This window comes from Kineococcus arenarius subsp. arenarius (genome assembly GCF_050871845.1).
Taxonomy (GTDB): Bacteria; Actinomycetota; Actinomycetes; order Actinomycetales; family Kineococcaceae; genus Kineococcus.
The window spans coordinates 1-54,963 of sequence record NZ_JBJLSE010000009.1 but is presented as its reverse complement, the minus strand read 5'-3'; the positions used below and the strand labels follow the sequence as shown (position 1 = coordinate 54,963).

General features: G+C 76.2%; 58 protein-coding genes (1 of these 58 only partly in view). 30 read left to right on the top strand and 28 right to left on the bottom strand.

Annotated elements, in window-relative coordinates; genetic code table 11:
* The 6 genes from ACRYM0_RS04275 to dapE (ACRYM0_RS04250) form a co-directional block, all read right to left on the bottom strand.
* Nucleotides 1-44 carry the 5' portion of a DUF3117 domain-containing protein gene (locus tag ACRYM0_RS04275; protein WP_166611043.1) on the bottom strand. The gene continues 124 nt to the left of window position 1, outside the view, so only the first 44 of its 168 coding nucleotides appear in the window; the start codon lies at nucleotides 42-44; the stop codon falls past the left edge of the window.
* Nucleotides 45-193: 149 nt separating this feature from the next.
* The gene (locus tag ACRYM0_RS04270) at nucleotides 194-1,474 is read right to left on the bottom strand and encodes a hypothetical protein (RefSeq protein WP_432502406.1); all 1,281 of its coding nucleotides are present in this window, start codon (nucleotides 1,472-1,474) and stop codon (nucleotides 194-196) included.
* Entirely contained in the window at nucleotides 1,471-1,977 is a 507-nt protein-coding gene (locus tag ACRYM0_RS04265) for an SRPBCC family protein (protein ID WP_432502408.1), read from the bottom strand. Before ACRYM0_RS04265 ends, ACRYM0_RS04270 begins: the two co-directional genes overlap by 4 nt.
* A complete protein-coding gene (locus ACRYM0_RS04260) occupies nucleotides 1,956-2,237 on the bottom strand; it encodes a DivIVA domain-containing protein (protein ID WP_432502410.1) in 282 nt (93 codons plus the stop codon). The genes ACRYM0_RS04265 and ACRYM0_RS04260 overlap by 22 nt, the downstream gene beginning before the upstream one ends.
* Nucleotides 2,234-2,893 (bottom strand): LOG family protein, encoded by a 660-nt coding sequence (locus ACRYM0_RS04255; RefSeq protein ID WP_432502412.1) that lies wholly within the window; start codon nucleotides 2,891-2,893, stop codon nucleotides 2,234-2,236. The genes ACRYM0_RS04260 and ACRYM0_RS04255 overlap by 4 nt, the downstream gene beginning before the upstream one ends.
* A 1-nt stretch (nucleotide 2,894) precedes the next feature.
* On the bottom strand, nucleotides 2,895-4,052 hold the full coding sequence (gene dapE, locus ACRYM0_RS04250) for a succinyl-diaminopimelate desuccinylase (protein ID WP_432502436.1): 1,158 nt from the start codon (nucleotides 4,050-4,052) through the stop codon (nucleotides 2,895-2,897).
* A gap of 85 nt (nucleotides 4,053-4,137) precedes the next feature.
* On the opposite strand from dapE (ACRYM0_RS04250), the gene dapD (ACRYM0_RS04245) reads away from it, so the two are divergent.
* Both dapD (ACRYM0_RS04245) and ACRYM0_RS04240 read left to right on the top strand, forming a co-directional pair.
* Nucleotides 4,138-5,139 (top strand): 2,3,4,5-tetrahydropyridine-2,6-dicarboxylate N-succinyltransferase, encoded by a 1,002-nt coding sequence (gene dapD / locus ACRYM0_RS04245; protein ID WP_432502414.1) that lies wholly within the window; start codon nucleotides 4,138-4,140, stop codon nucleotides 5,137-5,139.
* A 5-nt stretch (nucleotides 5,140-5,144) separates the two neighbouring features.
* Complete coding sequence (locus ACRYM0_RS04240) at nucleotides 5,145-6,086, top strand: hypothetical protein (protein ID WP_432502416.1); 942 nt, start codon at nucleotides 5,145-5,147, stop codon at nucleotides 6,084-6,086.
* Nucleotides 6,087-6,104: 18 nt separating this feature from the next.
* Here ACRYM0_RS04240 and ACRYM0_RS04235 read toward each other — a convergent pair whose 3' ends face one another.
* From ACRYM0_RS04235 to fdxA (ACRYM0_RS04225), 3 genes are all read right to left on the bottom strand, one after another.
* The gene (locus ACRYM0_RS04235; RefSeq protein WP_432502418.1) at nucleotides 6,105-7,391 is read right to left on the bottom strand and encodes a citrate synthase; all 1,287 of its coding nucleotides are present in this window, start codon (nucleotides 7,389-7,391) and stop codon (nucleotides 6,105-6,107) included.
* Nucleotides 7,392-7,511: 120 nt separating this feature from the next.
* The gene (dapC, locus tag ACRYM0_RS04230) at nucleotides 7,512-8,687 is read right to left on the bottom strand and encodes a succinyldiaminopimelate transaminase (protein ID WP_432502438.1); all 1,176 of its coding nucleotides are present in this window, start codon (nucleotides 8,685-8,687) and stop codon (nucleotides 7,512-7,514) included.
* Entirely contained in the window at nucleotides 8,684-9,010 is a 327-nt protein-coding gene (fdxA, locus tag ACRYM0_RS04225; RefSeq protein ID WP_432491972.1) for a ferredoxin, read from the bottom strand. Before fdxA (ACRYM0_RS04225) ends, dapC (ACRYM0_RS04230) begins: the two co-directional genes overlap by 4 nt.
* 99 nt (nucleotides 9,011-9,109) lie before the next feature.
* Here fdxA (ACRYM0_RS04225) and ACRYM0_RS04220 point away from each other — a divergent pair, with 99 nt between their 5' ends.
* Nucleotides 9,110-10,135: a GNAT family N-acetyltransferase gene (locus ACRYM0_RS04220; protein WP_432502420.1), complete on the top strand. Its 1,026-nt coding sequence runs from the start codon at nucleotides 9,110-9,112 to the stop codon at nucleotides 10,133-10,135.
* Between the two features lie 12 nt (nucleotides 10,136-10,147).
* Here the strand turns inward: ACRYM0_RS04220 and ACRYM0_RS04215 are convergent, their stop codons facing one another.
* Nucleotides 10,148-12,832, bottom strand: a complete 2,685-nt coding sequence (locus ACRYM0_RS04215; RefSeq protein WP_432502421.1) for a SpoIIE family protein phosphatase — start codon at nucleotides 12,830-12,832, stop codon at nucleotides 10,148-10,150.
* A 229-nt stretch (nucleotides 12,833-13,061) separates the two neighbouring features.
* Between ACRYM0_RS04215 and ACRYM0_RS04210 the strand changes: the two genes are divergently transcribed.
* The 4 genes from ACRYM0_RS04210 to ACRYM0_RS04195 all read left to right on the top strand — a co-directional run bounded on the left by ACRYM0_RS04210 (nucleotide 13,062) and on the right by ACRYM0_RS04195 (nucleotide 15,642).
* Entirely contained in the window at nucleotides 13,062-13,451 is a 390-nt protein-coding gene (locus tag ACRYM0_RS04210; protein ID WP_432502423.1) for an ATP-binding protein, read from the top strand.
* Nucleotides 13,452-13,582: 131 nt separating this feature from the next.
* Entirely contained in the window at nucleotides 13,583-13,927 is a 345-nt protein-coding gene (locus ACRYM0_RS04205) for a cation transporter (protein ID WP_432502425.1), read from the top strand.
* Between the two features lie 266 nt (nucleotides 13,928-14,193).
* Nucleotides 14,194-14,640, top strand: coding sequence for a DUF4396 domain-containing protein (locus ACRYM0_RS04200; RefSeq protein ID WP_432502441.1), 447 nt, complete (start codon nucleotides 14,194-14,196; stop codon nucleotides 14,638-14,640).
* Nucleotides 14,641-14,715: 75 nt separating this feature from the next.
* Nucleotides 14,716-15,642 (top strand): F510_1955 family glycosylhydrolase, encoded by a 927-nt coding sequence (locus ACRYM0_RS04195; RefSeq protein WP_432502426.1) that lies wholly within the window; start codon nucleotides 14,716-14,718, stop codon nucleotides 15,640-15,642.
* A gap of 99 nt (nucleotides 15,643-15,741) precedes the next feature.
* Here the strand turns inward: ACRYM0_RS04195 and ACRYM0_RS04190 are convergent, their stop codons facing one another.
* Nucleotides 15,742-16,125, bottom strand: coding sequence for an ArsR/SmtB family transcription factor (locus ACRYM0_RS04190; RefSeq protein WP_432502428.1), 384 nt, complete (start codon nucleotides 16,123-16,125; stop codon nucleotides 15,742-15,744).
* Between the two features lie 123 nt (nucleotides 16,126-16,248).
* Here ACRYM0_RS04190 and ACRYM0_RS04185 point away from each other — a divergent pair, with 123 nt between their 5' ends.
* On the top strand, nucleotides 16,249-16,656 hold the full coding sequence (locus tag ACRYM0_RS04185; protein WP_432502430.1) for a four-helix bundle copper-binding protein: 408 nt from the start codon (nucleotides 16,249-16,251) through the stop codon (nucleotides 16,654-16,656).
* Nucleotides 16,657-16,787: 131 nt separating this feature from the next.
* The gene (locus ACRYM0_RS04180) at nucleotides 16,788-17,939 is read left to right on the top strand and encodes a carboxylesterase family protein (RefSeq protein ID WP_432502432.1); all 1,152 of its coding nucleotides are present in this window, start codon (nucleotides 16,788-16,790) and stop codon (nucleotides 17,937-17,939) included.
* Nucleotides 17,940-17,993: 54 nt separating this feature from the next.
* Here the strand turns inward: ACRYM0_RS04180 and ACRYM0_RS04175 are convergent, their stop codons facing one another.
* Both ACRYM0_RS04175 and ACRYM0_RS04170 read right to left on the bottom strand, forming a co-directional pair.
* On the bottom strand, nucleotides 17,994-19,145 hold the full coding sequence (locus tag ACRYM0_RS04175) for a carboxylesterase family protein (RefSeq protein ID WP_432502432.1): 1,152 nt from the start codon (nucleotides 19,143-19,145) through the stop codon (nucleotides 17,994-17,996).
* A gap of 131 nt (nucleotides 19,146-19,276) precedes the next feature.
* Nucleotides 19,277-19,684 carry a four-helix bundle copper-binding protein gene (locus tag ACRYM0_RS04170; protein ID WP_432502430.1) on the bottom strand — a complete coding sequence of 136 codons (408 nt, stop codon included), beginning with the start codon at nucleotides 19,682-19,684 and terminating at the stop codon, nucleotides 19,277-19,279.
* Nucleotides 19,685-19,807: 123 nt separating this feature from the next.
* Between ACRYM0_RS04170 and ACRYM0_RS04165 the strand changes: the two genes are divergently transcribed.
* Nucleotides 19,808-20,191, top strand: a complete 384-nt coding sequence (locus ACRYM0_RS04165; RefSeq protein WP_432502428.1) for an ArsR/SmtB family transcription factor — start codon at nucleotides 19,808-19,810, stop codon at nucleotides 20,189-20,191.
* Between the two features lie 99 nt (nucleotides 20,192-20,290).
* Here ACRYM0_RS04165 and ACRYM0_RS04160 read toward each other — a convergent pair whose 3' ends face one another.
* The 4 genes from ACRYM0_RS04160 to ACRYM0_RS04145 all read right to left on the bottom strand — a co-directional run bounded on the left by ACRYM0_RS04160 (nucleotide 20,291) and on the right by ACRYM0_RS04145 (nucleotide 22,871).
* On the bottom strand, nucleotides 20,291-21,217 hold the full coding sequence (locus ACRYM0_RS04160; RefSeq protein ID WP_432502426.1) for a F510_1955 family glycosylhydrolase: 927 nt from the start codon (nucleotides 21,215-21,217) through the stop codon (nucleotides 20,291-20,293).
* Nucleotides 21,218-21,292: 75 nt separating this feature from the next.
* On the bottom strand, nucleotides 21,293-21,739 hold the full coding sequence (locus tag ACRYM0_RS04155) for a DUF4396 domain-containing protein (RefSeq protein ID WP_432502441.1): 447 nt from the start codon (nucleotides 21,737-21,739) through the stop codon (nucleotides 21,293-21,295).
* Between the two features lie 266 nt (nucleotides 21,740-22,005).
* Entirely contained in the window at nucleotides 22,006-22,350 is a 345-nt protein-coding gene (locus ACRYM0_RS04150) for a cation transporter (RefSeq protein WP_432502425.1), read from the bottom strand.
* A gap of 131 nt (nucleotides 22,351-22,481) precedes the next feature.
* Nucleotides 22,482-22,871, bottom strand: coding sequence for an ATP-binding protein (locus ACRYM0_RS04145; RefSeq protein ID WP_432502423.1), 390 nt, complete (start codon nucleotides 22,869-22,871; stop codon nucleotides 22,482-22,484).
* A gap of 229 nt (nucleotides 22,872-23,100) precedes the next feature.
* Between ACRYM0_RS04145 and ACRYM0_RS04140 the strand changes: the two genes are divergently transcribed.
* Nucleotides 23,101-25,785 carry a SpoIIE family protein phosphatase gene (locus ACRYM0_RS04140; RefSeq protein ID WP_432502421.1) on the top strand — a complete coding sequence of 895 codons (2,685 nt, stop codon included), beginning with the start codon at nucleotides 23,101-23,103 and terminating at the stop codon, nucleotides 25,783-25,785.
* Nucleotides 25,786-25,797: 12 nt separating this feature from the next.
* On the opposite strand, the gene ACRYM0_RS04135 is transcribed toward ACRYM0_RS04140, so the two are convergent.
* Nucleotides 25,798-26,823 carry a GNAT family N-acetyltransferase gene (locus tag ACRYM0_RS04135; RefSeq protein ID WP_432502420.1) on the bottom strand — a complete coding sequence of 342 codons (1,026 nt, stop codon included), beginning with the start codon at nucleotides 26,821-26,823 and terminating at the stop codon, nucleotides 25,798-25,800.
* A 99-nt stretch (nucleotides 26,824-26,922) separates the two neighbouring features.
* Here ACRYM0_RS04135 and fdxA (ACRYM0_RS04130) point away from each other — a divergent pair, with 99 nt between their 5' ends.
* From fdxA (ACRYM0_RS04130) to ACRYM0_RS04120, 3 genes are all read left to right on the top strand, one after another.
* Nucleotides 26,923-27,249, top strand: a complete 327-nt coding sequence (gene fdxA, locus ACRYM0_RS04130) for a ferredoxin (RefSeq protein WP_432491972.1) — start codon at nucleotides 26,923-26,925, stop codon at nucleotides 27,247-27,249.
* Nucleotides 27,246-28,421: a succinyldiaminopimelate transaminase gene (dapC, locus tag ACRYM0_RS04125; protein ID WP_432502438.1), complete on the top strand. Its 1,176-nt coding sequence runs from the start codon at nucleotides 27,246-27,248 to the stop codon at nucleotides 28,419-28,421. Before fdxA (ACRYM0_RS04130) ends, dapC (ACRYM0_RS04125) begins: the two co-directional genes overlap by 4 nt.
* Nucleotides 28,422-28,541: 120 nt before the next feature.
* A complete protein-coding gene (locus ACRYM0_RS04120; RefSeq protein ID WP_432502418.1) occupies nucleotides 28,542-29,828 on the top strand; it encodes a citrate synthase in 1,287 nt (428 codons plus the stop codon).
* 18 nt (nucleotides 29,829-29,846) lie between these two features.
* Here ACRYM0_RS04120 and ACRYM0_RS04115 read toward each other — a convergent pair whose 3' ends face one another.
* Both ACRYM0_RS04115 and dapD (ACRYM0_RS04110) read right to left on the bottom strand, forming a co-directional pair.
* The gene (locus ACRYM0_RS04115) at nucleotides 29,847-30,788 is read right to left on the bottom strand and encodes a hypothetical protein (protein ID WP_432502416.1); all 942 of its coding nucleotides are present in this window, start codon (nucleotides 30,786-30,788) and stop codon (nucleotides 29,847-29,849) included.
* Between the two features lie 5 nt (nucleotides 30,789-30,793).
* Nucleotides 30,794-31,795: a 2,3,4,5-tetrahydropyridine-2,6-dicarboxylate N-succinyltransferase gene (dapD, locus tag ACRYM0_RS04110; RefSeq protein ID WP_432502414.1), complete on the bottom strand. Its 1,002-nt coding sequence runs from the start codon at nucleotides 31,793-31,795 to the stop codon at nucleotides 30,794-30,796.
* A gap of 85 nt (nucleotides 31,796-31,880) precedes the next feature.
* Here dapD (ACRYM0_RS04110) and dapE (ACRYM0_RS04105) point away from each other — a divergent pair, with 85 nt between their 5' ends.
* The 7 genes from dapE (ACRYM0_RS04105) (at nucleotide 31,881) to ACRYM0_RS04075 (ending at nucleotide 37,722) form a co-directional block, all read left to right on the top strand.
* Entirely contained in the window at nucleotides 31,881-33,038 is a 1,158-nt protein-coding gene (dapE, locus tag ACRYM0_RS04105; RefSeq protein WP_432502436.1) for a succinyl-diaminopimelate desuccinylase, read from the top strand.
* Nucleotide 33,039: 1 nt separating this feature from the next.
* Nucleotides 33,040-33,699, top strand: a complete 660-nt coding sequence (locus ACRYM0_RS04100; protein ID WP_432502412.1) for an LOG family protein — start codon at nucleotides 33,040-33,042, stop codon at nucleotides 33,697-33,699.
* Nucleotides 33,696-33,977, top strand: coding sequence for a DivIVA domain-containing protein (locus ACRYM0_RS04095; protein WP_432502410.1), 282 nt, complete (start codon nucleotides 33,696-33,698; stop codon nucleotides 33,975-33,977). The genes ACRYM0_RS04100 and ACRYM0_RS04095 overlap by 4 nt, the downstream gene beginning before the upstream one ends.
* A complete protein-coding gene (locus ACRYM0_RS04090) occupies nucleotides 33,956-34,462 on the top strand; it encodes an SRPBCC family protein (protein ID WP_432502408.1) in 507 nt (168 codons plus the stop codon). The genes ACRYM0_RS04095 and ACRYM0_RS04090 overlap by 22 nt, the downstream gene beginning before the upstream one ends.
* A complete protein-coding gene (locus ACRYM0_RS04085) occupies nucleotides 34,459-35,739 on the top strand; it encodes a hypothetical protein (RefSeq protein WP_432502406.1) in 1,281 nt (426 codons plus the stop codon). The genes ACRYM0_RS04090 and ACRYM0_RS04085 overlap by 4 nt, the downstream gene beginning before the upstream one ends.
* Before the next feature lie 149 nt (nucleotides 35,740-35,888).
* Nucleotides 35,889-36,056 carry a DUF3117 domain-containing protein gene (locus tag ACRYM0_RS04080; protein WP_166611043.1) on the top strand — a complete coding sequence of 56 codons (168 nt, stop codon included), beginning with the start codon at nucleotides 35,889-35,891 and terminating at the stop codon, nucleotides 36,054-36,056.
* 115 nt (nucleotides 36,057-36,171) lie between these two features.
* Nucleotides 36,172-37,722, top strand: a complete 1,551-nt coding sequence (locus tag ACRYM0_RS04075) for a leucyl aminopeptidase family protein (RefSeq protein ID WP_432502404.1) — start codon at nucleotides 36,172-36,174, stop codon at nucleotides 37,720-37,722.
* A gap of 19 nt (nucleotides 37,723-37,741) precedes the next feature.
* Here ACRYM0_RS04075 and ACRYM0_RS04070 read toward each other — a convergent pair whose 3' ends face one another.
* Nucleotides 37,742-38,383 carry an O-methyltransferase gene (locus ACRYM0_RS04070; RefSeq protein WP_432502402.1) on the bottom strand — a complete coding sequence of 214 codons (642 nt, stop codon included), beginning with the start codon at nucleotides 38,381-38,383 and terminating at the stop codon, nucleotides 37,742-37,744.
* Nucleotides 38,384-38,536: 153 nt separating this feature from the next.
* Between ACRYM0_RS04070 and sigE the strand changes: the two genes are divergently transcribed.
* From sigE to ACRYM0_RS04050, 4 genes are read left to right on the top strand one after another with little or no spacing between them, the layout of a single operon-like run.
* Complete coding sequence (gene sigE, locus ACRYM0_RS04065) at nucleotides 38,537-39,214, top strand: RNA polymerase sigma factor SigE (protein ID WP_432502400.1); 678 nt, start codon at nucleotides 38,537-38,539, stop codon at nucleotides 39,212-39,214.
* Nucleotides 39,211-39,792 carry an anti-sigma factor family protein gene (locus ACRYM0_RS04060; protein WP_432502399.1) on the top strand — a complete coding sequence of 194 codons (582 nt, stop codon included), beginning with the start codon at nucleotides 39,211-39,213 and terminating at the stop codon, nucleotides 39,790-39,792. Before sigE ends, ACRYM0_RS04060 begins: the two co-directional genes overlap by 4 nt.
* Nucleotides 39,789-41,069 (top strand): S1C family serine protease, encoded by a 1,281-nt coding sequence (locus ACRYM0_RS04055; protein WP_432502397.1) that lies wholly within the window; start codon nucleotides 39,789-39,791, stop codon nucleotides 41,067-41,069. Before ACRYM0_RS04060 ends, ACRYM0_RS04055 begins: the two co-directional genes overlap by 4 nt.
* 9 nt (nucleotides 41,070-41,078) lie before the next feature.
* Nucleotides 41,079-41,498: a twin-arginine translocase TatA/TatE family subunit gene (locus ACRYM0_RS04050; protein ID WP_432502395.1), complete on the top strand. Its 420-nt coding sequence runs from the start codon at nucleotides 41,079-41,081 to the stop codon at nucleotides 41,496-41,498.
* A 46-nt stretch (nucleotides 41,499-41,544) separates the two neighbouring features.
* Here ACRYM0_RS04050 and ACRYM0_RS04045 read toward each other — a convergent pair whose 3' ends face one another.
* The 4 genes from ACRYM0_RS04045 to ACRYM0_RS04030 all read right to left on the bottom strand — a co-directional run bounded on the left by ACRYM0_RS04045 (nucleotide 41,545) and on the right by ACRYM0_RS04030 (nucleotide 46,458).
* The gene (locus ACRYM0_RS04045) at nucleotides 41,545-42,669 is read right to left on the bottom strand and encodes an Mrp/NBP35 family ATP-binding protein (RefSeq protein WP_432502434.1); all 1,125 of its coding nucleotides are present in this window, start codon (nucleotides 42,667-42,669) and stop codon (nucleotides 41,545-41,547) included.
* Nucleotides 42,670-42,744: 75 nt separating this feature from the next.
* Nucleotides 42,745-44,487: a GspE/PulE family protein gene (locus ACRYM0_RS04040; RefSeq protein WP_432502393.1), complete on the bottom strand. Its 1,743-nt coding sequence runs from the start codon at nucleotides 44,485-44,487 to the stop codon at nucleotides 42,745-42,747.
* A gap of 26 nt (nucleotides 44,488-44,513) precedes the next feature.
* Complete coding sequence (locus ACRYM0_RS04035; protein ID WP_432502391.1) at nucleotides 44,514-45,188, bottom strand: DUF1003 domain-containing protein; 675 nt, start codon at nucleotides 45,186-45,188, stop codon at nucleotides 44,514-44,516.
* Nucleotides 45,181-46,458: a magnesium transporter MgtE N-terminal domain-containing protein gene (locus tag ACRYM0_RS04030; protein ID WP_432502389.1), complete on the bottom strand. Its 1,278-nt coding sequence runs from the start codon at nucleotides 46,456-46,458 to the stop codon at nucleotides 45,181-45,183. The genes ACRYM0_RS04035 and ACRYM0_RS04030 overlap by 8 nt, the downstream gene beginning before the upstream one ends.
* A gap of 85 nt (nucleotides 46,459-46,543) precedes the next feature.
* On the opposite strand from ACRYM0_RS04030, the gene ACRYM0_RS04025 reads away from it, so the two are divergent.
* A complete protein-coding gene (locus ACRYM0_RS04025) occupies nucleotides 46,544-47,149 on the top strand; it encodes a Dps family protein (protein WP_432502388.1) in 606 nt (201 codons plus the stop codon).
* 129 nt (nucleotides 47,150-47,278) lie between these two features.
* A complete protein-coding gene (locus tag ACRYM0_RS04020; protein WP_432502386.1) occupies nucleotides 47,279-48,139 on the top strand; it encodes a YflT domain-containing protein in 861 nt (286 codons plus the stop codon).
* A gap of 6 nt (nucleotides 48,140-48,145) precedes the next feature.
* Here ACRYM0_RS04020 and ACRYM0_RS04015 read toward each other — a convergent pair whose 3' ends face one another.
* A complete protein-coding gene (locus tag ACRYM0_RS04015) occupies nucleotides 48,146-49,804 on the bottom strand; it encodes an aminopeptidase P family protein (protein ID WP_432502384.1) in 1,659 nt (552 codons plus the stop codon).
* Between the two features lie 106 nt (nucleotides 49,805-49,910).
* Between ACRYM0_RS04015 and ACRYM0_RS04010 the strand changes: the two genes are divergently transcribed.
* From ACRYM0_RS04010 to ACRYM0_RS04000, 3 genes are all read left to right on the top strand, one after another.
* Complete coding sequence (locus ACRYM0_RS04010; RefSeq protein WP_432502382.1) at nucleotides 49,911-50,567, top strand: DUF6758 family protein; 657 nt, start codon at nucleotides 49,911-49,913, stop codon at nucleotides 50,565-50,567.
* Nucleotides 50,568-50,637: 70 nt separating this feature from the next.
* The gene (locus tag ACRYM0_RS04005) at nucleotides 50,638-51,516 is read left to right on the top strand and encodes a PHP domain-containing protein (protein ID WP_432502379.1); all 879 of its coding nucleotides are present in this window, start codon (nucleotides 50,638-50,640) and stop codon (nucleotides 51,514-51,516) included.
* Nucleotides 51,513-52,118 carry a MarC family protein gene (locus ACRYM0_RS04000; RefSeq protein WP_432502378.1) on the top strand — a complete coding sequence of 202 codons (606 nt, stop codon included), beginning with the start codon at nucleotides 51,513-51,515 and terminating at the stop codon, nucleotides 52,116-52,118. Before ACRYM0_RS04005 ends, ACRYM0_RS04000 begins: the two co-directional genes overlap by 4 nt.
* Here ACRYM0_RS04000 and ACRYM0_RS03995 read toward each other — a convergent pair.
* Both ACRYM0_RS03995 and ACRYM0_RS03990 read right to left on the bottom strand, forming a co-directional pair.
* The gene (locus ACRYM0_RS03995; RefSeq protein WP_432502376.1) at nucleotides 52,102-52,878 is read right to left on the bottom strand and encodes an oxygenase MpaB family protein; all 777 of its coding nucleotides are present in this window, start codon (nucleotides 52,876-52,878) and stop codon (nucleotides 52,102-52,104) included. The two genes, ACRYM0_RS04000 and ACRYM0_RS03995, sit on opposite strands and share 17 nt — an antisense overlap.
* A gap of 42 nt (nucleotides 52,879-52,920) precedes the next feature.
* The gene (locus ACRYM0_RS03990) at nucleotides 52,921-54,648 is read right to left on the bottom strand and encodes a DEAD/DEAH box helicase (protein ID WP_432502373.1); all 1,728 of its coding nucleotides are present in this window, start codon (nucleotides 54,646-54,648) and stop codon (nucleotides 52,921-52,923) included.
* Nucleotides 54,649-54,963 lie beyond the last annotated feature (315 nt).

The window sequence follows — 54,963 nt, the reverse complement described above, 5'->3', positions numbered from 1 at the left end:
ACCTCCAGCGGACCGTCTCCGGTCCTCGGCTTCATGGCCGCCATCGGCGTGCGTCCTCTCTCGTGGTCCTCGTGCGCCCGCCGGTCGCGACCGGGTGCCGCGGCCGGGGTGTGTGCCTCCATCATCCCCCACGGGACCCCGTGTCGTGCGCCCGGGCACACCGGACGATCACCCGGACGCCCCGCGCGCCCCGTCACGGCGGCCAATCCGCCGGCGGGGAGAACCGCCACAGCCAGGCCGTCCACACGACCTGCAGGGCCAGCGAGGCCAGGACCCAGGCGCCCAGCGCCCCGCGGCGGCGGGGGTGCAGGCCCACCAGGCCACCCAGCGGGAACAGCAGGACGAGGTAGCGGAACAGGCTGGTGAACGGGTCCAGCACCAGCAGCAGGTACCCGACGTACGCCAGGCACCACGCGCGCAGGTCCGCGCCGAGGACGGCGGTGCGCCGGCCGAGCAGCCACGCGGTGTACGCGACGACCGCGGCCACGAGCAGCACGGGGCCGGCGACGGCGCCCAGGACGTGCTGCGACACGTCCCACCAGGGCCGCAGCCAGACGACCTCGCCGCCGCTGCGCCAGGCGCCCATCGTGGCGGTGTAGGCGTCGGCGCGGCCGGTGAGCAGCCACGCCGCTGCCGGCCACAGCAGCCCGGCCGCCCCGGAGCAGCCCAGCAGCACCAGGGCGCGCAGCGCCTCGCGCCCGCTCAGCACCGTCCCGCGGCGGTGCCCCGCCCGCGCGCGCAGCAGCAGGTGCACCAGCACCACCGCCGACAGCGGCACCGCCACCGGCCGGGTCAGCCCCAGCGCCAGGGCCACCGCACCGGCCGGCAGGTACCGCTGCCGCTGCAGCAGCAGCAGGAACGCCACGAGCAGCGCCAGCGCCGGGCCCTCGGTGTACGGCACCTGCAGCACCACCGAGGGGGGCGAGACGCAGAAGAGCACCGTCGCGCTCCACGCGCCGCGGCGGGCCGCGCCCGCCGTGCAGCGCGCCGCCAGGGCCCGGTGCAGCAGGGCGTGCACGCCCACGGCCGCGGCGGCCCCCGCCACCAGCGAGACCAGGGAACCCGCCCACGCGAACGGCAGGCCCGCGGCCACCAGCAGCCGGGCCAGCAGCGGGGCCAGCGGGTAGAAGGCCAGCTCCGACTGCACGGGGTCGCCGTCCGACCCCAGCGGCACCGCGTCGGGGTAGCCGTCCAGCGCGATGGAGCGGTACCAGGTGGCGTCCCACAGCACCAGCAGGTCCGCGTAGCCGGGGTCCTGCGGCGTCCAGTCGCTGGGCTGCTGGAAGCGCGCCACCTCGGCGAGGACGAACGCCGAGAACAGCCGCGCGAGCGCGTAGACGACCAGCACCCGCACGGCGGCCGGCAACCGCAGCCAGCGCAGCACCAGCCGCTGCCGGACCCACCGCCGCCGCACCCCGGCCCCGGCGGACCGGCTGGAGCGGGCGGGTGCCGCGGCGCGGCCCGGTGCGCTCACCGGCGCCCCTCCAGCTCGGGGCGGGCGGCGCGCAGCACCGCCTCGAAGGCGACCCGGCCCAGCAGGGCGGGCAGCGGGCCGCCGAGGGTGGCCAGCAGCGCCAGCGCGCGCGGGCGCACGAGGATCCGCTCGCTCCACTCCACCCGCGCCCGGCCGGGCCCGTCCTCGCGCACGACCAGGTCGACGACCCCGCCGAGCACGGCGCCGACCTTGCGCACCCGCACGCGCCCCTCGCGGCCGGGGGCGGGCGGGGTGCGCGAGACGACGACCATCTCGTCGTCGAGCACGAGCGGGCCCAGGCGGCTGACACCGGCGAAGCGCTCCCCCGGCTCGCCCGGCGTGCCGCCGCGGCGCTGGACCTCGGTGGCCGGCACCCACGCGCTCTGCCGCGGCCAGTCGGTGAGCACGTCGAACACGCGGCCCGGCTCGGCCCGCACGTCGGCGCGGGCGGTGAAGACGACCTCCCCCCGCCGCCGGGGGCTCAGTCCTCGGCGCTGCGCCACGCGGCGAGCTCCTCGTCGCGCTCGCGGATCTCCTCGCGCAGCCGGTCCAGGACGGCGTCGACCTCGTCCATCCGGTAGCCGCGCAGCGCCGTGGAGAAGCGCACCTCGTCCACGTCGGCGGCCAGCACCGGCCCCTCGGGCAGCCCGCGGAACGGGCGGGTGCTCGTGGCCGGCCCGAGCGCACCGCTGACCCGGCCGGTGGCGACGGCGGCGACCGCGCCCACGGCCAGCAGGACCAGCACGAGCAGCGCGATCGTCACGGCCGGTCCCCGCCGGGACCGCCGGGCAGCTCGCCGCGGCGTTCGCGGGGCAGGTCGCTGGGGTAGTCGGCGAAGGTGCCGACGATCTCCGAGCTGGGCAGCGAGACCCGCTCGCGCGGAGCCAGCTCCAGGTGGTCCAGGGCGTCGGCGGGGTCGTCGGTCCAGTGCACGACCTCGAAGACGAGGGGGCGGGCGAAGCGCCGCTCGACGAGCCCCTCCAGCCAGGTGCGCAGGCCCGCGTAGTGCCCGTCGAGGTCCAGCACGGCCAGCGGCTTGGTGTGCAGGCCGATGGTGCGCGCCACCCAGATCTCGAACAGCTCCTCCAGCGTGCCCAGCCCGCCGGGCAGCACGATGAAGGCGTCGGCGCGGGCGTCCATCTCCGCCTTGCGCTCGCGCATGTCCTCGGTGACGACGAGCTCGCTCAGCCCCTGCGGCGGCAGCTCCAGGTCCATGAGGGCCTTGGGCATGACCCCCGTGGTGCGGGCGCCGGCGGCCCGGGCGGCGGCCTCGGCCGCCCCCATGACGGAGGTCCCGCCCCCGCCGTAGACGAGGTCGTGGCCGCGCTCGCCGATGAGCCGGCCGACCTGCGCCGCGAGCTCGACGTGCCGGGCGTCGATGCCGCCGGAGGCGCTGCCGTACAGGCAGATGCTGCTCACCTCAGGCCACCTCCCCCGTGCCCAGCAGCCAGCCGCGCAGCACGGCCAGGCAGCGCTCGAGCTCGTCCACCCGGCAGCGCTCGTCGTCGGCGTGGGCGGTGGCGTTGTCGCCGGGGCCGTAGTTGACCGCGGGCACGCCGAGGGCGGAGAAGCGGGCGACGTCCGTCCAGCCGAACTTCGGCAGCGGCTCGGTGCCGGTGCGGCGCACGAACTCCGCGGCGGCCGGCAGGTGCAGGCCGGGGCGCGCGCCGTCGGCGGCGTCGGTGACGCGCACGTCGAAGCCGTCGAAGACCTCCCGCACGTGCGCCTCGGCCTGCGCGGCGGAGAACGCCGGGGCGAAGCGGTGGTTGACCGTCACGGTGCAGCGGTCGGGGATCACGTTGCCGGCGATGCCGCCGCTGATGCCCACGGCGTTCAGGCCCTCGCGGAAGAGGAGGCCCTCCACCTCCACCTCGCGCGGCCGGTACGCCGCCAGCCGCGCCAGGACGGGGGCGGCGGCGTGGATGGCGTTGCTGCCGCGCCAGGCGCGGGCGGAGTGCGCCGCCTTCCCCGTGGTGGTGACCTCCGCGCGCAGGGTGCCGTTGCAGCCGCCCTCCACCACCGCCGAGGACGGCTCCAGCAGGACCGCGAAGTCGGCGGCGAGCGCCTGCGGGGCGTTGCGCGCCAGGCGGCCCAGGCCGTTGCGGGCGGCCTCGACCTCCTCGTGGTCGTAGAAGACGAAGGTGACGTCCCGCTGCGGGGCGCGGCCGGCGGCGAGCGCGGCGGCGGTCTCGCGGGCCAGCACCAGCTGCACGGCCACTCCGCCCTTCATGTCGCAGGTGCCGCGCCCGACGAGCACGTCACCGTCGACGGGGTGCTGCTCGCGGCGCACCGGCAGGTTGGGCGGGTCGGCCAGCGGCACGGTGTCCAGGTGCCCGGCCAGCAGGACCCGCTCGGCGCGGCCCAGCCGCGTGCGGGCCACGACGGCGTCGCCGTCGCGCAGCACCTCCAGGTGCCCGCCCGGGCCGGCGAAGGAGCGCAGGGCGGCCTCCACCGCGTCGGCCAGGACGCGCTCGGCGCCGCTGACGGACTCGGTGTCGCACACCCGGCGGGTGAGCTCGACCACGTCGAGCGCGGGGTCGTCCAGGGCGGGCGCGGGGCCGGCGGGAGCGTGCTGCACGGGGGCGCTCGGGCTCGTGGCGGCGGGCGTCGGGGTCACGTCCCGAACCCTAGGCGCTGTCGGGCCGCCGGGTAGGGTCGCGGTCGTGAGCGAGCAGACCGGCACCCCCACCGACCCCTCCGGCAGCACGGCCGCCTCCCGGCGCGCGTGGGGGCACGGGCTGGCCACGGTCGCCGAGGACGGCACCGTGCTGGACGTCTGGTACCCGTTCCCCGCCCTCGGCGCGGCCTCCGCGGGCGAGGCCGGCCCCTACGGCGTGCCCGCCGAGCTCGCCTCCCTGGAGGACTCCGACCCGCACCGCCGGGTGCGCCAGCGGGTGGTCACCACGCAGATCGACCTGGACGCCCCGCCGGCGGACGCCGCCGACGCGTACCTGCGCCTGCACCTGCTCTCGCACCGGCTCGTCGCCCCGCACGGGCTGGAGGTGTCCGGGATCTTCGGCGTCCTCGCCAACGTGGTGTGGACCAACCACGGCCCGTGCGCGGTGGCCGACTTCGAGCGCACCCGGCTGGCGCTGCGCGCCAACGTCGGCCCGGTGACCGTGCTGGGCATCGACAAGTTCCCCCGCATGACCGACTACGTCACCCCGACCGGGGTGCGCATCGCCGACGCCGACCGCGTGCGGCTGGGCGCGCACCTGGCCCCCGGCACGACCGTCATGCACGAGGGGTTCGTGAACTTCAACGCCGGCACGCTGGGCACCTCGATGGTCGAGGGGCGCATCTCCGCGGGCGTCGTGGTGGGCGACGGCTCCGACGTCGGCGGTGGCGCCTCGATCATGGGCACCCTCTCCGGGGGCGGCAAGGAGGTCGTCTCCATCGGCCGGCGCACCCTGCTGGGGGCGAACTCCGGCACGGGCATCGCGCTGGGCGACGACTGCGTCGTGGAGGCCGGCACGTACGTGACGGCCGGCACGAAGGTCACCGTCCTGGACGAGGCCGGCGCCGCGCAGCGCACCGTCGCCGCGCGCAGCCTGTCGGGCGCGTCCGGGCTGCTGTTCCGCCGCAACTCCGTCACGGGCGCCGTCGAGGCGCTGGCGCGGCGGGGCGTGCGGGTGGAGCTCAACGCCGCGCTGCACGCCAACTGACGGCGGTGCCCGCCCGAGGTCCCGCACCGCGGCGGCTGCCGCGCTCGGCGGCGGCGGCGAACCGCCGTGCCCGTCGCCTGCGGCCCCTGGTGGCCGCGGGGGCGGCGCTCACCGTCCTCACCGCCGGTGCGGTGTGGCTGGTGCGCGACGAGGACGCGCCGGTGGTGCGCCAGCGCTGCACCGCGACGGTGGACGGGGAGTCCACGTCGCTGTCGCCCGAGCAGGCCCGGCACGCCGCCACGGTCGTGGGGATCGCGGTGCGCCGCGGGCTGCCGGCCCGCGCCGCGACCATCGGGATCGCCACGGTGATCCAGGAGTCGGGCCTGCGCAACCTCGACCACGGCGACCGCGACTCCCTGGGCCTGTTCCAGCAGCGCCCCTCGCAGGGCTGGGGGACGCCCGAGCAGGTGCAGGACCCGGTGTTCGCCACGAACGCGTTCTACGACGTGCTGGTGGAGGTCGACGGCTACCGCGAGCTGGAGGTCACCGACGCCGCGCAGCGGGTGCAGCGCAGCGGGTTCCCGCTGGCGTACGGCGACCACGAGCCGGAGGCGCGCCTGGTGGCCTCGGCGCTGACCGGGTACACCCCGGGGGGTTTCACCTGCCGGTTGCGGCAGGCGGAACCGGACGCGCAGATCGGCACGGACGACCAGCCCTCGCTGGCCGCGCAGCGCCTGCGGGAGGCGATGGGCACCGAGGTCGTGCAGGGGGAACCGCGGGTGGTGCCCGGCACGAACGGCAAGGCGCTGGAGTACGCCCTGGACGGCGAGGACGCCTCCCGGCTGGCGTGGGCGGCGGCGGGCTGGGCGGTGGCCTCGGCCGCCGAGCACGCCGTGGTGGAGGTCAGCGTCGAGGGCAGCACGTGGCAGCGCGAGCACTCCGGGCGCGGGTGGGTGCCGGCGGACACGGGCGTGCCCGCCGGCAGCGTGCGGGTGCGCGTGGCCTGACGCGCACCCGCGACGGGGTCAGCGGCCGGGGACGTCCACGTAGTCGCGCGCGCCCTCACCGACGTACACCTGGCGGGGACGGCCGATCTTGGTGGCCGGGTCGTTGATCATCTCGCGCCACTGGGCGATCCAGCCGGGCAGGCGCCCCAGGGCGAACAGGACGGTGAACATCTTCGTCGGGAAACCCATCGCCTTGTAGATGAGCCCGGTGTAGAAGTCCACGTTCGGGTAGAGCTTGCGCTCGACGAAGTAGTCGTCGGACAGCGCGATCTCCTCCAGGCGCATCGCGATGTCCAGGAGCTCGTCGCGCTTGCCCAGCTGGGACAGGACCTGGTCGGCGGTCTTCTTCACGATGGCCGCGCGCGGGTCGTAGTTCTTGTACACCCGGTGGCCGAAGCCCATCAGGCGCACGCCCTGCTCCTTGTTCTTCACGCGCGACACGAAGGTGTCGACGTCGTCGTCGGAGTCGCGGATGGACTCCAGCATGTCCAGGACCGCGGAGTTGGCACCGCCGTGCAGCGGTCCGGACAGGGCGTGGATGCCTGCCGAGACGGAGGCGAAGAGGTTCGCCTGCCCGGAGCCGACGAGGCGGACGGTGGAGGTGGAGCAGTTCTGCTCGTGGTCGGCGTGCAGGATCAGCAGCTGGTCCAGGGCCCGCACCAGCACCGGGTCGATCTCGTAGGACTCGGCGGGGTTGCCGAAGGCCATGCGGGTGAAGTTCTCCACCAGGCCGAGTCGGTTGTCCGGGTAGAGCAGCGGCTGGCCCAGCGACTTGCGGTGCGCGTAGGCGGCGATGGTCGGCAGCTTCGCCATGAGGCGGATCGTGGACAGCTCCACCTGCTCGACGTCGAACGGGTTCAGGCTGTTGGGGTAGAAGGTCGACAGCGCGCTGACGGCGCTGGACAGCACCGGCATCGGGTGCGCGTCGCGGGGGAAGGCGTCGAAGAACCGCTTGAGGTCCTCGTGCAGCAGGGTGTGGCGCTGGATCCGCTCGGTGAAGGCGGTGAGCTGCTCGGCGGTGGGCAGTTCGCCGTAGATCAGCAGGTAGCTGGTCTCGATGAACGAGGACTTCTCCGCCAGCTGCTCGATCGGGTAGCCGCGGTAGCGCAGGACGCCGGCGTCGCCGTCGATGTAGGTGATGGCCGAGGCGCAGGACGCGGTGTTGGTGAAGCCGGAGTCGAGGGTGACGAGCCCGGTCTCCTTGAGCAGGCTGGAGATGCCGAAGCCGGAGGCGCCCTCGGTGGCCGGGGTCACCGGGAGGTCGAGGTCGCCACCTGCGTGCTTCAGCGTCACGGAGTCCACCATGCGGCTGACCGTACTCGCCCGCGCGCGCCGCCCCCAACACCGGGGGCGGCGCAGCACGGGATGGCCTTCGTCACACCGTCTCCACGCCTCCTGCGCGGTCCGGGCGCACCCGGGCCCCGCTCAGCCGAGGTCGGCCAGGCGCTGCGGCACCTGCGCGACGCGCTCGTCGGTGGCGGTGAGCGCCACCCGGACGTGCTGCGCGCCGGCCGGGCCGTAGAAGTCGCCGGGCGCGACCAGCACGCCGCGCCGGGCGAGCAGGTCCACCGTCGCCCGCGCCCCCTCCCCCCGGGTGCACCACAGGTACAGACCGGCGCCGGAGGCGTCCACGCGGAAGCCCGCGCCCTCCAGCGCCCCGCGCAGCACCTCGCGGCGGGCGCGGTAGCGCTCGCGCTGGGCGTCGACGTGGGCGTCGTCGGCCAGGGCCGCGGCCAGGGCGGCCTGCACGGGCCACGGCACGATCATCCCGGCGTGCTTGCGCACCTCCAGCAGCTCGCGCACCAGGGCGACGTCCCCCGCGGCGAACGCGGCGCGGTACCCGGCGAGGTTGGACTGCTTGGAGGTCGAGTACACCGCCAGCAGCCCGGTGGTGTCCCCGCCGGTGACGCGCGGGTCCAGCACGGAGGGCACCACGGCGCCGCGGGAGGCGTCGTGCGCGGCGTCCCAGCCCAGTTCGGCGTAGCACTCGTCGCTGGCGACGACGGCGCCGTGCTCGCGGGCCCAGGCCACCAGGCGCGCCAGCTCGTCCACGTCCAGGACGGCGCCGGTGGGGTTCGAGGGGGAGTTCAGCCACAGCAGCCGCACCCGGTGGCCGGCGCGGCGGGCCTCCTCCAGGGCGTCCACGCCCCCGCCGCCCAGGTCGACGGGCACGGGCGTCGCCCCGGCGAGGCGGGCGCCGACGTCGTACGTCGGGTAGGCCACCGCGGGGTGGGCCACGGCGTCGCCGGCCCCCAGGCCCAGCAGGAACGGCAGCCAGGCCACCAGCTCCTTGGAGCCGACGGTGGGCAGTACGCCGTCGGGGTCCAGTCCGGGCACGCCGCGGCGGCGGGCGAACCACGCCGCCACCGTCCCGCGCAGCGCCGGGGTGCCCCACGTGAGCGGGTAGCCCGGGGCGTCGGCGGCCGCCCGCAGCGCCTGGGCCACCACCTCGGGGGTGGGGTCGACCGGGGTGCCGACGGAGAGGTCGACGATGCCGCCGGGGTGGCTCGCGGCCAGCGCCTTGGCGCCGGCCAGCGAGTCCCAGGGGAAGTCCGGCAGCGCCGCGCCGCGCCCGCGGCGCGCGACCGCCGGCGCGCTCAGTGCTCCCCGCCCTGCGGCGGCAGCGCGGCCACCACCGGGTGGTCGGCGTGGATCAGGCCCACCTTCGCCGCACCACCGGGCGAGCCGACGGTCTCGAAGAACTCGACGTTGGCCGCGGTGAACGCCGACCACTGCTCGGGCACGTCGTCCTCGTAGTAGATCGCCTCCACCGGGCACACCGGCTCGCAGGCACCGCAGTCGACGCACTCGTCGGGCTGGATGTACAGCGAGCGCTCGCCCTCGTAGATGCAGTCGACGGGGCACTCCTCGATGCAGGCCTTGTCCTTGAGGTCCACGCAAGGCTGTGCGATGACGTAGGTCACGGGTGTCCTCCTCCTCCGGCGCAACGGTCCGCCGGACGCGTCCTCCTAGTATCGCGGACGCCGCCGGTGCTCGCCGTCGGGGAGCGCGAGGAGGGTCCGGTGGACGCGGTCGAGGGCGCGGCGGGGCTGGCGCACGTGCTGCGCGAGCACGAGCTCGTGGTGGGCGCGCGGGTGGTGCTGCGCCACCGCCTGCCCGACGGCTCGGCGAGCGACGCCCTGGGCGAGCTGGTCGCCGCGGACGAGGCGTCCCTGGTGGTGGCGACCCGCCGCGGCGAGGTGCGGGTGCGCCGCGGCGACGTGCTGGCGGGCAAGGCGGTGCCGCCGCCGCCGCGCCGGCGCGGCGCCCCGCACGAGGCGCTCAGCACCGACGAGCTGGAGGCCGTGGTGGCCGAGCACTGGCGCCCCGACGAGCGGGTGGACCTGGGCGGCTGGCGGTTGCGGGCGGCGGGCGGCTTCACCGGCCGGGCGAACTCGGCCCTGGCGATCGGCTCGCCGGGGGTGCCGCTGCACGAGGCCGTGGCGGCGGTGGAGGGCTTCTACCGCCGGCGGGGGCTGCCGCCCCGGGTGGCCGTCCCGCACGCCGCGCACGTCGACCCGGACGAGCCCGCCCTCGCGCGCGAGCTGGCCGGTCGCGGCTGGGGCGTGGACACGCCGACCCTGGTGATGACCGCGGCGCTGGCCGCGCTGCCCGGCGCGGCCGGGGTGCCGCTGCCGGTCGGGTGCTCGGTGGCGAGCGCGCCGGAGCCGGACGCCGCGTGGCTGGAGCGCTACCACTACCGCGGCACCACGGCGGTCCCGCCGGCCGGGCGGCGCGTGCTGGTCTCCGCCGACGCGCAGGTGTTCGTGCGCGTGCTCGACGGCGGCGGCGGGACGGTCGCCGTGGCGCGCGGCTCGGCGAGCCCGGGCTGGGTGGGGCTCACGGCCGTGGAGGTCGCCCCGTCCCACCGGCGGCGCGGCCTGGCCCGGCGGCTGCTCGCGGAGGTCGCCGACTGGGGCCGGGCGCGCGGGGCGGTCTCGGCGTGCCTGCAGGTGGCGGCGGCGAACACCGGCGCCCGGGCCCTTTACGGGGCCGCGGGGTTCTCGGTGCACCACGCCTACCACTACCGGGTGCAGCACCACGGGTGACCCGCAGGAGCCTCAGGTCGCGGGTGCCGCGGGCTCGTCGGGCACGTGCGGCGGCACCCGGTGCGGGCCCGCCCCGACGGGGCGGGGGCGGTCCTGGGGGTGCAGGCGCACGGCGACGAGGGCCACGTCGTCCTCGCCGCGCTCGGGCAGCAGCCGCTCCAGGACGCCGTCGCACAGGCCGTCCAGGTCCTCCCCCGCCAGCTCGGCGATCGCCTCGCGCAGCCGCAGCAGGCCCTCGTCGTAGTCCTGGCCGCGTCGTTCCACCAGCCCGTCGGTGTACAGCAGGACCGTCGAGCCGCGGTCCAGCGCGACCTCCTCGTCGATGCGCGGCAGGTGCGGGTCGATGCCCAGCAGCAGGTCGTGCCGCAGGCCCGTCAGGGCGGTCACGGTGCCGTCGGGGGTCAGCAGCATCGGCGCGGGGTGCCCGGCGTTGGACCAGCGCAACCGGGTCACGCCGCGCTCGCGCTCGTCGAGGCCCTGCTCCAGGCGCGCCACCACCGCGGTGGCGGTCATCCCGACGGTCAGGCCCTCCATCGCCGCGTCCAGGCCGGACAGCACGGCCGCGGGGGCCCCGCCGCTGAAGTAGGCGATGCCGCGCAGCAGGGAACGCACCTGGCCCATCGCGGCGGCCGCGTCGATGTCGTGGCCCATGACGTCGCCGATGACCAGGACGGTGGCGCCGTCGCGCTGCATGAACGCGTCGTACCAGTCTCCGCCGACCTGGGCGGCCCGCGCGGCGGGGCGGTAGCGCACCGCGATCTGCAGGTGGTCCGGCTGCACCGGTGCGGTGAGCAGGCTGTGCTGCAGGCCCTCGGCGATGCGCTGCTGCTGGCCGTACAGGCGGGCGTTGTCCAGCGCCAGGCCCGCCCGGTCGGCGACCTCGCTGGCGGTCAGCAGGTCCTGGTCGCTGAAGTCGCCCGATGCCGCACCGCGCAGCAGGGTCACCAGCCCCACGGTGCGCCCGCGCGCGCGCAGCGGCAGCACCTGCCCGCTCTCCGGGGCCAGCTGCACCAGCAGGTCGCGCGCCTCACCGCTGAGCAGGGCAGCGATGGCCCCGGTGGCGCCGGAGGGCACCAGGACCGGGCGGTTGGTGCGCAGCGCCCGGTGCAGGAAGGAGGTGGGTGAGTTGATCGAGCCCAGCCGGACCTCGCGGTAGCGCTGGACCAGCGGGCGCATCTCCTCCTGCGCGTGCCAGGCTCCGATGTCGCGCAGGGCACCCCCCTCGTCGACGAGGGTGACGAGGCACCAGTCCGCCAGCGCCGGCACCAGGTGCTGGGCCAGGCGGGCGACCGCCTCCTCGGCGTCCAGGGTCGCGCTGAGGTCCGCGCTGACCCGTGCCAGCAGCTGCAGGCGCTCGGCGGTGCGCTCGGCGGCCGCCTGCGCCCGCCGAGCCTCGAGCCGGGCCTGCTCGGCGGCCCGCAGGGCCTCCTGCGCCGCCGCCCGCTCGGTCTCGGCCTGCTGCTGCGCGGCCTTGCGCGCGGTGACGTCCAGGAAGTACACCGACAGCCCGTCCGGGTCGCGCCAGGCACGCACCTCGTACCAGCGGTCCAGGGGCGCGGGGTAGTACGCCTCGAAGTTCACCTGCTCGCCCGTGGTCATCGCGCGGCGGTACTGCTCCTCGAACTGCGAGCCCACCGCGTCGGGGAACAGCTCCCACACGTTGCCGCCGAGCAGCTGCTCGCGCGGGCGCTGCAGCACCCGCTCCGCCTCGGCGTTGACGTAGCTGAAGCGCCAGTCGCGGTCCAGGGAGCAGAACGCCGACGACATCGCCTCCAGCACCCGCGACACGCGGGCGTCCTCGCGCCGCTCGGCGGTGGTGTCGTACACCGCGCCCAGCAGGTGCGACGAGCGCCCGTCGGCGTCGACCAGCGCCTCCCCGCGCGCCTTGACCCACCGGGTGTCCCCGTCGGGCAGGACGAGGCGGTACTCGGCCTCGAAGGTGGCACCGGTGCGCACGGCCTCGGCCAGCAGCCGCCGGACCCGTTCCAGGTCGTCGGGGTGGACGCGGTCCTCGAAGGCGCCCATGGTGCCGTCGAAGTCGCCGGCGCCGTAGCCGAACAGCTCCAGGACCCGCTCGTCCCAGGTCAGGACGTCGGCGCGCAGGTCCCAGGCGAAGCTGCCGACCCCGCCGGCGGCGATCGCCAGCTGCCAGCGCAGCCGGTCGGTCTCGTACTGGAGCGACAGCGCCGACAGCTCGAGCTCCGCGATCGCCGCCTCGGCCAGGTCGACCAGCACGGCGACGTCACTGGTCGCCCACTGGCGCGGGGCGGGGTCGAAGACGCACAGCGCACCGACGACGTGACCGTCCTGACCCACCAGCGGGACACCCAGGTAGGCACCCACCGCGCCACTGGTCACCGGCGGCAGCGCGGCGACCCGCGCGTCGGCGGCGGCGTCGGTCACGACCAGCGGCTCCGCGCCGGCGGCCGTCACCGTGCACAGCGACTCCGCCAGCGGGCCGGTGCTCCCCAGCAGGGCGGGGTCCTGACCGGCCAGGGCGCTGACGGTCTGCACGTCGGTCAGCAGCGAGACCTGCGAGGCCTGCGCCGAGAGCAGGCGCGCCGCCAGCTCGGCCAGCCGCTGCAGCGCCGGGTTCGCCGGGGCGCCGACGAGCCGTCGAGCGGCCTGGAGCCTCTCGGCGGCCGGGGCACCGCCCCTCGAGGCGTCCTCGCCCCCCGGCACGGGTGCTGCGACCACTGCACGCCCTCGACTCCAGCGCTGCACCGCGTGCAGCTGCACCGACAGGTGTGGCGGTGCGCTGCGGTGAGCGCCACCGCCCGTGCCGACCTTACGGCAGCACCCGAGCGGCCCGCGCTTGCCGCCACCCCGCCGGGGCGGCACAGTGGCCGTGCCGGGCGACCGGGCCCACGCAGGCTCCGCAGTACCAGTGAGCGATCACCCCGGTGGTCGAGCGGGAAGAGGATCGATGGCCCAGCTCGTCCTGGAGCCCCAGCTCTCCGCCGTGTGCACCGCCCGGCACTGGGTCAGCGACGTGATCGCCCGGTGGTGCGCGACGTCGGGGCCGCGGGTCGACGGGGACCTCGTCGAGCTGCTGACCTCCGAGGTGGTCGCCAACGCGGTGCGCCACGGCCGGGGACCGGTCACCGTCGAGGTGGCGTGCGTCGAGGAGCACGTGTGCGTCGCCGTCACCGACGCCGGCCCCGACGTCCCCGTGGTCCGCCGCGTGGGACCGGAGGCCACCGGCGGGCGCGGCATGGCCCTGACCGACCTCCTCGCCACCCGGTGGGGCGTGCGGGCCGCGCAGCCCCCGGCGAGCGGCAAGACGGTGTGGTTCCAGCTGGCCGGCGGCACCTGAGCGCCGACGGGCCCGGCGACGTCCCCCACATCACGCCCTCGAGCGGGAAATACCCCCGCGGGGTAGGGCGTTCCGTCATCGAACGCGCCACGACCCGCCGGGCCCCGGCGCTCCCGCCCCGAGGAGGATCCGTGATCCAGGACATCCAGCTCACCAGCGGCCCGACCGCGGTCACCGGCAGCGGCTGCGCCTGCTGCACCCCGGCCGACGGGGCGGCGACCAGCACGCGCAGCGGCGCGGTCGGCAGCGACGGCGTGCGCTCGAGCTACGGCGTGGCCGGGATGACCTGCGGCCACTGCGTGGCCGCCGTGCGCGGGGAGCTCAGCGCCCTGGCCGGTATCACCGACGTCGAGGTCGACCTCGTCGCCGGCGGCACCTCGACGGTGACCATCACCGCCACCGCCCCGCTGGAGCAGGCGGCCGTGGCCGCCGCCGTCGACGAAGCCGGCTACGCGCTGGCTGCTCCGCCCCGCTGACATGCCCCGCTGACGTGCACCACTGACGTCCACGACTGACCGCCGCTGACCTCCGCCACCGTCTCGATGCCCTCGAGGAGGCTGTGATGTCCCACGACCACACCGGTCCGCACACCAGCGCGCACACCACCGGCTCGCCGGCCGCCCAGCACCAGCAGGCGGACGGCCTCAGCGTCCACCGCACCGGCGCCGGCCAGGAGGCCCACGCCGACCACGAGGACCACGAGGACCACGAGGACCACGAGGACCACAGCGGGCACAGTTCGATGCGTGGTGCGACGTCGTGGGCGATGGCTGCCCAAGCCACGCTGCACTGCCTGACCGGCTGCGCCGTCGGCGAGGTCCTGGGCATGGTCATCGGCACCGCGCTGGGCTGGGGCGCGGTGGCCACCATCGCCCTGGCGGTCGCTCTCGCCTTCGTCTTCGGCTACGCGCTGACCATGCGGGGCGTGCTCAAGGCCGGCGTGGACTTCCGCACCGCGCTGAAGGTCGCCCTGGCCGCTGACACCGTCTCCATCGCCGTCATGGAGGTCATCGACAACACCGCCATGGTCGCCATCCCCGGCGCCATGCACGCCGGCGTGGCCAGCTGGGTCTTCTGGGCCTCCCTGGCCGGCGCCCTGGCCCTGGCCTTCGTGATCACCACGCCGGTCAACCGGTGGATGATCTCCCGCGGCAAGGGCCACGCCGTGGTCCACGCCTACCACCACTGAGCACCGCAGGCCCGGACCCGCCGGTGCCGTCACGGCACTGACCGGGGTCGGCACGCTCCGAGCCGAGGAGGATCGATGACTGCACACTCCCGCAGGCGAAGCCGGTCCCTGCTGCGGACCGCTGCGCTCAGCGCCGCGGTCCTGCTGGCCGGTTGCGCCGGTGCCGAACCCGCAGCCGTGCAGCACCGCGGCGGTGACTCTGAGCGCAGTGACAGTGAACGCGGTGAGGGTGGGCACGCCGCTGCCGCCGCTGCTGCCACCGCCTTGCCCAGTGCTCACGTGCACGGCGTGGCCGTCGACCCCGCCGACGGCCGGGTGCACCTGGCCACCCACGACGGGCTCTTCCGCTACGAGGAGACCGGCCCGGTGCAAGTGGGGCCCGCCATCGACCTGATGGGCTTCACCGTCGCCGGCCCGGACCACTTCTACGCCTCGGGCCACCCCGGTCCCGGCGTGGACCTGCCCGATCCGGTGGGTCTGATCGAGTCCACCGACGGCGGGCGCACCTGGCAGGTGCTCTCACGGCAGGGGCACTCGGACTTCCACGCCCTGGCAGCCTCCGACGCCGGCGTCGTCGGCTTCGACGGCGCTCTGCGCTCGACTCCCGACGGGACGACGTGGCACGTCCTGGACGCTCCCGTCGAACCGCACGACCTGGCCGCCTCCCCCGACGGGGCCGTGCTGATCGGAACCAGCGAGACCGGCCCGGTCCGCTCCACCGACGCCGGGCGCACCTGGTCGGCGATCGAGGAGGCGCCGCTGCTGCAGCTGGTGGACTTCGCCGGTGGCACCACCGTCGCGGGGGTGAGCCCGGACGGGACGGTGGCGCTGAGCACCGACGCCGGCGCGACGTGGAGCACACGGGGGCGGGTCCCAGGAGCACCGCAGGCGGTGGGCGCCGACCTGCAGCCCGACGGCACAGCACGGGTCCTGGTGGTCACCGACGCAGGCGTCCACGACTCCCGCGACGGCGGGGTGAGCTTCAGCCCGCTCCCCGCCTGAGGACGAGGCCGAGGGGGACGAGGCCGACGGGGGCGAGGGCGAGGCGACCGGCCGCCGCAGCGGGGCGCAGCGGCGCGCTGCGGCGGCCGGTCGCGCCGGTCAGTCGTCCTCGGCGCCGCCGGCACCGGCCAGGACCGCCAGGCTGCGCAGGCAGTGCTCCAGCAGCGGCTCGGGGAAGCCGTCCGCCAGGCGGTAGTAGACGACGCGGCCCTGCTTGCGCCGGCTGACCAGCCCGGCGGTGCGCAGCACCCGCAGCGCGTAGCCGACGGCGTCCTCGCCCAGGCCCAGCGCCAGGGCCATGTCCCCGACGCACAGCTCCTCGACCAGGTCCAGCGCGTACAGCACCCGCGCCCGGGTCGGGTCGCTGATCAGGCTCAGCACCGCGGTCAGCCGTGCGATGTCGTCGGCCGCCGGTACGCGGCTGCGGGCCCGCGCGACCCGCTGCGGGTCGACGGGGTGGCTGTGATCGCTCTGCTCGCTCACCCTCCCATCCTTCCCCGACGTCGACCGGTTACCCGTACGGGTCTGCGGGTACGCAGCCCTCGGGCCTGTGCTTCCCCAGGCGGCGTGACGCCGTCGGCGCAGGGCCCGGGAACGGAGGAGACCATGAGCACCGTCAGCGACATGATCAACACCTACCCCCAGGACCTCGGCGGGGTGGACCGCGAGAAGCTCGTCGCCTGCATCGAGGCGTGCTTCGAGTGCGCGCAGACCTGCACCGCCTGCGCCGACGCGTGCCTGAGCGAGGACATGGTCGCCGAGCTGACCAAGTGCATCCGCACCAACCTGGACTGCGCCGACGTCTGCGAGACCACCGGCAAGGTCCTCTCCCGGCACACCGGCTACGACGCCAACGTCACCCGTGCGATCGTCCAGGCGTGCGCCGCCGCCTGCAAGGCGTGCGGGGACGAGTGCGCCTCGCACGCCGGGATGCACGAGCACTGCCGCATCTGCGCCGAGGCCTGCCGTCGCTGCGAGGCCGCCTGCGACGAGCTGCTCGCCACCCTGGGCTGAGCAGGACCCGCGACGGCTCGCCGGCACCGCGCCGGGCGCGCTGCTCGACGCGGTGCCGGCCCGCCCCCTCCACAGGCGGCGCACACGCAGCTGCTGGGCGGTGCTCACGGCCCTCAGCGACGGTGGAGGACATGCAGGCACCCACGTTCTCCCGCCGCGCCGCCCTGGCCGGCACCCTCGGCCTCGTGGCCGTGGGCGCCGCCGCGTGCGGCTCCGACGACACCACGGCCAGCTCCTCGTCGAGCACGTCGGCGAGCTCGAGCGCCACGACCTCCTCGGCCGCGAGCTCGGAGGTGCCCGACCTGGAGACCCTGGTCGCCGAGGTCACCGACAAGTTCACCCAGGAGACCTACACCGACACCCAGACCGGGCTCAGCGTGCCCTACAACCTCTTCATCCCCACCGACTACGACGCCTCCCAGACCTACCCGATGGTGCTCTACATCCCCGACTCCAGCCTCGTCGGGCAGGACGTGAGCGCACCCCTGTCGCAGTACGGCGCCCTGATCTGGGCCAGCGACGCCGAACAGGCCAAGCACGCCAGCATCGTCGTGGTCCCGGAGTACCCCGAGGTCATCATCGACGACCACGACGCCTTCACCACCACCGACTACGTCGCGCTGACCCCGCGCCTGCTCGCCGACGTCAAGAGCCGCTACAGCGTCGACGAGGCCCGCGTGTACGGCACGGGGCAGTCGATGGGCTGCATGACGGTGATGTACCTGGCCGCGAAGGACCCCGAGCTGTTCGCCGCCGAGCTGTTCGTCTCCGGGCAGTGGGACATCACCGAGCTGCAGAACCTGACGCAGGAGAAGTTCTTCTCCATCGCCGCCGGCGGCGACGAGAAGGCCTCCGCCGGGCAGGCGGAGGTGCAGGCGATGCTCACCGACGCCGGTGTCTCCTTCCAGGCCGCGACCTGGGACGCGACGTGGTCGGCGCAGGAGCTCTCCGACGCGGCCGCCGAGCTGTTCGCCGCCGGCGACGAGATCAACTTCGCCACCTTCGAGACCGGCACCGTGCTGGAGGCTGCCGGCTCGACCACGAGCTCGGCGTCCTCGGCCGCGGCGGGCAGCGGCACCCCGCCGGCGGGCTCGACCCCGCCCGCGGGGATGACGCCCCCGGCGGACGGCAGCGGCGGCACCCCGCCGGCGGGCATGACCCCGCCCTCCGGCGCGGGCTCGGCCGGCGGGGCGGGCACCTCCTCCGAGCACATGGCCTCCTTCGAGCCGGCCTACAAGGTCACCGCGCTGCGCGACTGGCTGTTCCAGCAGAGCGCGGCCTGACGCGACGCGCGGGACCCCGGGACCCGGCCGGGTCCCGGGGTCCCGCGCGTCGCGTCAGGCCGCGCTCTGCTGGAACAGCCAGTCGCGCAGCGCGGTGACCTTGTAGGCCGGCTCGAAGGAGGCCATGTGCTCGGAGGAGGTGCCCGCCCCGCCGGCCGAGCCCGCGCCGGAGGGCGGGGTCATGCCCGCCGGCGGGGTGCCGCCGCTGCCGTCCGCCGGGGGCGTCATCCCCGCGGGCGGGGTCGAGCCCGCCGGCGGGGTGCCGCTGCCCGCCGCGGCCGAGGACGCCGAGCTCGTGGTCGAGCCGGCAGCCTCCAGCACGGTGCCGGTCTCGAAGGTGGCGAAGTTGATCTCGTCGCCGGCGGCGAACAGCTCGGCGGCCGCGTCGGAGAGCTCCTGCGCCGACCACGTCGCGTCCCAGGTCGCGGCCTGGAAGGAGACACCGGCGTCGGTGAGCATCGCCTGCACCTCCGCCTGCCCGGCGGAGGCCTTCTCGTCGCCGCCGGCGGCGATGGAGAAGAACTTCTCCTGCGTCAGGTTCTGCAGCTCGGTGATGTCCCACTGCCCGGAGACGAACAGCTCGGCGGCGAACAGCTCGGGGTCCTTCGCGGCCAGGTACATCACCGTCATGCAGCCCATCGACTGCCCCGTGCCGTACACGCGGGCCTCGTCGACGCTGTAGCGGCTCTTGACGTCGGCGAGCAGGCGCGGGGTCAGCGCGACGTAGTCGGTGGTGGTGAAGGCGTCGTGGTCGTCGATGATGACCTCGGGGTACTCCGGGACCACGACGATGCTGGCGTGCTTGGCCTGTTCGGCGTCGCTGGCCCAGATCAGGGCGCCGTACTGCGACAGGGGTGCGCTCACGTCCTGCCCGACGAGGCTGGAGTCGGGGATGTAGAGCACCATCGGGTAGGTCTGGGAGGCGTCGTAGTCGGTGGGGATGAAGAGGTTGTAGGGCACGCTGAGCCCGGTCTGGGTGTCGGTGTAGGTCTCCTGGGTGAACTTGTCGGTGACCTCGGCGACCAGGGTCTCCAGGTCGGGCACCTCCGAGCTCGCGGCCGAGGAGGTCGTGGCGCTCGAGCTCGCCGACGTGCTCGACGAGGAGCTGGCCGTGGTGTCGTCGGAGCCGCACGCGGCGGCGCCCACGGCCACGAGGCCGAGGGTGCCGGCCAGGGCGGCGCGGCGGGAGAACGTGGGTGCCTGCATGTCCTCCACCGTCGCTGAGGGCCGTGAGCACCGCCCAGCAGCTGCGTGTGCGCCGCCTGTGGAGGGGGCGGGCCGGCACCGCGTCGAGCAGCGCGCCCGGCGCGGTGCCGGCGAGCCGTCGCGGGTCCTGCTCAGCCCAGGGTGGCGAGCAGCTCGTCGCAGGCGGCCTCGCAGCGACGGCAGGCCTCGGCGCAGATGCGGCAGTGCTCGTGCATCCCGGCGTGCGAGGCGCACTCGTCCCCGCACGCCTTGCAGGCGGCGGCGCACGCCTGGACGATCGCACGGGTGACGTTGGCGTCGTAGCCGGTGTGCCGGGAGAGGACCTTGCCGGTGGTCTCGCAGACGTCGGCGCAGTCCAGGTTGGTGCGGATGCACTTGGTCAGCTCGGCGACCATGTCCTCGCTCAGGCACGCGTCGGCGCAGGCGGTGCAGGTCTGCGCGCACTCGAAGCACGCCTCGATGCAGGCGACGAGCTTCTCGCGGTCCACCCCGCCGAGGTCCTGGGGGTAGGTGTTGATCATGTCGCTGACGGTGCTCATGGTCTCCTCCGTTCCCGGGCCCTGCGCCGACGGCGTCACGCCGCCTGGGGAAGCACAGGCCCGAGGGCTGCGTACCCGCAGACCCGTACGGGTAACCGGTCGACGTCGGGGAAGGATGGGAGGGTGAGCGAGCAGAGCGATCACAGCCACCCCGTCGACCCGCAGCGGGTCGCGCGGGCCCGCAGCCGCGTACCGGCGGCCGACGACATCGCACGGCTGACCGCGGTGCTGAGCCTGATCAGCGACCCGACCCGGGCGCGGGTGCTGTACGCGCTGGACCTGGTCGAGGAGCTGTGCGTCGGGGACATGGCCCTGGCGCTGGGCCTGGGCGAGGACGCCGTCGGCTACGCGCTGCGGGTGCTGCGCACCGCCGGGCTGGTCAGCCGGCGCAAGCAGGGCCGCGTCGTCTACTACCGCCTGGCGGACGGCTTCCCCGAGCCGCTGCTGGAGCACTGCCTGCGCAGCCTGGCGGTCCTGGCCGGTGCCGGCGGCGCCGAGGACGACTGACCGGCGCGACCGGCCGCCGCAGCGCGCCGCTGCGCCCCGCTGCGGCGGCCGGTCGCCTCGCCCTCGCCCCCGTCGGCCTCGTCCCCCTCGGCCTCGTCCTCAGGCGGGGAGCGGGCTGAAGCTCACCCCGCCGTCGCGGGAGTCGTGGACGCCTGCGTCGGTGACCACCAGGACCCGTGCTGTGCCGTCGGGCTGCAGGTCGGCGCCCACCGCCTGCGGTGCTCCTGGGACCCGCCCCCGTGTGCTCCACGTCGCGCCGGCGTCGGTGCTCAGCGCCACCGTCCCGTCCGGGCTCACCCCCGCGACGGTGGTGCCACCGGCGAAGTCCACCAGCTGCAGCAGCGGCGCCTCCTCGATCGCCGACCAGGTGCGCCCGGCGTCGGTGGAGCGGACCGGGCCGGTCTCGCTGGTTCCGATCAGCACGGCCCCGTCGGGGGAGGCGGCCAGGTCGTGCGGTTCGACGGGAGCGTCCAGGACGTGCCACGTCGTCCCGTCGGGAGTCGAGCGCAGAGCGCCGTCGAAGCCGACGACGCCGGCGTCGGAGGCTGCCAGGGCGTGGAAGTCCGAGTGCCCCTGCCGTGAGAGCACCTGCCAGGTGCGCCCGCCGTCGGTGGACTCGATCAGACCCACCGGATCGGGCAGGTCCACGCCGGGACCGGGGTGGCCCGAGGCGTAGAAGTGGTCCGGGCCGGCGACGGTGAAGCCCATCAGGTCGATGGCGGGCCCCACTTGCACCGGGCCGGTCTCCTCGTAGCGGAAGAGCCCGTCGTGGGTGGCCAGGTGCACCCGGCCGTCGGCGGGGTCGACGGCCACGCCGTGCACGTGAGCACTGGGCAAGGCGGTGGCAGCAGCGGCGGCAGCGGCGTGCCCACCCTCACCGCGTTCACTGTCACTGCGCTCAGAGTCACCGCCGCGGTGCTGCACGGCTGCGGGTTCGGCACCGGCGCAACCGGCCAGCAGGACCGCGGCGCTGAGCGCAGCGGTCCGCAGCAGGGACCGGCTTCGCCTGCGGGAGTGTGCAGTCATCGATCCTCCTCGGCTCGGAGCGTGCCGACCCCGGTCAGTGCCGTGACGGCACCGGCGGGTCCGGGCCTGCGGTGCTCAGTGGTGGTAGGCGTGGACCACGGCGTGGCCCTTGCCGCGGGAGATCATCCACCGGTTGACCGGCGTGGTGATCACGAAGGCCAGGGCCAGGGCGCCGGCCAGGGAGGCCCAGAAGACCCAGCTGGCCACGCCGGCGTGCATGGCGCCGGGGATGGCGACCATGGCGGTGTTGTCGATGACCTCCATGACGGCGATGGAGACGGTGTCAGCGGCCAGGGCGACCTTCAGCGCGGTGCGGAAGTCCACGCCGGCCTTGAGCACGCCCCGCATGGTCAGCGCGTAGCCGAAGACGAAGGCGAGAGCGACCGCCAGGGCGATGGTGGCCACCGCGCCCCAGCCCAGCGCGGTGCCGATGACCATGCCCAGGACCTCGCCGACGGCGCAGCCGGTCAGGCAGTGCAGCGTGGCTTGGGCAGCCATCGCCCACGACGTCGCACCACGCATCGAACTGTGCCCGCTGTGGTCCTCGTGGTCCTCGTGGTCCTCGTGGTCCTCGTGGTCGGCGTGGGCCTCCTGGCCGGCGCCGGTGCGGTGGACGCTGAGGCCGTCCGCCTGCTGGTGCTGGGCGGCCGGCGAGCCGGTGGTGTGCGCGCTGGTGTGCGGACCGGTGTGGTCGTGGGACATCACAGCCTCCTCGAGGGCATCGAGACGGTGGCGGAGGTCAGCGGCGGTCAGTCGTGGACGTCAGTGGTGCACGTCAGCGGGGCATGTCAGCGGGGCGGAGCAGCCAGCGCGTAGCCGGCTTCGTCGACGGCGGCGGCCACGGCCGCCTGCTCCAGCGGGGCGGTGGCGGTGATGGTCACCGTCGAGGTGCCGCCGGCGACGAGGTCGACCTCGACGTCGGTGATACCGGCCAGGGCGCTGAGCTCCCCGCGCACGGCGGCCACGCAGTGGCCGCAGGTCATCCCGGCCACGCCGTAGCTCGAGCGCACGCCGTCGCTGCCGACCGCGCCGCTGCGCGTGCTGGTCGCCGCCCCGTCGGCCGGGGTGCAGCAGGCGCAGCCGCTGCCGGTGACCGCGGTCGGGCCGCTGGTGAGCTGGATGTCCTGGATCACGGATCCTCCTCGGGGCGGGAGCGCCGGGGCCCGGCGGGTCGTGGCGCGTTCGATGACGGAACGCCCTACCCCGCGGGGGTATTTCCCGCTCGAGGGCGTGATGTGGGGGACGTCGCCGGGCCCGTCGGCGCTCAGGTGCCGCCGGCCAGCTGGAACCACACCGTCTTGCCGCTCGCCGGGGGCTGCGCGGCCCGCACGCCCCACCGGGTGGCGAGGAGGTCGGTCAGGGCCATGCCGCGCCCGCCGGTGGCCTCCGGTCCCACGCGGCGGACCACGGGGACGTCGGGGCCGGCGTCGGTGACGGCGACGCACACGTGCTCCTCGACGCACGCCACCTCGACGGTGACCGGTCCCCGGCCGTGGCGCACCGCGTTGGCGACCACCTCGGAGGTCAGCAGCTCGACGAGGTCCCCGTCGACCCGCGGCCCCGACGTCGCGCACCACCGGGCGATCACGTCGCTGACCCAGTGCCGGGCGGTGCACACGGCGGAGAGCTGGGGCTCCAGGACGAGCTGGGCCATCGATCCTCTTCCCGCTCGACCACCGGGGTGATCGCTCACTGGTACTGCGGAGCCTGCGTGGGCCCGGTCGCCCGGCACGGCCACTGTGCCGCCCCGGCGGGGTGGCGGCAAGCGCGGGCCGCTCGGGTGCTGCCGTAAGGTCGGCACGGGCGGTGGCGCTCACCGCAGCGCACCGCCACACCTGTCGGTGCAGCTGCACGCGGTGCAGCGCTGGAGTCGAGGGCGTGCAGTGGTCGCAGCACCCGTGCCGGGGGGCGAGGACGCCTCGAGGGGCGGTGCCCCGGCCGCCGAGAGGCTCCAGGCCGCTCGACGGCTCGTCGGCGCCCCGGCGAACCCGGCGCTGCAGCGGCTGGCCGAGCTGGCGGCGCGCCTGCTCTCGGCGCAGGCCTCGCAGGTCTCGCTGCTGACCGACGTGCAGACCGTCAGCGCCCTGGCCGGTCAGGACCCCGCCCTGCTGGGGAGCACCGGCCCGCTGGCGGAGTCGCTGTGCACGGTGACGGCCGCCGGCGCGGAGCCGCTGGTCGTGACCGACGCCGCCGCCGACGCGCGGGTCGCCGCGCTGCCGCCGGTGACCAGTGGCGCGGTGGGTGCCTACCTGGGTGTCCCGCTGGTGGGTCAGGACGGTCACGTCGTCGGTGCGCTGTGCGTCTTCGACCCCGCCCCGCGCCAGTGGGCGACCAGTGACGTCGCCGTGCTGGTCGACCTGGCCGAGGCGGCGATCGCGGAGCTCGAGCTGTCGGCGCTGTCGCTCCAGTACGAGACCGACCGGCTGCGCTGGCAGCTGGCGATCGCCGCCGGCGGGGTCGGCAGCTTCGCCTGGGACCTGCGCGCCGACGTCCTGACCTGGGACGAGCGGGTCCTGGAGCTGTTCGGCTACGGCGCCGGCGACTTCGACGGCACCATGGGCGCCTTCGAGGACCGCGTCCACCCCGACGACCTGGAACGGGTCCGGCGGCTGCTGGCCGAGGCCGTGCGCACCGGTGCCACCTTCGAGGCCGAGTACCGCCTCGTCCTGCCCGACGGGGACACCCGGTGGGTCAAGGCGCGCGGGGAGGCGCTGGTCGACGCCGACGGGCGCTCGTCGCACCTGCTGGGCGCGGTGTACGACACCACCGCCGAGCGGCGCGAGGACGCCCGCGTGTCGCGGGTGCTGGAGGCGATGTCGTCGGCGTTCTGCTCCCTGGACCGCGACTGGCGCTTCAGCTACGTCAACGCCGAGGCGGAGCGGGTGCTGCAGCGCCCGCGCGAGCAGCTGCTCGGCGGCAACGTGTGGGAGCTGTTCCCCGACGCGGTGGGCTCGCAGTTCGAGGAGCAGTACCGCCGCGCGATGACCACGGGCGAGCAGGTGAACTTCGAGGCGTACTACCCCGCGCCCCTGGACCGCTGGTACGAGGTGCGTGCCTGGCGCGACCCGGACGGGCTGTCGGTGTACTTCCTGGACGTCACCGCGCGCAAGGCCGCGCAGCAGCAGGCCGAGACCGAGCGGGCGGCGGCGCAGGAGGCCCTGCGGGCCGCCGAGCAGGCCCGGCTCGAGGCTCGGCGGGCGCAGGCGGCCGCCGAGCGCACCGCCGAGCGCCTGCAGCTGCTGGCACGGGTCAGCGCGGACCTCAGCGCGACCCTGGACGCCGAGGAGGCGGTCGCCCGCCTGGCCCAGCACCTGGTGCCGGCGCTGGCGGACTGGTGCCTCGTCACCCTCGTCGACGAGGGGGGTGCCCTGCGCGACATCGGAGCCTGGCACGCGCAGGAGGAGATGCGCCCGCTGGTCCAGCGCTACCGCGAGGTCCGGCTGGGCTCGATCAACTCACCCACCTCCTTCCTGCACCGGGCGCTGCGCACCAACCGCCCGGTCCTGGTGCCCTCCGGCGCCACCGGGGCCATCGCTGCCCTGCTCAGCGGTGAGGCGCGCGACCTGCTGGTGCAGCTGGCCCCGGAGAGCGGGCAGGTGCTGCCGCTGCGCGCGCGCGGGCGCACCGTGGGGCTGGTGACCCTGCTGCGCGGTGCGGCATCGGGCGACTTCAGCGACCAGGACCTGCTGACCGCCAGCGAGGTCGCCGACCGGGCGGGCCTGGCGCTGGACAACGCCCGCCTGTACGGCCAGCAGCAGCGCATCGCCGAGGGCCTGCAGCACAGCCTGCTCACCGCACCGGTGCAGCCGGACCACCTGCAGATCGCGGTGCGCTACCGCCCCGCCGCGCGGGCCGCCCAGGTCGGCGGAGACTGGTACGACGCGTTCATGCAGCGCGACGGCGCCACCGTCCTGGTCATCGGCGACGTCATGGGCCACGACATCGACGCGGCCGCCGCGATGGGCCAGGTGCGTTCCCTGCTGCGCGGCATCGCCTACTTCAGCGGCGGGGCCCCCGCGGCCGTGCTGTCCGGCCTGGACGCGGCGATGGAGGGCCTGACCGTCGGGATGACCGCCACCGCGGTGGTGGCGCGCCTGGAGCAGGGCCTCGACGAGCGCGAGCGCGGCGTGACCCGGTTGCGCTGGTCCAACGCCGGGCACCCCGCGCCGATGCTGCTGACCCCCGACGGCACCGTGACCGCCCTGACGGGCCTGCGGCACGACCTGCTGCTGGGCATCGACCCGCACCTGCCGCGCATCGACGAGGAGGTCGCGCTGGACCGCGGCTCGACGGTCCTGCTGTACACCGACGGGCTGGTGGAACGACGCGGCCAGGACTACGACGAGGGCCTGCTGCGGCTGCGCGAGGCGATCGCCGAGCTGGCGGGGGAGGACCTGGACGGCCTGTGCGACGGCGTCCTGGAGCGGCTGCTGCCCGAGCGCGGCGAGGACGACGTGGCCCTCGTCGCCGTGCGCCTGCACCCCCAGGACCGCCCCCGCCCCGTCGGGGCGGGCCCGCACCGGGTGCCGCCGCACGTGCCCGACGAGCCCGCGGCACCCGCGACCTGAGGCTCCTGCGGGTCACCCGTGGTGCTGCACCCGGTAGTGGTAGGCGTGGTGCACCGAGAACCCCGCGGCCCCGTAAAGGGCCCGGGCGCCGGTGTTCGCCGCCGCCACCTGCAGGCACGCCGAGACCGCCCCGCGCGCCCGGCCCCAGTCGGCGACCTCCGCGAGCAGCCGCCGGGCCAGGCCGCGCCGCCGGTGGGACGGGGCGACCTCCACGGCCGTGAGCCCCACCCAGCCCGGGCTCGCCGAGCCGCGCGCCACGGCGACCGTCCCGCCGCCGCCGTCGAGCACGCGCACGAACACCTGCGCGTCGGCGGAGACCAGCACGCGCCGCCCGGCCGGCGGGACCGCCGTGGTGCCGCGGTAGTGGTAGCGCTCCAGCCACGCGGCGTCCGGCTCCGGCGCGCTCGCCACCGAGCACCCGACCGGCAGCGGCACCCCGGCCGCGCCGGGCAGCGCGGCCAGCGCCGCGGTCATCACCAGGGTCGGCGTGTCCACGCCCCAGCCGCGACCGGCCAGCTCGCGCGCGAGGGCGGGCTCGTCCGGGTCGACGTGCGCGGCGTGCGGGACGGCCACCCGGGGCGGCAGCCCCCGCCGGCGGTAGAAGCCCTCCACCGCCGCCACGGCCTCGTGCAGCGGCACCCCCGGCGAGCCGATCGCCAGGGCCGAGTTCGCCCGGCCGGTGAAGCCGCCCGCCGCCCGCAACCGCCAGCCGCCCAGGTCCACCCGCTCGTCGGGGCGCCAGTGCTCGGCCACCACGGCCTCCAGCTCGTCGGTGCTGAGCGCCTCGTGCGGGGCGCCGCGCCGGCGCGGCGGCGGCGGCACCGCCTTGCCCGCCAGCACGTCGCCGCGGCGCACCCGCACCTCGCCGCGGCGGGTCGCCACCACCAGGGACGCCTCGTCCGCGGCGACCAGCTCGCCCAGGGCGTCGCTCGCCGAGCCGTCGGGCAGGCGGTGGCGCAGCACCACCCGCGCGCCCACCACGAGCTCGTGCTCGCGCAGCACGTGCGCCAGCCCCGCCGCGCCCTCGACCGCGTCCACCGGACCCTCCTCGCGCTCCCCGACGGCGAGCACCGGCGGCGTCCGCGATACTAGGAGGACGCGTCCGGCGGACCGTTGCGCCGGAGGAGGAGGACACCCGTGACCTACGTCATCGCACAGCCTTGCGTGGACCTCAAGGACAAGGCCTGCATCGAGGAGTGCCCCGTCGACTGCATCTACGAGGGCGAGCGCTCGCTGTACATCCAGCCCGACGAGTGCGTCGACTGCGGTGCCTGCGAGCCGGTGTGCCCGGTGGAGGCGATCTACTACGAGGACGACGTGCCCGAGCAGTGGTCGGCGTTCACCGCGGCCAACGTCGAGTTCTTCGAGACCGTCGGCTCGCCCGGTGGTGCGGCGAAGGTGGGCCTGATCCACGCCGACCACCCGGTGGTGGCCGCGCTGCCGCCGCAGGGCGGGGAGCACTGAGCGCGCCGGCGGTCGCGCGCCGCGGGCGCGGCGCGGCGCTGCCGGACTTCCCCTGGGACTCGCTGGCCGGCGCCAAGGCGCTGGCCGCGAGCCACCCCGGCGGCATCGTCGACCTCTCCGTCGGCACCCCGGTCGACCCCACCCCCGAGGTGGTGGCCCAGGCGCTGCGGGCGGCCGCCGACGCCCCGGGCTACCCGCTCACGTGGGGCACCCCGGCGCTGCGCGGGACGGTGGCGGCGTGGTTCGCCCGCCGCCGCGGCGTGCCCGGACTGGACCCCGACGGCGTACTGCCCACCGTCGGCTCCAAGGAGCTGGTGGCCTGGCTGCCGTTCCTGCTGGGCCTGGGGGCCGGCGACGCCGTGGCCCACCCCGCGGTGGCCTACCCGACGTACGACGTCGGCGCCCGCCTCGCCGGGGCGACGCCCGTGCCCGTCGACCTGGGCGGCGGGGGCGTGGACGCCCTGGAGGAGGCCCGCCGCGCCGGCCACCGGGTGCGGCTGCTGTGGCTGAACTCCCCCTCGAACCCCACCGGCGCCGTCCTGGACGTGGACGAGCTGGCGCGCCTGGTGGCCTGGGCCCGCGAGCACGGCGCCGTCGTCGCCAGCGACGAGTGCTACGCCGAACTGGGCTGGGACGCCGCGCACGACGCCTCCCGCGGCGCCGTGGTGCCCTCCGTGCTGGACCCGCGCGTCACCGGCGGGGACACCACCGGGCTGCTGGCGGTGTACTCGACCTCCAAGCAGTCCAACCTCGCCGGGTACCGCGCCGCGTTCGCCGCGGGGGACGTCGCCCTGGTGCGCGAGCTGCTGGAGGTGCGCAAGCACGCCGGGATGATCGTGCCGTGGCCCGTGCAGGCCGCCCTGGCCGCGGCCCTGGCCGACGACGCCCACGTCGACGCCCAGCGCGAGCGCTACCGCGCCCGCCGCGAGGTGCTGCGCGGGGCGCTGGAGGGCGCGGGCTTCCGCGTGGACGCCTCCGGCGCCGGTCTGTACCTGTGGTGCACCCGGGGGGAGGGGGCGCGGGCGACGGTGGACCTGCTCGCCCGGCGCGGCGTGCTGGTCGCGCCCGGCGACTTCTACGGCCCGGCCGGCGCGCAGCACGTCCGGGTGGCGCTCACCGCCACCGACGAGCGCGTCGCGCAGGTGCCGCAGCGCCTGGCCGACCTCGGCTGAGCGGGGCCCGGGTGCGCCCGGACCGCGCAGGAGGCGTGGAGACGGTGTGACGAAGGCCATCCCGTGCTGCGCCGCCCCCGGTGTTGGGGGCGGCGCGCGCGGGCGAGTACGGTCAGCCGCATGGTGGACTCCGTGACGCTGAAGCACGCAGGTGGCGACCTCGACCTCCCGGTGACCCCGGCCACCGAGGGCGCCTCCGGCTTCGGCATCTCCAGCCTGCTCAAGGAGACCGGGCTCGTCACCCTCGACTCCGGCTTCACCAACACCGCGTCCTGCGCCTCGGCCATCACCTACATCGACGGCGACGCCGGCGTCCTGCGCTACCGCGGCTACCCGATCGAGCAGCTGGCGGAGAAGTCCTCGTTCATCGAGACCAGCTACCTGCTGATCTACGGCGAACTGCCCACCGCCGAGCAGCTCACCGCCTTCACCGAGCGGATCCAGCGCCACACCCTGCTGCACGAGGACCTCAAGCGGTTCTTCGACGCCTTCCCCCGCGACGCGCACCCGATGCCGGTGCTGTCCAGCGCCGTCAGCGCGCTGTCGACCTTCTACCCCAACAGCCTGAACCCGTTCGACGTCGAGCAGGTGGAGCTGTCCACGATCCGCCTCATGGCGAAGCTGCCGACCATCGCCGCCTACGCGCACCGCAAGTCGCTGGGCCAGCCGCTGCTCTACCCGGACAACCGACTCGGCCTGGTGGAGAACTTCACCCGCATGGCCTTCGGCAACCCCGCCGAGTCCTACGAGATCGACCCGGTGCTGGTGCGGGCCCTGGACCAGCTGCTGATCCTGCACGCCGACCACGAGCAGAACTGCTCCACCTCCACCGTCCGCCTCGTCGGCTCCGGGCAGGCGAACCTCTTCGCCTCCGTCTCGGCAGGCATCCACGCCCTGTCCGGACCGCTGCACGGCGGTGCCAACTCCGCGGTCCTGGACATGCTGGAGTCCATCCGCGACTCCGACGACGACGTCGACACCTTCGTGTCGCGCGTGAAGAACAAGGAGCAGGGCGTGCGCCTGATGGGCTTCGGCCACCGGGTGTACAAGAACTACGACCCGCGCGCGGCCATCGTGAAGAAGACCGCCGACCAGGTCCTGTCCCAGCTGGGCAAGCGCGACGAGCTCCTGGACATCGCGATGCGCCTGGAGGAGATCGCGCTGTCCGACGACTACTTCGTCGAGCGCAAGCTCTACCCGAACGTGGACTTCTACACCGGGCTCATCTACAAGGCGATGGGTTTCCCGACGAAGATGTTCACCGTCCTGTTCGCCCTGGGGCGCCTGCCCGGCTGGATCGCCCAGTGGCGCGAGATGATCAACGACCCGGCCACCAAGATCGGCCGTCCCCGCCAGGTGTACGTCGGTGAGGGCGCGCGCGACTACGTGGACGTCCCCGGCCGCTGACCCCGTCGCGGGTGCGCGTCAGGCCACGCGCACCCGCACGCTGCCGGCGGGCACGCCCGTGTCCGCCGGCACCCACCCGCGCCCGGAGTGCTCGCGCTGCCACGTGCTGCCCTCGACGCTGACCTCCACCACGGCGTGCTCGGCGGCCGAGGCCACCGCCCAGCCCGCCGCCGCCCACGCCAGCCGGGAGGCGTCCTCGCCGTCCAGGGCGTACTCCAGCGCCTTGCCGTTCGTGCCGGGCACCACCCGCGGTTCCCCCTGCACGACCTCGGTGCCCATCGCCTCCCGCAGGCGCTGCGCGGCCAGCGAGGGCTGGTCGTCCGTGCCGATCTGCGCGTCCGGTTCCGCCTGCCGCAACCGGCAGGTGAAACCCCCCGGGGTGTACCCGGTCAGCGCCGAGGCCACCAGGCGCGCCTCCGGCTCGTGGTCGCCGTACGCCAGCGGGAACCCGCTGCGCTGCACCCGCTGCGCGGCGTCGGTGACCTCCAGCTCGCGGTAGCCGTCGACCTCCACCAGCACGTCGTAGAACGCGTTCGTGGCGAACACCGGGTCCTGCACCTGCTCGGGCGTCCCCCAGCCCTGCGAGGGGCGCTGCTGGAACAGGCCCAGGGAGTCGCGGTCGCCGTGGTCGAGGTTGCGCAGGCCCGACTCCTGGATCACCGTGGCGATCCCGATGGTCGCGGCGCGGGCCGGCAGCCCGCGGCGCACCGCGATCCCCACGACCGTGGCGGCGTGCCGGGCCTGCTCGGGCGACAGCGACGTGGACTCCCCGTCCACCGTCGCGGTGCAGCGCTGGCGCACCACCGGCGCGTCCTCGTCGCGCACCAGCCACACCGCACCGGCGGTGAGGACGGTGAGCGCCGCCCCCGCGGCCACCAGGGGCCGCAGGCGACGGGCACGGCGGTTCGCCGCCGCCGCCGAGCGCGGCAGCCGCCGCGGTGCGGGACCTCGGGCGGGCACCGCCGTCAGTTGGCGTGCAGCGCGGCGTTGAGCTCCACCCGCACGCCCCGCCGCGCCAGCGCCTCGACGGCGCCCGTGACGGAGTTGCGGCGGAACAGCAGCCCGGACGCGCCCGACAGGCTGCGCGCGGCGACGGTGCGCTGCGCGGCGCCGGCCTCGTCCAGGACGGTGACCTTCGTGCCGGCCGTCACGTACGTGCCGGCCTCCACGACGCAGTCGTCGCCCAGCGCGATGCCCGTGCCGGAGTTCGCCCCCAGCAGGGTGCGCCGGCCGATGGAGACGACCTCCTTGCCGCCCCCGGAGAGGGTGCCCATGATCGAGGCGCCACCGCCGACGTCGGAGCCGTCGCCCACCACGACGCCCGCGGAGATGCGCCCCTCGACCATCGAGGTGCCCAGCGTGCCGGCGTTGAAGTTCACGAACCCCTCGTGCATGACGGTCGTGCCGGGGGCCAGGTGCGCGCCCAGCCGCACGCGGTCGGCGTCGGCGATGCGCACCCCGGTCGGGGTGACGTAGTCGGTCATGCGGGGGAACTTGTCGATGCCCAGCACGGTCACCGGGCCGACGTTGGCGCGCAGCGCCAGCCGGGTGCGCTCGAAGTCGGCCACCGCGCACGGGCCGTGGTTGGTCCACACCACGTTGGCGAGGACGCCGAAGATCCCGGACACCTCCAGCCCGTGCGGGGCGACGAGCCGGTGCGAGAGCAGGTGCAGGCGCAGGTACGCGTCGGCGGCGTCCGCCGGCGGGGCGTCCAGGTCGATCTGCGTGGTGACCACCCGCTGGCGCACCCGGCGGTGCGGGTCGGAGTCCTCCAGGGAGGCGAGCTCGGCGGGCACGCCGTAGGGGCCGGCCTCGCCCGCGGAGGCCGCGCCGAGGGCGGGGAACGGGTACCAGACGTCCAGCACGGTGCCGTCCTCGGCGACCGTGGCCAGCCCGTGCCCCCACGCGCGCCGGGAGGCGGCCGTGCTGCCGGAGGGGTCGGTGGGGGTGCCGGTCTGCTCGCTCACGACCGCGACCCTACCCGGCGGCCCGACAGCGCCTAGGGTTCGGGACGTGACCCCGACGCCCGCCGCCACGAGCCCGAGCGCCCCCGTGCAGCACGCTCCCGCCGGCCCCGCGCCCGCCCTGGACGACCCCGCGCTCGACGTGGTCGAGCTCACCCGCCGGGTGTGCGACACCGAGTCCGTCAGCGGCGCCGAGCGCGTCCTGGCCGACGCGGTGGAGGCCGCCCTGCGCTCCTTCGCCGGCCCGGGCGGGCACCTGGAGGTGCTGCGCGACGGCGACGCCGTCGTGGCCCGCACGCGGCTGGGCCGCGCCGAGCGGGTCCTGCTGGCCGGGCACCTGGACACCGTGCCGCTGGCCGACCCGCCCAACCTGCCGGTGCGCCGCGAGCAGCACCCCGTCGACGGTGACGTGCTCGTCGGGCGCGGCACCTGCGACATGAAGGGCGGAGTGGCCGTGCAGCTGGTGCTGGCCCGCGAGACCGCCGCCGCGCTCGCCGCCGGCCGCGCCCCGCAGCGGGACGTCACCTTCGTCTTCTACGACCACGAGGAGGTCGAGGCCGCCCGCAACGGCCTGGGCCGCCTGGCGCGCAACGCCCCGCAGGCGCTCGCCGCCGACTTCGCGGTCCTGCTGGAGCCGTCCTCGGCGGTGGTGGAGGGCGGCTGCAACGGCACCCTGCGCGCGGAGGTCACCACCACGGGGAAGGCGGCGCACTCCGCCCGCGCCTGGCGCGGCAGCAACGCCATCCACGCCGCCGCCCCCGTCCTGGCGCGGCTGGCGGCGTACCGGCCGCGCGAGGTGGAGGTGGAGGGCCTCCTCTTCCGCGAGGGCCTGAACGCCGTGGGCATCAGCGGCGGCATCGCCGGCAACGTGATCCCCGACCGCTGCACCGTGACGGTCAACCACCGCTTCGCCCCGGCGTTCTCCGCCGCGCAGGCCGAGGCGCACGTGCGGGAGGTCTTCGACGGCTTCGACGTGCGCGTCACCGACGCCGCCGACGGCGCGCGCCCCGGCCTGCACCTGCCGGCCGCCGCGGAGTTCGTGCGCCGCACCGGCACCGAGCCGCTGCCGAAGTTCGGCTGGACGGACGTCGCCCGCTTCTCCGCCCTCGGCGTGCCCGCGGTCAACTACGGCCCCGGCGACAACGCCACCGCCCACGCCGACGACGAGCGCTGCCGGGTGGACGAGCTCGAGCGCTGCCTGGCCGTGCTGCGCGGCTGGCTGCTGGGCACGGGGGAGGTGGCCTGAGGTGAGCAGCATCTGCCTGTACGGCAGCGCCTCCGGCGGCATCGACGCCCGGCACGTCGAGCTCGCGGCGCAGGTCGGCCGGCTCATCGGCGAGCGCGGCCACGACCTCGTCTACGGCGGGGGCGGGACCTCCGTCATGGGGGCGGCCGAGGCCGCCGCCCGGGCCGCCGGCGCCCGCACCACGGGGGTCATGCCCAAGGCCCTCATGGACCTGGAGCTGCCGCCGCAGGGGCTGAGCGAGCTCGTCGTCACCGAGGACATGCGCGAGCGCAAGGCGGAGATGGACGCCCGCGCCGACGCCTTCATCGTGCTGCCCGGCGGGCTGGGCACGCTGGAGGAGCTGTTCGAGATCTGGGTGGCGCGCACCATCGGCCTGCACACCAAGCCGCTGGCCGTGCTGGACCTCGACGGGCACTACGCGGGCCTGCGCACCTGGCTGGAGGGGCTCGTCGAGCGGCGCTTCGCCCGCCCCCTCGTCTTCGAGGTCGTGCACTGGACCGACGACCCCGCCGACGCCCTGGACCACCTGGAGCTGGCTCCGCGCGAGCGGGTCTCGCTGCCCAGCTCGGAGATCGTCGGCACCTTCGCCGACTACCCCAGCGACCTGCCCCGCGAACGCCGCGGCGAGCTGCCCGGCGGTCCCGGCGGGGACCGGCCGTGACGATCGCGCTGCTCGTGCTGGTCCTGCTGGCCGTGGGCGCGGTCGCCGCCGTCGCCACCGGCCGGGTCAGCGGTGCGCTCGGGCCGGCCACGAGCACCCGCCCGTTCCGCGGGCTGCCCGAGGGGCCGGTGCTGGCCGCCGACGTGGACGAGGTGCGCTTCTCCACGGCGCTGCGCGGCTACCGGATGGACGAGGTCGACGCCGTCCTGGACCGGCTGCGCGAGGAGATCCGCGAGCGCGACGAGGAGCTCGCCGCGTGGCGCAGCGCCGAGGACTGAGCCCCCGGCGGCGGGGGGAGGTCGTCTTCACCGCCCGCGCCGACGTGCGGGCCGAGCCGGGCCGCGTGTTCGACGTGCTCACCGACTGGCCGCGGCAGAGCGCGTGGGTGCCGGCCACCGAGGTCCAGCGCCGCGGCGGCACGCCGGGCGAGCCGGGGGAGCGCTTCGCCGGTGTCAGCCGCCTGGGCCCGCTCGTGCTCGACGACGAGATGGTCGTCGTCTCGCGCACCCCGCCCGCCCCCGGCCGCGAGGGGCGCGTGCGGGTGCGCAAGGTCGGCGCCGTGCTCGGCGGGGTCGTCGACCTGGTCGTGCGCGAGGACGGGCCCGGCCGGGCGCGGGTGGAGTGGAGCGAGCGGATCCTCGTGCGCCCGCGCGCGCTGGCGCTGCTGGCCACCCTCGGCGGCCCGCTGCCCGCCCTGCTGGGCCGGGTCGCCTTCGAGGCGGTGCTGCGCGCCGCCCGCCCCGAGCTGGAGGGGCGCCGGTGAGCGCACCGGGCCGCGCCGCGGCACCCGCCCGCTCCAGCCGGTCCGCCGGGGCCGGGGTGCGGCGGCGGTGGGTCCGGCAGCGGCTGGTGCTGCGCTGGCTGCGGTTGCCGGCCGCCGTGCGGGTGCTGGTCGTCTACGCGCTCGCGCGGCTGTTCTCGGCGTTCGTCCTCGCCGAGGTGGCGCGCTTCCAGCAGCCCAGCGACTGGACGCCGCAGGACCCCGGCTACGCGGACCTGCTGGTGCTGTGGGACGCCACCTGGTACCGCTCCATCGCGCTGGACGGCTACCCCGACGCGGTGCCGCTGGGGTCGGACGGCGACCCCGTGCAGTCGGAGCTGGCCTTCTACCCGCTGGCCCCGCTGCTGGCCCGGCTGCTGGTGGCCGCGGGCCTGCCGTTCGCGTGGGCGGGTTCCCTGGTCTCGCTGGTGGCGGGGGCCGCCGCGGCCGTGGGCGTGCACGCCCTGCTGCACCGGGCCCTGGCGGCGCGCTGCACGGCGGGCGCGGCCCGCCGCGGCGCGTGGAGCGCGACGGTGCTCTTCTGCGTCTCGCCCCCCTCGGTGGTGCTGCAGGTGCCGTACACCGAGGGCCCGGCGCTGGCGCTGCTCGTGGCGTTCCTGCTGCTGCTGCAGCGGCAGCGGTACCTGCCGGCCGGTGCGGTGGCCCTGGCGCTGGGGCTGACCCGGCCGGTGGCGGTGCCGCTGTCGGCGGTGGTGCTGGTGCACCTGCTGCTGCGCGCGCGGGCGGGGCACCGCCGCGGGACGGTGCTGAGCGGGCGCGAGGCGCTGCGCGCCCTGGTGCTGCTGGGCTGCTCCGGGGCGGCCGGGCTGCTGTGGCCGGCAGCGGCGTGGCTGCTCACCGGCCGCGCCGACGCCTACACCGCCACGATGGGCGCCTGGCGCAGCGGCGGCGAGGTCGTCTGGCTGCGGCCCTGGTGGGACGTGTCGCAGCACGTCCTGGGCGCCGTCGCCGGCCCCGTGCTGCTCGTGGCCGCGGTCGTCGCGTACACCGCGTGGCTGCTCGGCCGGCGCACCGCCGTCCTCGGCGCGGACCTGCGCGCGTGGTGCCTGGCGTACGTCGGGTACCTGCTGCTGGTGCTGGACCCGTTCACCAGCCTGTTCCGCTACCTCGTCCTGCTGTTCCCGCTGGGTGGCCTGGTGGGCCTGCACCCCCGCCGCCGCGGGGCGCTGGGCGCCTGGGTCCTGGCCTCGCTGGCCCTGCAGGTCGTGTGGACGGCCTGGCTGTGGCGGTTCTCCCCGCCGGCGGATTGGCCGCCGTGACGGGGCGCGCGGGGCGTCCGGGTGATCGTCCGGTGTGCCCGGGCGCACGACACGGGGTCCCGTGGGGGATGATGGAGGCACACACCCCGGCCGCGGCACCCGGTCGCGACCGGCGGGCGCACGAGGACCACGAGAGAGGACGCACGCCGATGGCGGCCATGAAGCCGAGGACCGGAGACGGTCCGCTGGAGGTCACCAAGGAGGGGCGCGGCATCGTCCTGCGCATGCCGCTGGAAGGAGGGGGCCGTCTCGTCGTCGAGATGACCCCCGACGAGGCCGGTGCCCTCGGGGAGGCCATCACCTCGGTCGTCGGCTGAGGAGCGCGGCCGCGGGACGGGCGCCGCGAGGTGCCCGTCCCGCGGCGCCCCGACCCGCGGCGCCGTGCCGCGGACCCGTCGCAAGGCCCGTCGTCGACAGCAGGCAGGACGCCCCGTGAGCACTCCCCACCCCGGTCCCGTGCGTGCCGCGCAGCCCGAGCTGCGGCGCTGGAGCCCGCCCTCCGTGCACCTGGTGCCCGGTCCGCTGGCCGGGGCGGACCTGACCGGCTGCGACGTCCTCGCCGTGCCGGTGGCACCGGGGGAGGACGGCGTGCAGCCGCGCCCGGGCGCCGCCGACGCCGCCGTGCGCTACGGCGTCGACCTGGCCGCCCTGTGCGCCGCGGAGGAGGTCTCCGGCGAGGCCGGCCGCAGCACCCGCCTGCCCGTGCCGGCTCCCGCCGGCTCGCCCCGCCGGTTGCTGGTGCTGGGCGTCGCGGACTCCTCCCCGGGCGCGCTGCGCCGGGCCGGGGCCGCGCTGGCCCGCGCCGCGGGCCCCACCGGGGACGTCGCCACCACCCTGGCCGACGGCGTCGGCGCCGAGGGCGTGCGGGCCGTCGTCGAGGGCTTCCTGCTCGCCTCGTACGCCCCTCCGGTCGCCGGGGCCCGGGCGGCGGATGAGCCGGCCGAGCGCCGCCTGGTGCTCGTGGGCGACGTCCCCCCCGCGGCCGTGAGCCGTGGCGAGGCGCTGGCCGCGGCGACCGTCCTGGCCCGCGACCTCGCAGCCACCCCCTCCAACCTCAAGGACCCCGCCTGGGTGGTGGACCAGGCCCGCGCCGCCGCCGCAGAGCACGGCCTGGCGGTGCGGGTGCGCGAGGAGGCGCAGCTGCGGCGCGAGGGCTTCGGCGGCCTGCTGGCCGTGGGCGGCGGGTCGCCGTCCCCGCCGGCCCTGGTGGAGGTGCGCCACCGCCCGCGCGGACGCGCCGCGGCCGGCGCCCCGCACGTCGTCCTCGCCGGCAAGGGCATCACCTACGACACCGGTGGGCTGGCGCTGAAGCCGCGCGAGTCGATGGTGTCGATGAAGACCGACATGACCGGCGCGGCCGTCGTGCTGGCCGTCGTGGCCGCCGCGGCCCGGCTGCGGCTGCCCGTGCGGGTGACCGGCCTGCTGGCGCTGGCCGAGAACTCCTTCGGCGGCTCCTCCTACCGCCCCGGCGACGTGGTGCACCACCACGGGGGACGCACCACCGAGGTCAACAACACCGACGCCGAGGGGCGGCTGGTGCTCGGCGACGCCCTCGCCCACGCCCACGCCGCGCTGGAGCCGGACGTGCTCGTGGACGTCGCCACCCTCACCGGCGCCGCCCCGCTGGCCCTGGGCAAGCGGCACGCCGCGCTGTTCGCCACCGACGACGACCTCGCGGCGCAGCTGGAGGACGCGGCGCGGGCCTCGGGGGAGCGGGTCTGGCGCCTGCCCCTGGTGCCCGAGTACGCCGAGCTGCTGCGCTCGGACGTCGCCGACGCCCGGCAGGTCGCCACCGCGCCCGGCTCCGGGGCCGGCACGATCCTCGCCGCGCAGTTCCTGCAGCCGTTCACCGGTGGGCGCCGCTGGGCGCACCTGGACATCGCCGGGCCCGGGCGCGCCGACGCCGCCGAGCACGAGGTCAACCGCGGCGCCACCGGGTTCGGGGCGCGGTTGCTGCTGCGCTGGCTGGAGTCGCTGGCCTGAGCGGGGCCGGGCGGCCGGCTCAGGCGCGCTTGACGCCCAGCAGCAGGCCCTCGCCGGCCGGCAGCAGCGCCGAGACCCAGCGCTCGTCCTCCGCCAGGACCCGCCCGACCTCGCGCAGCGCGACCGTCGACGCGTCCCGCGCGGCGGGGTCGGCGACCCGCCCCTGCCACAGGGCGTCGTCGACGACCAGGAGCCCGCCCGGGCGCAGCAGCCGCTGCGCCTGCTCCACGTAGGCCGAGTACTCGCGCTCGTCGCCGTCGAGCAGGACGAGGTCGTAGGCGGCGTCGGTCAGCCGCGGCAGCACCTCCAGCGCCCGGCCGGGGATCATGCGCGCGCGGTTGGTGCGCACACCCGCGTCGGCGACCGCCTCGCGGGCGGCGCGCTGGCGCTCCCCGTGCACGTCGATGGTGGTCAGCACCCCGTCCGGGGCCATCCCGCGCAGCAGGCTCACCGTGGACACGCCCGTGCCCGTGCCGACCTCCACCGCGGTGCGGGCCCGTGCGGTGGCCGCCAGGACCGTCAGCGCGGCCGCCACACCGGGGGAGACCGGTTCGCAGCCCAGCTCGGCCGCGCGGGCCCGGGCGTCCTGCAGCACCTCGTCCTCGGCGGTGAACTGCTCGGCGTAGACCCAGCTGGCGGGCTGCTTCGCGGGCGGGGGCACCCCGGCAACCTAGTGCATCGGGTCGCTCACGGCCCGGGGACCGCCGGACGGGTGACGCGGGAACCGGCCGCGTACGACGCCCGTTGGGACCGGTGGAGCCGATGGGCTGGATCACACGTCCGGGAGTGGCCCCGGCGGGAGGAGTGGGGGACGATGGGAGCAGTGGCGGTGCCGTTCGCGGTCCCCCTTCCCGCCCGTGCCAGGAGGAACCCCGTGCCAGACGACCCGGGCGGTGCCCCGGCGGCCGAGCCGTCGCCGGTCGCCGCCTCGACGTGGGCGCCGCCGACGTGGGAGGAGGTCGTGCGCGACCACTCCGGCAGGGTGTACCGCCTGGCCTACCGCCTGACGGGCAACCGCCACGACGCCGAGGACCTCACGCAGGAGGTGTTCGTGCGGGTCTTCCGCTCCCTGTCCAGCTACCAGCCGGGCACCTTCGAGGGGTGGCTGCACCGCATCACCACCAACCTCTTCCTGGACCAGGTCCGCCGCAAGCAGCGCATCCGCTTCGACGCGCTGGCCGAGGACGCCGGGGAGAAGCTGCCCAGCACGGACGTGAGCCCCGAGCGGGCCTTCGAGCACCGCAACCTCGACGACGACGTCCAGGCGGCGCTGGACTCCCTGCCGCCGGACTTCCGCGCCGTGGTCGTGCTGTGCGACATCGAGGGGCTCTCCTACGAGGAGATCGCCGCCACCCTCGGCGTGAAGCTCGGCACGGTGCGCTCGCGCATCCACCGCGGTCGCGCCCAGCTGCGCACGGCCCTGGCGCACCGCGCCCCGCGGCCGCCCGCGGCGCCCCCCGCCCGGCTGGCCCTGGGCGAGGAGCGCTCGTGAGCGGACCGCACCTCGGCGCGCGGGTCAGCCCGCTCGTCGACGGGCGGCTCGCTCCCGACGCGGCGCTGCGCGCCGGCGAGCACCTGCGCGCCTGCTGCGAGTGCGCCGAGGCGGTGGAGGCCGAGCGCCTCGTCCGCGCCCGGCTGCGCGCCCTGCCCGAGCCGGAGGTCTCCGGGGACCTGCTGGTGCGGCTGCTGGACATCGGGGGCCCCACCGGCCCGCTGCCGCCGCGCGACCGGCCGATGGCGGCGCCCGCGCGCCCCGCCGTCGGCCTCGCCCCGCCCGCCCGGCCGGACACCACCCGCCCGCGGGCGCTGCGCCCGTCGGCCCGCCCCGGGCGCCGTGCCCGCCGGCGTCCCGTGGCCGCGGCGCTGGCCGGCACCTTCTCCCTGCTCGGTGTGGGCATCGCCGGGTTCCTCGTCCTCGGCGGGCAGCACGCGAGCGGCCCCGCGCCGGTGGCGGAGCTGCGCACCACCCCCTCCAGCGCCCCCGCGAACCCCTCTCCCGCGGCGTCCGAGCCGGTCCCGGCGACCCCGTCCGCGCCCGGTGCGGTGGCGACCGCCCCGGCCGCCCCGTGAGCGGTCCGCCCCTGCCGGAGGACCGGGACCAGCGCACCGGCGCGGACCCCCGCGACCCGTGGGCCGGGCCCCCGCAGCCGGACCCCGCCTGGGGCGAGCCCGCGCCGCCCGGCTGGGGCGAGCCGGAACCGGCCTGGCCGGCGCAGCCCGGCCCCCCCTGGCCGCCTCCCGCCCCCCGCCGCGACGGGCGCGCCGCGCGCCTGCTCGGCGCGGGCTCGGCGGTGCTGCTGCTCGGCGTCACCGGCGGCTTCGCCGGGGCCCTGCTGCAGGAGCGCTGGGGCGGCGCGCGCACGTACCCCACCGTCACCCTGCCCGCGGCCGCCCCGGGCACCACCGCGCGGCCCGAGGGCAGCGTGGCCGCCATCGCCGCCGCGGCCCTGCCCAGCGTGGTCTCCCTGCAGGTGGAGGGCAGCGGGGGAGCGGGGACGGGGTCGGGTTTCGTCCTGGACGCCGGTGTGGACGGCGGCTCCGCGGCGTTCGTGCTCACCAACAACCACGTCGTGGCGGGCGCCTACGACGACGGCGTCACCGTCCTGTTCCAGGACGGTGCGCAGGCCCCCGGCGAGGTCGTGGGCGCCGACGCCTCCTACGACCTGGCCGTCGTGCGCGTCGAGCGCCCCGGCCTGCGGGCGCTGGCGATGGGCGACTCCGGCAGCGTCGTCGTCGGCGACCGGGTCGTCGCGGTGGGGGCTCCGCTGGGGCTGCAGGGCACGGTCACCGAGGGCATCGTCTCGGCGCTGAACCGGCCGGTCAGCGCCGGCGGGGACGGCGCGGGGGAGGCGTCCTACATCCAGGCCATCCAGACGGACGCCGCGATCAACCCCGGCAACTCCGGCGGCCCGCTGCTCGACGCCCGCGGCCAGGTCGTCGGCGTCAACTCCGCCATCGCCTCGGTGCCCGTCGTCGGCGGCAGCGCCGGCAGCATCGGGCTCGGCTTCTCCATCCCCTCCGAGCAGGCCCGGCGCACCGCCGAGCAGCTCATCCGGACCGGCCGTGCCGTGCACCCCGTCATCCGGGTCTCCCTGGACGGCCAGTACCGCGGCGAGGGGGTCCGGGTCCTGGACCAGCCCGGGGCGGTGCAGGCCGGTGGTCCCGGGGATCGCGCGGGCCTGCTGCCCGGGGACGTCGTGCTGGCCGTCGACGGCCGCCCGGTCACCGAACCCGCCGAGCTCATCGTCGACATCCGCGCCCGCCAGCCCGGCGACACGGTGACGCTGACCGTCCGCAGGGGTGGTCAGGACCTCGAGGTGCCCGTGACGCTCGAAGCCGACGGTTAGGATCGCGACGTGTTCGGCATCAACGGCGGCGAGCTGGTCGTCCTCCTCGTGGTGGCCCTGGTGATCCTCGGCCCGGAGCGACTGCCCCAGTACGCCGAGCAGCTCGCCCACCTGGTGAAGTCGGTGCGCCGCTTCGCCAAGGGCGCGCAGGCCCAGATGCGCGAGGAGCTCGGCCCGGAGTTCGACGACATCGACTGGCAGAAGCTCGACCCGCGCCAGTACGACCCGCGGCGCATCGTGCGCGACGCGCTGTCGGACGTCTGGGACGACGAGCCGGCCCCCAAGAAGAACAGCGGTTCGCACGCGGCCTCCGCGCCCCGCAACGGCACCGGCGGCTCCTCCGGCGGCGCGTCCGCCACCACCGGGGTGGACTTGAAGAAGAAGGAACCCGCGCCGGCCGCCGCGCCCTACGACGAGGACGCCACCTGAGGCACGCCCCCGGGCGGCTCCACCGGGAGCGCCCGGGCGGGGCCGCTCAGGCGACGCTGACGCCCAGCCGCCGGCCCGCCAGGCCCCGCGGCCGGACGGCCAGGGCCCGCGCGAGCTCCCGCAGCGCCACCGCGGCGGGGGAGTCCGGCGCGCTGAGCACCACCGGCACCCCCGCGTCGCCACCCTCGCGCAGCGTCACGTCCATCGGGACCTGACCCAACAGCGGCACCGGGGTGCCCAGCCGCTCGGTCAGCGAGGCCGCCACCCGCGCGCCACCGCCGGAGCCGAACAGCTCCATGCGCTCACCGTCGGGCAGCTGCAGCCAGCTCATGTTCTCCACCACGCCCACCACGCGCTGGGACGTCTGCGCCGCCACCGCCCCGGCCCGCTCGGCGACCTCGGCGGCCGCGGCCTGCGGCGTGGTGACCACCAGCACCTCCGCGCCCGGCAGCAGCTGCCCCACGCTGATGGCGATGTCGCCGGTGCCCGGGGGCAGGTCCAGCAGGAGCACGTCCAGGTCGCCCCAGAACACCTCGGAGGCGAACTGCTGCAGCGCCCGGTGCAGCATCGGCCCGCGCCACGCGACGGGCTCGTTGCCCGGCACGAACATGCCGATGGAGATGACGCGCACCCCGTGCCCGGTGGGCGGCAGGATCAGCGAGTCCACCTTCGTCGGGCGGCCGGTGACGCCCAGCAGGCGCGGCACGGAGAAGCCGTGCACGTCGGCGTCCAGCACGCCGACCCGCAGCCCGTCGGCGGCCATCGCCGCCGCCAGGTTCACCGTGACGCTGGACTTGCCCACCCCGCCCTTGCCGGAGGCGACGGCGTAGACGCGCGTCAGGTTGCCCGGCTCGTTGAACCGGATGGTGGGCGCGGCCTGCGTGCTCCCGCGCAGCTTCACCGTCAGCTCGGCCCGCTGCTCGGGCGTCATCTCCCCGAAGGCCACCCGCACGCCGCGCGCGCCCGCCACGCCCCGCACGGCCGCGGTCACGTCCGAGGTCAGCCGGTCGCGCATGGGGCAGCCGGCGGTCGTCAGCAGCACCCGAACGGACACGACGCCGTCGTCGCCCACGTCCACCCGTTCGACCATCCCCAGCTCCGTGATGGGCCGGTGCAGCTCGGGGTCGTTCACCGCGTTCAGCGCGGTGCGGACGGCGTCGGGGGTGGGCAGCACGCCGCCAGGGTACGTCCGCGCCCGGTGCGGCACCGCCCGCGGGTCCAGCGCCGGTCGGTTCAGCCGCCGGGCTCAGCCCGCGGTGACGCGCACGACCTCCTCGAAGGTCGTCTCCCCGCGCATGGCCTTCGCCAGCGCGGAGGTGCGCAGGGTGCTCATGCCGATGCGGGCGGCCTCCTCGGTCAGCGCCGACTCCGTCGGCGTGCTCATGAGGACCTTGCGGACGCTGGGCGTGACGTCGAGGACCTCGTACACGGCGGTGCGGCCGCGGTAGCCGGTGCCGCCGCAGTCGGGGCAGCCGGTGCCGCGCAGCGGGGTGGCGTCGAGGATGTCCTCGATCGTCAGGCCCAGCAGCGCCAGGGTGTCCTCGTCCGGGATGTACCCGTCGGCGCAGGAGTCGCACGGCTTGCGGACCAGGCGCTGCGCGATCGCGGCCGTCAGCGAGCTGGCGACCAGGAACGGGGCGGCGCCCATGTCCACCAGGCGGGTCAGCGCCCCGACGGCGGAGTTGGTGTGCAGGGTGGTCAGCACGAGGTGACCGGTCATGGACGCCTTCAGCGCCAGCTCGGCGGTCTCGGAGTCGCGGACCTCACCGATGAGGACGATGTCGGGGTCCTGGCGCAGCACCGAGCGCAGGCCGGCGGAGAAGGTCATGCCGACCTTGGTGTTGACCTGCACCTGGGTGATGCCCGGCAGCTGGACCTCGACGGGGTCCTCCAGCGTGATGATGTTCTTCTCCGGGCTCATCGTCGCGTGGATGGCCGCGTACAGCGTGTTCGTCTTGCCCGAGCCGGTGGGGCCGGTGATGAGCACCAGGCCCTGCGGCACGGTCAGGGCCCGGCTGAAGACGTCCAGCTGCTCCGGCTCGAAGCCCAGCGACTCCAGGCTGGGCACGTCGTCGCCGCGGGTGAGCAGGCGGATGACGACCTTCTCCCCGTGCAGGGCCGGCAGCGTCGAGACGCGGCAGTCGATCGCGGAGCCGTCGACGGTCACGCGGGTGCGGCCGTCCTGCGGCACGCGGCGCTCGGAGATGTCCAGACCGGAGATGATCTTGATGCGGCTGATGACGCTGGGCGCCACGCGCTTGGGGGCGCTCATCACGTCGCGCAGCAGGCCGTCGACGCGGAAGCGCACCCGCAGCTGGTCGCGCTGGGACTCCAGGTGGATGTCGGAGCAGCGCAGCCGCACCGCGTCGGACAGGATCCGGTTGACGAGCTTGACGATGGGTGCGTCGTCGTCGACGGAGCCGGACAGGGCCGCCAGCGCGTCCTGCGCGTCGTCGTCGTCGGCCTCCTCGACCATGCGGCTGACCTGGGAGGTGTCCTCGGTCAGCGACCAGGCGCGCGCCAGGTGGTCGCGGATCTGCGAGTCCATCGCCACGACGACGTGCAGCTCGGGGGTGCGGGTGTAGAGCTTGACGTCGTCCAGCGCCAGCACGTTGGTGGGGTCGGCGGCGGCCACCAGCAGGTACTCGGGCGTCTTGTCCAGCACCAGCACGCGGCAGCGCTCGGCGACCGCCCGCGGCAGCAGCCGCACCACGTCCGGGGAGATGCTGACCTTGGACAGGTCCACGTGCTCCAGGCTCAGCAGGTCCGCCAGGCACAGCGCCAGCTCCGCCTCGGAGACCAGGCCGAGGTCGACGAGGATCTGCCCCAGGCGCCGGCGCGGGCCCTCCCCGTTGCGCTGCTCGTTCAGCGCGTGGTCGAGGTCCTCCGGCAGCAGCAGGCCCTTCTCGACGAGCACGTCGCCGAGGCGCCTGCGGGTCTGGCCCGCGGGCGCGGGCGCACCGGGGCGGGCGTCGTCGAGAGTCGTCACGGACAGTGCATCGGCACGCCGGGTGCTCAGCTGGAGGGGGATCCCGCCTGGTCCTCCGCGGGGTCCCCGAGCGCACCGCCCCCGGGGGTGCTCCGCGCGGCACCGGCCGCCTCCTCGCCGCCCTCGCCGGCGCGCTTGCGCTTCTTGCCGCCCTTGCGCTTGCCCGCCTCCCGGCCGTCCCGCTCGGCGTCCTCCTCGCGCAGCTCATCCAGCACGCTGCGCAGCTCCGAGCGCACGAAGTCGCGGGTGGCCACGTCGCGCAGCGCGATGCGCAGGGCCGCCACCTCGCGCGTGAGGTACTCGGTGTCGGCCAGGGCGCGCTCGTCGCGGGCGCGGTCCTGCTCGTTCAGGACGCGGTCGCGGTCGTCCTGGCGGTTCTGCGCCAGCAGGATCAGCGGCGCCGCGTAGGACGCCTGCAGCGACAGGATGAGCGTCAGCAGCGTGTAGTTCAGCGCCTCCGGGTCGAACTGCGCGCTCGGCGGCGCGAACGTGTTCCACGCCAGCCACACCGCGACGAACGCCGTCATGTAGACGAGGAAGCGGCCGGTGCCCATGAACCGGGCGAACGCCTCGCTGGCCCGCCCGAAGGCGTCCGGGTCCAGCTGGGGGCGCGCCAGCAGCTGGCGGCGCGCCTCGCGCGGGGTGTCCAGCCCCACGGCCTCGGCGCGCTGGCGCTCGCGGCGCGGGGAACGCTCAGCCACGACCCACCTCGAAGACCTCCTCCTCGGCGTCGCGCCAGTCGTCCGGCAGCAGGTGGTCCAGCACGTCGTCGGCCGTCACCGCGCCCAGCAGGTGCCCGTCCTCGTCCACCACCGGCATCGAGACGAGGTTGTACGCGGCCAGCTGCCGGGTGACGCCCTGCAGCGTCTCCTCCGGGGCCAGCGGTTCCACGTCCTTGTCGATGACCTGCCCCAGCGGCGTCTGGGGCGGCTCGCGCAGCAGCCGCTGCAGGTGCGCGGTGCCCAGGTAGCGGCCGGTGGGCGTCTCCAGCGGCGGGCGGCACACGTAGACCGCCGAGGCCAGCGGGGCCGTCAGCTCCACGCGGCGCACGTGCGCCAGCGCCTCGGCCACCGTGTCGTCGGGGGCCAGCACCACCGGGTCGGAGGTCATCAGGCCGCCGGCGGTGTGCTCGTCGTAGGCGAGCAGCCGGCGCACCGGTGCGGCGTCGTCCGGCTCCATCAGGGCCAGCAGCCGCTCGGCCTGCTCCGGCGGCAGGTCCGAGAGGAGGTCCGCGGCGTCGTCGGGCTGCATCTCCTCCAGCACGTGCGCGGCGCGGTCGCCCTCCAGGGCGGAGAGGATCTCCACCTGGTCGTCCTCGGGCAGCTCCTCCAGCACGTCGGCCAGGCGCTCGTCGTCCAGGGCGGCGGCGACCTCCACGCGGCGCTTGGGGGTCAGCTCGTGGATGACGTCCGCCAGGTCGGTGGCGCGCAGCTCCTCGAAGGCGGCCAGCAGGTTCGTGGCGCCCTGGTCCAGCTCGGTGGTGGTCAGCCCCACCACGGCGCCCACGTCCACCGTCATGGTCTCCCCGCGCCGGCGCAGCCGCCCGGACAGCCCGCGCGGTGCGGTGCCGCGGCGCACGAACAGCTTGGTCAGCCGCCAGTCGCGCGGGCGCACCGGTTCCAGGCCGAGGTCCTCGATGGTCGCGACCCCGCTGCCGTCGGTCAGCTGCACGGTGCGGTCCAGCAGCTCGCCCAGCAGCAGCGTCTCGGTGCCGCGCTGCTCGAAGCGGCGCATGTTCACCAGGCCGGTGGTCAGGACCTGCCCGGTGTCGACGCTGGTGACGCGCGTCATGGGCACGAACACGCGACGGCGGCCGGGGACCTCCACGACCAGGCCGATGACGCGCTGCGGCCCGCGCGGGCGCAGCACGCCCACCACGTCGCGGACCCGGCCCACCTGGTCGCCCTGCGGGTCGAACACGGACGTGCCCGCCAGCCGGGCGGCGAAGACGCGCTTGGGGGAACCGGTCACGCGCCTCAGGCTAGAGGGCCCCGCGTGCGCGGGGCCGCCCGGATCTCGGCGCGCGGGAGCGCCGGTGCCCTCCTACCGTGGCGCCATGGCCAAGGAGAGCAAGAAGCTGAAGGCGTCCGGGAACCCCCTCTACACCGTCCCCGGACTCTCGAACGAGCAGGGCGGCGAGGTCGCGGCCATCCTGCAGAACCGCCTCAACGCCCTCACCGACCTGCACCTGACCCTCAAGCACGTGCACTGGAACGTGGTGGGGCCGCACTTCATCGCCGTGCACCAGATGCTCGACCCGCAGGTGGACGCCGTGCGCGAGATGGCCGACGCCGTCGCCGAGCGCATCGCCACCCTGGGCGCCTCGCCGGTGGGCACGCCCGCCGCGCTGGTCGCCGACCGCGACTGGGACGACTACTCGATCGGCCGCGCCGGCGCCATCGAGCACCTCGGCGCGCTGGACCTCGTCTACGCGGGCGTCATCAAGGACCACCGCTCCGCCATCGAGGCGGCCGGCGAGATCGACCCGGTCACCGAGGACCTGCTCACCAGCCAGAGCGGCGTGCTGGAGCAGTACCACTGGTTCGTGCGCGCCCACCTGGAGACCGCCGGCGGCGAGCTGTCCACCGCGGGCGCCGACACCGAGGTGCAGGCCACCCGCAAGGCCGGCGAGCGCGCCGGCGTCAAGCGCCAGAGCGCCTGAGCCTCCCACCGCCCGCACCCGGTGCGGGCACGATCACCGCACCGGGTGCGTTGGGGCGGGTGAGGGGCGCGAGCGCCCCCGCCCCCGCCCGGTGCGGGCGGCACCAGTCGAACCGGTGAGGATGTCGTCATGTCCAACCTCGGGCCCATGGGTGGCCAGCAGCGCCTGAGCGCCCCCACACCCCCGCAGGGGGAGGCGATCGGCCGCTACGCCACGTACGCGGAGGCCCAGCGGGCCGTGGACTTCCTCTCCGACGAGCACTTCCCCGTCCAGAACGTGACCATCGTGGGCAACAACCTGCAGATGGTGGAGCGGGTGACGGGCCGGCTGACCTACGGGCGCGCGGCCGGGGCGGGGGCGGCCTCGGGGGCGTGGTTCGGCCTGCTCATCGGGCTGATGCTGTCGGTGTTCGGCAACGGCGGCACCGCCGGCCTGCTCACCGGCCTGCTCATCGGCGCCGGGTTCGGCATGCTCTTCGCCGTCATCTCCTACGCGCTGACGGGCGGGCGCCGCGACTTCACCTCCGCCAGCCAGATCGTCGCCGGCGAGTACGTCGTGCTGTGCATGCCGCAGATGTCCGGCCAGGCGCGGCAGGTGCTGTCCAAGCTGCCCAACGGCTTCGGGCGGGGCGCGGGCCCGCAGCAGGGGGCCTGGGGCGCCCCTCCGCCCGCACCCGGCTCGCACGCCGCCGGTGGTGGGCAGGGGCCGTGGGGCGCGCCGGACCCCTCCTCGCGCGCGGGCGCCCCGCAGGGCTGGATGCCGCCGCCGCAGCCCGGCACGGGACCGGCCGCGCCGCCGCCCCCGCCGGCGGGGCAGCGCCCCGCGGACGGACCGGCGGAGCAGGAGCAGGCCCCGGCGGAGCCGGACCTGTCCGGCCCCACCTACGCGGAGAAGGTCGAGGAGCAGCGCCGGGCCCGCCGGGAGGCGGAGCGCCGCGCCCTCGACGAGGACGCCCGCCGGGAGGGCCCCGGCGAGGACGCGGCCCGCTGAGGCCCCTCAGCCGCGCAGCGAGGCCATCCACGCCTCGACGGCGTCGGCCTCGCGCGGCAGGGCCGCGGAGAGGTTCTCCACGCCGTCGGCGGTGACCAGCACGTCGTCCTCGATGCGCACGCCGATGCCGCGCAGCTCCGGCGGGGCGAGCTCGTCCTCCGCCTTGACGTAGATGCCCGGCTCGATGGTGAACACCATGCCGGGGCGCAGCTCGGCGTCCAGGTACATCTCCCGCCGGGCCTGCGCGCAGTCGTGCACGTCCAGGCCCAGGTGGTGGCTGGTGCCGTGGGCCATCCAGCGGCGGTGGTACTGCCCCTCCGGCTCCAGCGAGGTCCCGGCGTCCACCGGCAGCACGCCCCACGCTGAGAGGCGGTCGGCGATGACGCGCATCGCAGCCTCGTGCACCTCGCGGAAGCGCACCCCCGGCCGGGCGACCGCGAACGCGGCGTCCGCGGCGTCCAGGACGGCCTGGTAGACGCGGCGCTGGGCCTCGCTGAAGCGGCCCTGCACCGGCAGGGTGCGGGTGACGTCGGCGGTGTACAGGGAGTCCGCCTCCACCCCGGCGTCCAGCAGCAGCAGGTCCCCGGGGCGCACCGGGCCGTCGTTGCGGATCCAGTGCAGCGTGCAGGCGTGGTCGCCGGCCGCGGAGATCGTCTCGTAGCCCACCCCGTTGCCCTCCACGCGGGCGGTGCCGTCGAAGGCGGCCTCGACCACGCGCTCGCCGCGCGGGTGCCCCACGGCGCGCGGCAGAGCCCGCACGACCTCCTCGAAGCCGCGCACGGTGGCCGCCACGGCCTGGCGCAGCTGGCGCACCTCCCACTCGTCCTTGACCAGCCGCAGCTCCGACAGGGCGGTGGCGAGCTCGTCGTCGGCGGCGCGCACGTGCTCGGCGGGCGCGGTGCGCAGCGGCGCCAGCAGCGCGGTGACGGCCGGGTCGGCGTCGGCGACCACCCGCAGGCCCGCGGTGCCCGCCGCGGCGGCCGAGGCGCCGAGCTCCTCGGCCAGCAGGGCCACGTCGCGGCAGGTGATGCCGGTGACGGCCTCCTGCGCGGCCAGGCTCGGGCGCGGGCCCACCCACAGCTCGCCGTAGCGGGCGTTGGCGTAGAACTCCTCGGAGTCGCGGCTGCCCTGCGGGCGCAGGTAGAGGACGGCCTCGTGGCCACCATCGGGGCCCTCGCGCCCCGGGTCGCGGTCGTCGGCGTCGCGCGGGTGCAGGACGAGCACCGCGTCGGCCTCGCGGTCGGTGCCCAGGCCGGTCAGGTGGGCGAACGCCGAGTGGGGCCGGTAGCGGTAGTCGCAGTCGTTGGAGCGGCGCACCAGCGGCCCCGCGGGCACGACGAGCACCTCGCCCGGGAACAGGGAGGACAGCACCTCCCTGCGGCGGGCGGCGTACGGTGCGGCCTCCGCGGGCTCGTCGTCCTCGGCCGGGCGCGGGCCCCAGCCCTGGGCGATGAAGCGGCGGAAGGCGGCCGAGCGGGGCACCGTGCGGTGCGACTTCGCGTCCTCGGGGTCCTCGCCGGGCGCGGCGCCCTCCTGGCCCTCCGGGTGCTGGGCGTCGAGCAGCTCGCTCACGGGCTGCTCCGGGTCCTGGCCGGCGGTGCTGGCCGGCGTGCTGGCCGGCGTGGTGGTCGGCGTGGTGGTCGACTGGGTCGCGGCGGCGGTCACCGGGCCATCATCCCCCCGGCGGGCGCCGGCCGTCCGCCCCCGGGCCGTCGATCACGCACAGTGACGCCTGGGTTGACGCCGTGCGCGGAGCGTAGGACGGTGAGGCATGAGCGGTACGGCGAGGTGCCCCCGCTGCGACGACGCGGTCCGGGCGCCCAGCATCTGGCACTCCTCGGCCACCTGCGCGGCCCACGGCGAGGTGGTCCCCCTGCAGCCGGCGCAGCCCGCCGACGCGGTCCACCTGGAGTGGATCGCCCGCCACTCCGACGTGCCGGTGTGGCTGCCGTGGCCCCTGCCGCCCGGCTGGCTGCTCACCGGCACCCGCTGCGTGCGCGACGACCGGCACGAGGCGCAGGCCGTCGTCGTGGCCGCCAGCGGCCCCCACCACGGTCCGCGCCACGGCCCGCACCCCGCGCCGGCGGTGGCGGAGCTGCTCGTGGTCTCCGAGCGGCCCGGCACCGGCCTGGGCGCGCACCTGGCCGGCCGGGGGGACGTCGACCCCGGCGACGGGCTCGTCGCGGGCCCGCCCGTCGCGCGCGCGCACGCCGCCGGAGCGGTCACCCCCCTGTGGCCGGTGCCGGCGGAGGGGGACCGCGCCGTGCTGGTGGGGGAGGCGGGCGGCGTGTGGCTGTGGGTGCTGCTGTGGCCCGCCAGCGCCGGCGCCACGCTGCTGGACGACCTCGAGCTCGTCGAGCTGCGCGAGCGCCGCCCGGTGCCGGACGCGCCGTGCGGGGCGATGTCGCCGCGCGTGCAGTGGGCCTGAGCCCCGCCCCCGCGCCCGCGGCCGCCGCACGCCGCCCGGGGCCCGGGGCGTGCGCCGGTAAGCTCGCCCGGTGCGCATCGACCTGCACACGCACTCCACCGCCTCCGACGGCACCGAACCACCCTCCGGGGTCGTCGAGTCCGCCGCCCGGGCCGGTCTGGACGTCGTGGCCCTCACCGACCACGACACCACCAGCGGCTGGGCCGAGGCGCTGAGCGCCGGCGAGCGGCTGGGCGTGCGCGTCGTGCCCGGCATGGAGGTCAGCTGCCTGGCGCACGGCGTGTCCGTGCACCTGCTCTCGTACTGGCACGACCCCGCCGAGGCGGCCCTGGTGGGCATGCTCGACGCCTCCCGCACCTCCCGGCGCACCCGCGCCCGCAGCATGGTCGAGCGGATGACCGCCGACACCGGCCTGCGCTGGGAGGACGTCCTCGAGCACGTGCACGGCCAGGCCACCATCGGCCGCCCGCACATCGCCGACGCCCTCGTCGCCGCCGGGATCGTCGCCGACCGCGACGAGGCCTTCGCGACCCTGCTGTCCGGGCGCAGCCCCTACTTCGTCCCGCACACCGCCCCCGACCCCCTGGAGGCGATCGGCCTGGTGCGCGCCGCGGGCGGCGTGCCGGTCCTGGCCCACCCCGCCGCCTCCAAGCGCGGCAGCTGCGTGGGCGACGCCGAGGTGGAGGAGATGGTGGCCGCCGGCCTCGTGGGCCTCGAGGTCGACCACCGCGACCACAGCGACGCCGAGCGGCGCCACCTGCGCGCCCTGGCGCGCTCCCTGGACCTCCTCGTCACCGGCTCCAGCGACTACCACGGCACCGGCAAGCGCAACCTCCTGGGGGAGAACACCACCGACCCGGACGTGCTGCAGGAGCTGAGCTCCCGGGCCGGCGGTGCCGTCCGGGCCGAGGACGCCGTCCCCGCCGGGGACGAGGTCCCCGGCTCGTGAACTGGCAGCTGTTCGGGGAGACCTTCGTCACCCTCTTCGTCATCATGGACCCGCTGGGGACGGTGCCGATCTTCCTCGGCCTCACCGCGCCCTTCAGCACGGCCGAGCGCTCGCGCGCCGCCCGCCAGGCCGTCCTGGTGGCCCTGGGCGTGATCGTCGCCTTCGCGCTGTTCGGCCAGCGCATCCTGGACTACCTGCACATCAGCCTGCCGGCGCTGCAGGCCGCCGGCGGGCTGCTGCTGCTGCTCATCGCGCTCGAGCTGCTCACCGGCAAGGGCGACGAACCCACCTCCACGGTCGGCGTCAACGTCGCCCTCGTGCCGCTGGGCACGCCGCTGCTGGCCGGTCCCGGCGCCATCGTGGCGACGATGGTCTACGTGCAGCAGTCGCGCGGCTGGGACGACCACCTCGCCATCGCCGCCGGCGTGGTCGCCGTGCACGTCACCCTCTACCTCGCGATGCGCTTCGCCGGGGTCGTGCACCGCGTGCTCGGCGACTCCGGCGTCCTGCTCGTCACGCGCGTGGCGGGTCTGCTGCTGTCCGCCATCGCCGTGCAGCTGGTGGCCGACGCGGTCCGCGCCTTCGTCACGGGCGAGGCCTGAACCCCGCAGCGGCCTCCAGCGACGGCAGGGCGCCGAGGGCCTCGCGCAGCTGCGGCCCGTCGAGCTCGCCGGGGGCCGGCGCGAACAGCTCGCGCGCCCAGCCCGGCAGCAGGGCCCCGGCCAGCTCACCGGCCCGCCGCCACGGCCCCGGCGCGTCGCCCAGCGCCGGCAGCGGCACCCGCCGGCCCGCGGGCGCGCGCCCGCCCGGCGGACCCACCGCGCTCAGCGCCCCGGCCGGGCGCGCGCCGGTGGCGTCGAGGCGCACCCGCTCGACGTCCGCCTCGACCTCCTCGAGGCAGGAGGGCAGGTCGTCGGGCTCGGCGCCCAGCAGCACGGCGCTGGAGCGCTGCTCACCCACGTAGCGCTGGGCGTCCGGCGGCGCCGGTACGCGCCCGGCCGCGGTGGCGGCCCGCAGCACGCAGGACACCCGCAGCGCGTGCCGCAGGGCCGCGGTGTCGGGGTCGGCGCCGTCCGCGCGCACGTGCACGTCACCGTCCACGGCGCGCTCGCGGGCCGCCAGCACCATCGCCCGGCACGGGTCGGTGCCCGCCGCGCGCAGCAGCGCCGCGGCGGCCGCGGCACGGTGCCAGCGCGGGCGCGGGTCGTGCGCGGCGAGCTGCCGCAGCAGCGGGTGCAGCTCCTCCAGGAGCCCGGCGCACAGCAGCGCGACCTCCAGGACGGGGCCCCGGTGCAGCGTCGCGGACACCCCCGCGGGGCTCTCGCCGGCCTGCGGGAGCGAGGTCGAGGGACGAACGGGCACGACCCCACCCTGCGCGGGTGGGGCCGTGATCGCAGCTCGGGGTCAGTCGGCGGCGGGCGCCGGGCCCGCCGTGGCGGCCGCGTCCGCGGGCGCCGCCGTGCGGCTGCGCGTGCGCCGGCGGCGGCGCGGGGCGCCATCACCGTCCGTCGCAGGCACGTCGCCGGCCGTGGTGGGCTCGCCGTCGGGCTCCCGGGCCGCGGCGGTGGTGCCGTCCCCGCCGCCGCGCGTGCGCCGGCGCTGGCGGCTGCGCCGGGGCCGCTCCGCGCCGGCCCCCTGCGCGTCGGCGTCCCCGGCACCGGTGGCCTCCTGCGCGTCGGGGCCCTCGGCGGTGGTGGCCCGCGCCCGTCCGCCCTGCGCCCGCTCCCCGCGGGGCTGGTCGCCGCGGGGCTGGTCCCCGCTGCGCGGGCGGCGGCCCTTGGCGGCACCGACCTCGCCCAGGTCCTCCAGCTGCTCGGCCCCCAGACCGGCGCGGGTGCGCTGGGTCCGCGGCAGGCGGCCCGTCGTGCCCTGCGGGATGCCGAGGTCCTCGAACAGGTGCGGGGAGCTGGAGTACGTCTCCGCCGGCTCCCCGAAGCCCAGGCTCAGGGCCTTGTCGACCAGCGCCCAGCGGGGCAGGTCGTCCCAGTCCACGAACGTGACGGCCGTGCCGGTGTTGCCGGCCCGCCCCGTGCGCCCGATGCGGTGCAGGTACGTCTTCTCGTCCTCGGGGCACTGGTAGTTCACCACGTGCGTGACGTCCTCGACGTCGATCCCCCGGGCGGCGACGTCGGTGGCCACCAGGACGTCGACCTTGCCGGAGCGGAACGCGCGCAGCGCCTGCTCGCGCGCCCCCTGGCCCAGGTCGCCGTGGATGCTGGCCGCGGCGAAGCCGCGCTCGGCGAGCTGCTCGGCCACCGACGCGGCGGTGCGCTTGGTGCGGCTGAACACGATCGTCAGGCCGCGGCCCTCCGCCTGCAGCAGGCGGGCGAGCACCTCCACCTTGTCCATCGCGTGCGTGCGGTACACGAACTGCGTGATGGCGGCCACGGTGGCGCCGTCGTCGGTGGGGTCCACCGCGCGGATGTGGGTGGGCTGGCGCATGTACGAGCGGCCCAGCGCCACCACGGCCCCGGGCATCGTCGCGGAGAAGAGCATGGTCTGGCGGGCGGGGGACGTCTGCCCCAGCAGGCGCTCCACGTCCGGCAGGAAGCCCAGGTCGAGCATCTCGTCGGCCTCGTCGAGGACGACGCAGGTGACGTGCGAGAGGTCCAGGTGCTTCTGCTGCGCCAGGTCCAGCAGGCGGCCGGGGGTGCCCACGACCACGTCGACGCCCTTGGCGAGGGCCTCGATCTGCGGCTCGTAGGCGCGGCCGCCGTAGACGGTGAGGATGCGGGTGCCCAGGACGCGGCTCGCGGTGGTCAGGTCGCCGGCGACCTGGGTCGCCAGCTCGCGCGTGGGCACCACGACGAGGGCCTGCGGCTTGCCGGGGGCCGCCAGCGCGTCGTACGCGGGGTCACCGGGGACGGCGGTGCGCTGCAGCAGCGGCACGCCGAAGCCGAGGGTCTTGCCCGTGCCGGTCTTGGCCTGGCCGATGATGTCGTGGCCCGACAGGGCCACGGGCAGCGTCATCGCCTGGATGGGGAACGGGCTGGTGATGCCCGCGCCGGTCAGGGCGCGGACGATGCGCTCGTCCACGCCGTGCGCGGCGAAGCCGGCGGGCTCGGCCGCGGGGCTCGTGTCGGTGGTGTCGGTGGTCTCGGGGGTCGTGGTGGACCCCGCTGCGTCGGTCATGCGTCTCCCGTGCGGGGCGGCGGCGGCCCGGGCACCGGGCGCCCTGCGGGGAGGGGACGCCGAGAGGTTCGTCGGTGTCCCGTCACGGGCTCGTCCTGCGGTGCGCGGCCGCGTCGCGGCAGTCGGCAGCCGATCGCTACTGACGACCGGGCAACCCTGAACACGACCATGGTAACCGTCGGCCACCGACGGCGACGCCGCGGGCGCACCGGGGTGCGCGGGGTGCGGTTCGGCGCCCCCGGGGGCGCGGTGCCGGCGCAGCTCTCCGCCGGCGCCCGGGTCGTCGCCGACGGCTCGCGCGAGCAGCGCTGGGAG

Coding starts and splice junctions, on each gene's coding strand:
- ACRYM0_RS04180 (WP_432502432.1), top strand. CDS start 16,788: ATGCAGGCACCCACGTTCTCCCGCCGCGCCGCCCTGGCCGGCACCCTC.
- ACRYM0_RS04200 (WP_432502441.1), top strand. CDS start 14,194: ATGCGTGGTGCGACGTCGTGGGCGATGGCTGCCCAAGCCACGCTGCAC.
- ACRYM0_RS04145 (WP_432502423.1), bottom strand. CDS start 22,871: ATGGCCCAGCTCGTCCTGGAGCCCCAGCTCTCCGCCGTGTGCACCGCC.
- ACRYM0_RS04120 (WP_432502418.1), top strand. CDS start 28,542: ATGGTGGACTCCGTGACGCTGAAGCACGCAGGTGGCGACCTCGACCTC.
- ACRYM0_RS03990 (WP_432502373.1), bottom strand. CDS start 54,648: ATGACCGACGCAGCGGGGTCCACCACGACCCCCGAGACCACCGACACC.
- ACRYM0_RS04155 (WP_432502441.1), bottom strand. CDS start 21,739: ATGCGTGGTGCGACGTCGTGGGCGATGGCTGCCCAAGCCACGCTGCAC.
- ACRYM0_RS04025 (WP_432502388.1), top strand. CDS start 46,544: ATGGCCAAGGAGAGCAAGAAGCTGAAGGCGTCCGGGAACCCCCTCTAC.
- ACRYM0_RS04185 (WP_432502430.1), top strand. CDS start 16,249: ATGAGCACCGTCAGCGACATGATCAACACCTACCCCCAGGACCTCGGC.
- ACRYM0_RS04195 (WP_432502426.1), top strand. CDS start 14,716: ATGACTGCACACTCCCGCAGGCGAAGCCGGTCCCTGCTGCGGACCGCT.
- ACRYM0_RS04080 (WP_166611043.1), top strand. CDS start 35,889: ATGGCGGCCATGAAGCCGAGGACCGGAGACGGTCCGCTGGAGGTCACC.
- ACRYM0_RS04160 (WP_432502426.1), bottom strand. CDS start 21,217: ATGACTGCACACTCCCGCAGGCGAAGCCGGTCCCTGCTGCGGACCGCT.
- ACRYM0_RS04235 (WP_432502418.1), bottom strand. CDS start 7,391: ATGGTGGACTCCGTGACGCTGAAGCACGCAGGTGGCGACCTCGACCTC.
- ACRYM0_RS04175 (WP_432502432.1), bottom strand. CDS start 19,145: ATGCAGGCACCCACGTTCTCCCGCCGCGCCGCCCTGGCCGGCACCCTC.
- ACRYM0_RS04010 (WP_432502382.1), top strand. CDS start 49,911: ATGAGCGGTACGGCGAGGTGCCCCCGCTGCGACGACGCGGTCCGGGCG.
- ACRYM0_RS04020 (WP_432502386.1), top strand. CDS start 47,279: ATGTCCAACCTCGGGCCCATGGGTGGCCAGCAGCGCCTGAGCGCCCCC.
- ACRYM0_RS04210 (WP_432502423.1), top strand. CDS start 13,062: ATGGCCCAGCTCGTCCTGGAGCCCCAGCTCTCCGCCGTGTGCACCGCC.
- ACRYM0_RS04170 (WP_432502430.1), bottom strand. CDS start 19,684: ATGAGCACCGTCAGCGACATGATCAACACCTACCCCCAGGACCTCGGC.
- sigE (WP_432502400.1), top strand. CDS start 38,537: ATGGGAGCAGTGGCGGTGCCGTTCGCGGTCCCCCTTCCCGCCCGTGCC.